We start from the raw sequence: 57,671 nt of genomic DNA on the forward strand, positions 1-57,671 counted from the left end.
GACGTATACATGGGAAATGTCGAAGGAGTCCAACGAAACACGAGAAAGAAAAAGAAAGTCCACCGGAAGCAAGCACAAAAACTCTCGAATTGGTCGTTCGGGAAAGTGAAGCAATACCTCGCCTACAAACTCGCCCAACAAGGTATTCGCCTCAAAGAAGTGGACGAATCGTACACGAGCCAGACATGTCCTGTCTGCCAAAAAAGAAGAAAAGGTTCCCAACGAATCTTTGCTTGTTCTTGCGGGTATGAAGCACATCGGGACATTCATGGCGCCCGCAACATTTTGAGCAAGGCACTTTATCAACGAATGGTCCCGTGGCACATGCCAGCGACGCTCACGTATCTACGGATTGCCTAAGCAAGAAGTAGTAGATGGGTTGGACCGCCCCATCGGTGACAGACCGATGTTGCTTACTGAATCGGTCAAGAAGGCTTCCGATACTCCTATCGAGCCGAAGAAGACCACCTTCTTCTGCGCTGAAGCTTCTTCGATCGAGTGGTAAGAAACTCCCACCTCTAAATGAACTGTAGGTGGGAGAGGTTCATGAAATGACACTAAAATCACGATAATTCATAAGCCCCTCTTGTCGAAGCACCACATACAACAAAGAGGGGCATTTATTTTTTCACTTTTTTAAGATGCTTAAATACTCAATCCACGGTCCTACATCTTCTTTATACCGTTTAGCCATGACCCGAACGATTTGTGCGATGTGCGTCAAGTCATGAACGACCCAAGTAGACAACAGCTCTCTTAGTTTTACAGGGCCGAATGCCGGGTGGATGCCGGTTAATTCCAAATCAGGCTCCGATTCCATCAGCGTTTTTAGTTTTGCTAAATTTTGCGTGCGAAGCTGTTGAAATTCGACGAATTTTTCTTGTATCGTTCTGTTTCCTTTTTCGTTTAGGTGGCTAAATCGGTCAAATACAGGAAACGTTTTATTTTCCTCTTCTTGAAGGATGATTTCAAGCCTTGGAATCCAGTTTGTTTTCTCAGCGTCGATCAGGTGATCGATCACTTCCTTAGCATTCCAAGTTCCTTCTCCTTCATTGCACTCAAGCCATCCGGCGGATAAACCGGATAAGAAATATTCTAGGGCTCGCGGCGTTCGTTCTAATACTTCCATCGCTTCTTGTAAGTTGAAATTCATAACATGGCTCCTTTCTAATATTTATATGTGTCAATAAAGCATCGTATTTTTTCAGCCATCTGCCTGTGTATTTTTTTAACTCCGCCATTTTCGAATAGCAGAAGGAGTGGATAATTTTTGTCGCACTCTTCTTCTCTTCCTTTTTATTAGGTGCGAAAAATTATGATGAGGTTCCTCAAATTTTCTATGATGTGACGCTAAAAATAAGGTGAGGTAATCTTGAAAGTTGCGCTCCTTTAATTCATTGTTACTTTCCCATTCATAGTATTTAATGGAAGACAAGAATTCAAGAAAATCTTTATTTTTAAGCAACTCGATGGTCAAATCAATTTTTTCTTTTCTCCCCTTTAAATTCCTTTCTAACAGTTCCTGATTCGTTAAACCTTCCGGAACAATCTCGTTTTTTATGATTTGACGAATGACGCCTAATAGCAAATCGGTAAGTTCAATGCCAATTTCTTGGCGTTTCGGTATCAATGTACATTCTAGTACGCTAAATTGTTCACCGCGATACATTGATTGGATGTTCAATTGCTCTAATATCCTTTCGTCTAACTTGAAATCAGAAAACCTTCTTGAATGTTCAATAAAAATGCGTGATTTCACGTATACGTCTTTGCCATAATGTCGTAGTAATCCATACAATATTCTCTCGGGAATTTTAGTGTAAATCATCATTTGCATCATGCGCTCCGCTGTTTTTTGATCCTGATTATACAGTTTTTTACGGATATCAAGCGGATTAGCATTATAGTTAATAACATTTAGTTTGGTAAAACGTGCATACTTCGAAAAAACCTGGAATACCTCAAGAATATCGTTTCTCATTTTTCGATATCCGGTAAAGTCGGTCCAATGAAGTTTAGTGAACTCTTTGTTGCGAAGTTTTCGATTAAGTTCATTGAATTCAAAAGTTTCGTAGATTTTTGAAGGGATTGACAGACCTGCCATTAAAGTAGGTCTATCATTTTTTGTACCGCTTTCATCAAAAAAGAGATTCATCGTTTCGATACTCAATATTTCTCTTTCCATATAGGTCCACCCTTGACAATGAAGTGATTGTGTTATATGCTTGACCTACAATAAAATACTCGTTTCGAGAAACGACTGTTTTATTGTAGAATAGAAAGTAACTCGTCCCGAGGGGCGACTGAAATCTATTCGATTATATTACATTATGAAACGTATCGGACTAAGGAAAAGACACCTTAGTCTTTTTTATTTTTTATATTAACATTCAAATCAAAAGTGTACATCACGACGAGAGCGGCGCTTCATGCAGCAAGATTCATTTATAGTCGATATAATTGCAGCAAAACCTCTTGTATTGACTGATGAATTGGGCAACAAATACTGCTACATATATTATAGCACGTACGTTCTTTTTTAGGAGGAGGAAAAGTTTGATTGATCTTCAGACTATAGTATGTTAGGGGAGGTAAAAATACGGCATTTGAAAATATTTGATCGAAGGAGAGGAGAAACAAGCGTTTCATGAAAAGAGAATATATTTTCTCTCTACCAGTAAAGATTTAGGTCATAAAAATATTGGCAAGTGTGATCGCCGCCTGTAAGTTATTCCTTTAACATATCCATCGATTCATCTCCCACCTCTAAACAAAGTGTAGATGGGAGAGATTCATTAAAATCAATAAAAGTATGCTATCTTTTGAATATAAAAATTAAGAAAATGGAAAATAATCTGCATTACGAGTCATTCACTCTATATAGGATTTCTCAATAAATTTGTTTATAATAAGTTTCCAAGAGGCAATAATGATGAAATGCGTATGTTCAGGCTGCGGCTATAAAACTTTAGAACAGGAGCCCTTAGGGATTTATGAGATTTGTGACGTATGTTTTTGGTGAAGATGATGGTTTTCAATTTGCAAATCCTAATGGTGAAGGTGGGGCAAATATAGAATCATTCAGACAGCACCAGAAAGCATTTTTACAGGAATGTGTGAATCGAGTGCCGACACATATGGATGAACGTGACCTAAATTAGAAACTGCCACTGAGACATGTAATAGAACAAACTCGCGATATAACACAAACTAGCATCTCTATGAATAATAAGCTTGCCCTCCATGCCCCCTATGTACTAATAGAAACAATCAATGCAAATTACAAAATATAGATATTTTCTTAATATGACAATACACTTGTAGGTGGTAGAGAGTGGTCAAGAAGATGAAAGGTTTCATGAATTGATACAAGTGTTATGTGGTAAAGTAAAAGAAAGTAAAATATCAAAATTTCTGCCCTAATACTACTACCAAACATCGCCTCTTATTGTTTATTGAAATAAAAATATTCCATCTAGCAGGATTCCTTTTCATAAGTGAAGAAATTAGTACACAAAAGACGGACGAAAGGAGAAAAACAGATGACTATTACAAATCCAAGCCGCGAGGAGATCGGCGAAATTCTTGAAAAAGCGAAGCGCATTGCTGTTGTTGGACTGTCGAACAATCCAGAGCGTACGTCCTATATGGTGACGAAAGCGATGAAAGATGCGGGGTACGAGATTGTGCCGGTCAATCCAACGATTGATGAATGGGAAGGGATTCCGGCGGTGAAAACACTAAAAGATATTAAAGGACACGTGGATATTGTGAACGTATTCCGCCGTTCGGAGCATTTGCCGGAAATTGCCCGCGAATTTGCGCAAATCGATGCCGATGTATTTTGGGCGCAGCTCGGCATTGTGAATGAGGAAGCCTATCATTTTCTAAAAGAAAAAGGATATACGGTTGTGATGGATCGTTGCATTAAAGTAGAACATGCTTTAACGAAAAAGAAGTGAGAGACGTTCGGCCATCTTTTGAAGATGGTCATTTCCATTTTCAGCAGGAAATTGGCGATTTCAGCATGAATCGATAAAATAGGCATAGACGTTTATGAAATTTGTGCTACAATAAAACAGAAACAAACGTTCTTGTTTTTTGAAAGGGGTATGTGCGTGACGAATCAGCAAAGATACGAATACAACGATGATGCGATTCAAGTGCTCGAGGGGCTCGAAGCGGTACGGAAGCGACCGGGTATGTATATTGGCAGCACCGATAGCCGCGGCCTGCATCATCTCGTCTATGAAATTGTCGATAACTCCGTTGACGAAGCGTTAGCGGGATACGGAAGCTATATTCTTGTGAAAATACATAAAGACAACAGCATCACCGTACTCGACGAAGGGCGGGGGATGCCGACGGGAATGCACAAGCTCGGCAAGCCGACGCCGGAAGTGATTTTAACCGTGCTTCATGCAGGCGGAAAATTTGGACAAGGCGGCTATAAAACGAGCGGCGGTTTGCACGGGGTTGGCGCCTCGGTCGTAAACGCCCTATCGGAATGGCTCGTCGTGACCATTCACCGCGATGGGTTTATTTACCAGCAGCGGTTTGAGAATGGTGGAACGCCTGTGACGACGCTAGAGAAGATTGGAACAACAAAGAAAACGGGAACGATTATCCAATTTAAGCCCGATTCAACGATTTTTAGCACGACAACGTTCAACTATGAAACGTTGAGCGAGCGATTGAGAGAGTCGGCATTTCTATTAAAAGGGCTGCAAATCGAACTCGTTGATGAACGAACAGGCGCAAGCGAGAAATTCCATTATGAAAACGGCATTGAAGCGTTTGTCGCCTATTTGAACGAAGAAAAAGATGTCCTCCATCCAGTCGTGTATTTTGAAGGACAGCAAAACGGCATTGAAGTCGAATTTGCGTTCCAGTTCAATGACGGCTACTCGGAAAATGTGCTTTCATTCGTCAACAATGTGCGGACGAAAGACGGCGGCACGCATGAAGCAGGTGCCAAAACAGCGATGACGCGCATCTTTAATGAGTATGCGCGCAAAACAGGTCTATTAAAAGAAAAAGATAAAAACTTAGAAGGTTCCGATATTCGCGAAGGACTATCCGCGATTGTTTCGGTGAGAATCCCGGAACATTTGTTGCAGTTTGAAGGACAAACGAAAGGAAAGCTCGGCACAAGCGAAGCCCGTTCCGCCGTCGATGCAGTCGTTTCCGAGCATTTAACGTATTTCCTGCAGGAAAACCCGGACACTGGCGCAATGCTCATCAAAAAAGCCATTAAAGCGTACCAAGCGCGGGAAGCGGCACGCAAGGCGCGCGAAGAGGCGCGAAGCGGAAAAAAGAAAAAAGGAAAGGATGCGGTATTAAGCGGTAAACTGACACCGGCGCAGTCGCGCAACCCAAATAAAAACGAATTGTACCTAGTCGAAGGAGATTCCGCGGGCGGCTCAGCGAAGCAAGGACGCGACCGCCGTTTCCAAGCGGTGTTGCCGCTCCGTGGAAAAGTCATCAATACCGAAAAAGCCAAATTGGCCGACATTTTCAAAAACGAAGAGATTAACACGATCATCCATGCGATCGGCGGCGGCGTCGGAGCGGATTTTTCGTTAGAAGATATCAACTATGATAAAGTCATTATTATGACGGACGCCGACACGGATGGTGCGCATATTCAAGTGTTGCTTCTCACGTTTTTCTACCGCTATATGCGGCCGCTCATTGAAGCAGGCAAAGTCTACATTGCGCTTCCACCGCTCTATAAAATTAGCAAAGGCACGGGGAAAAAAGAAATGGTGGAATATGCGTGGACGGATGAACAGTTAAGACAAGCGCTCAAAAAGTTTGGAAAAGGATATACCATTCAACGTTATAAAGGTCTCGGCGAAATGAATGCTGATCAACTTTGGGAAACGACAATGAACCCGGAGACGCGCACGCTCATTCGCGTTCGCATTGACGACGCGGCTCGAGCAGAACGGCGCGTCACGACGCTCATGGGCGATAAAGTCGAGCCGCGGCGCAAATGGATTGAAGCCAATGTACAATTCGGCTTAGAAGAAGATGTGAACATTTTAGACCACGAACATGTATTGGCAGCTGAGGAGGGAGCAAGATGATAGAGCGGCTATTGGATTTGCCATTAGAAGATGTGTTAGGCGACCGTTTTGGAAGGTACAGTAAATACATTATTCAAGAGCGGGCGCTTCCAGATGCGCGCGATGGGCTGAAACCGGTGCAGCGCCGCATTTTATACGCCATGTATATGGATGGAAATACGGCGGATAAAGGGTTTCGTAAAGCAGCCAAGACGGTTGGTAACGTTATTGGTAATTTCCATCCACACGGTGACTCGTCTGTTTATGAAGCGATGGTGCGGATGAGTCAAGAGTGGAAGTTGCGCAACATTTTAATTGAAATGCACGGGAATAACGGCAGCATCGATGGTGATCCACCAGCGGCGATGCGTTATACGGAGGCGCGCCTTTCTCCTATCGCGGTGGAACTGTTGCGGGACATTGAGAAACAAACGGTCGAATTCGTGCCAAACTTCGACGATACAAGCGAGGAACCGGTTGTGTTGCCGGCGATGTTCCCGAATTTATTAGTCAATGGTTCTACCGGCATTTCCGCAGGATATGCAACGGAAATCCCACCGCATCACCTCGGAGAAGTAATCGATGCCGTTATTATGCGCATTGACAAGCCGAGCTGTACCGTTGATGATTTAATGACGGTGCTTCACGGTCCCGATTTTCCGACAGGCGGGATTATTCAAGGAAAAGATGGAATTAAAAAAGCGTATGAGACAGGGAAAGGGAAAATTATCATTCGCGGCAAGGCGACGATTGAAGCGGCGAAAGGCGGAAAACAGCACATTATCATCACCGAAATTCCGTATGAAGTAAACAAAGCGAACCTCGTCAAAAAAATTGATGAGCTTCGCTTCGACCGAAAGCTCGACGGCATTTCCGACGTGCGCGACGAAACGGACCGAACTGGCCTTCGCATTGTCATTGAACTCAAAAAAGATGCTGATGCGGAAGGTATTTTAAACTATTTATATAAGAACACCGATTTACAAGTGCCATATAATTTCAATATGGTTGCGATCCACGAGCGGCGCCCAAAGCTGCTGAGCCTTCCAGAATTGCTTGATGCGTATATTGATCACCAAAAAGAAGTGGTGACAAACCGATCACGATATGAGCTGAAAAAAGCCCACGACCGTCAGCACATTGTCGAAGGTCTGATGAAAGCGTTGTCGATTCTCGATGAAATCATTGCGACGATTCGCGCTTCGAAAGATAAAAGGGACGCGAAAGACCAGTTAATCGCTAAATATGCGTTCACGGAAGCGCAAGCGGAAGCTATTGTATCGCTTCAATTATACCGTTTAACAAACACGGACATTACTGCTTTAAAGCAGGAAGCGGAGGAGCTTGCGAAAAAAATTAGCGAATTGACGGCAATTTTGGCCAGTGAAAAAAAATTGTTGTCGGTCATTAAATCCGAGTTGAAAAAGTTGAAAAAAACGTATGCCGATGAGCGAAGAACGGTCATTCAAGAAGAAATTGAAGATATTAAAATCAATTTGGAAGTGATGATTCCAGCGGAAGATGTGATCGTTACCGTCACGAAAGAAGGGTATGTGAAGCGGACAAGCCTTCGTTCGTACACGGCGTCCAATGGGCAAGACTTCGGGATGAAAGAGTCGGACAGGCTGCTCGCGCAACTAGAGATGAATACAACCGATGTCCTCCTCTTATTTACGCGGCGGGGGAATTATGTATACTGTCCAGTTCACGAGCTCCCAGATATCCGCTGGAAAGAGCTCGGACAACATATTTCCAATCTCGTCCCATTAGAGAGGGACGATGACATTGTATCCGTTGTTCCGATCAAAGACTTTGAACAGCCGTTTGACCTTATGTTTATTACAAAACAAGGAGTAGTGAAACGGACAGAAGCGAAGCAATATAAAGTACAACGCTATGGACGTCCGCTCATAGCGATTAATCTAAAGGAAAATGACGAAGTAGTAAATGTGTATTTAACGGACGGACATCAAGATGTGTTTCTTGTGACCAATCAAGGGTATGGACTATGGTTTAGCGAAGAGGAAGTGAGTGCGATTGGTGTTCGCGCCGCTGGGGTCAAGGGAATTCAATTGAAAGACGATGACTTTGTCGTTGCCGGCTTCCCGATTATTTCAGCCGATACGACGAACATTGTGATCGCAACGCAGCGGGGAGCGGTGAAAAAAATGCCGCTTCATGAGTTTGAAAAATCGTCGCGGGCAAAGCGGGGGCTCGTCATGCTGCGGGAAGTCAAAACCAATCCGCACCGCATTGTGGCTGCTTTAGCCGTAGAGCATGATAACGGTTGCATCATGTTGCGGACGGAAAAAGGAGATATGGAAGCGTGGCCTTTGTCGCAATTAAAGCTCGTCGACCGTTACAATAGTGGCAAGTTTGTGATTGATAGCGAAGAAGCAGGAGAAATTAGGGAAATGTGGCCCGATTTTCATACCGATGAAAAATCGCTATATAATAAAGTTTAGTTTTACTAAATAGACAGAAAAAGGCTTTGGGGAAAAGAGGGGAGTTTCATGCGATTTAAACGGCAGGAGGCTTTTCGTTATCAATTTGGGCAGCCGCTTTCTTGCACGTTTCGCATCGTACGTATCGGCGATCAAGAAACGGAAAGCGAGAAAGGGACGTCCGAAATTTATGATATCAGTCCACGGGGGATGCGCATTCGAACATCATTGGATATTCCTCCTCATCCAAAGGACGTCCATGCTCAAATCGTATTTACGCTCAACGATGTAGAATTTACGTTTTTAGGAACGTTCGTCTGCAAAAAAGGTTTGCCAATGCGTATGACTATGAATTAAAGCTCGACGCATCCTACGAGCATGAAGAAATGTTAATACGTGAAATTAAACGATATGCTCTTCTTCATACGATCCGCCTAAATCGTCGTTCTCGATAAATAAAGGCAAGCAGCCGGTTCACGACTGCTTGCCTTTTTATTTAGCTAATAAGTTGTAAAAATCGATTGACGAACCTGTATATACAGATTAAAATGAAGTCTAAAGAAAAACGTGTATATACATGTTTTTGTAAGCGCTTAAGAGGGGGGCTTTTATGATCGCTTGGCAAGAGGAAGAAACGATATTTGCTCCATTGAATGGGAGGGTGATCCCTATTGAAGAAGTGCCGAATCCAACGTTTTCTCATAAGTTTTTAGGTGATGGGATTGCCATCATACCAAGTGATGGTAAAGTGGTATCGCCAGTCGATGGTCGGATCATTAATATTTTCGGTTCCAAGCATGCGATCGGCATTTTATCCGATAAAGGGTTAGAGATTTTGATTCATGTTGGACTAGAAACGGTGTTGCTCAACGGAGAGGGGTTTACCTTGCACGTAAAACGGGGGGAACGGGTAAAAAAAGGGGATTTATTACTTTCGTTTAATTTACGATTCATTAAGAGAAAAGCGGCTAGCATCGTAACCCCTATTATTATTACAAACAGCGAGATGACGAGCGATATGAAACTCGTATCCCCTAAAACATGTATCGCAGGACAAAGCGCCTTATTGCAGGTAGCCATGAAAAAGTCGTATTTGTTTAAAGTTTAAATAATTCGAATGGGGAAAAGCGGTTTATTAACAGGACCGCTTTTTATTATTTGCGATTAATAGCTAGTTCTCGGTTCCAAAGCCGTAAAACGCATTGTTGTATTTATACTGCTTGTTCAGTGTCGCTAAACGCTTCTTCTCTCGTAGAAGATAAATCTAGGAGTTATAATTAAAAGGAAACCGTTGCCGGGTAGCGAATGTTTTATTCGAGTTAAAAACATTTTTATTGACGAACCTGTATATACAAGTTAGAATGAAATTAACTTGTATATACAAGTTTTGAAAGCGGTTAAAAGGAGAGTTTATTATGTTTAAAAAGTTATTTAAGAGAAAAGAAGAGACGATATTTGCTCCTTTAAGTGGTAGAGTAATTGATATTGAGCAAGTACCGGATCCGACTTTTTCACAAAAATTGGTCGGCGAAGGAGTGGCTTTTGAACCTGCTGAAGGGATGGTAGTGTCACCCGTCAACGGAGAAATTATCCAGTTGTTTCATACGAAACACGCCATTGGCATTCGCTCTGAAACGGGGCTGGAAATATTAATTCACATAGGATTAGAGACTGTCATGTTGAATGGCGAAGGATTTACTGCCCATGTTCAAGTGGGGGAGCGGGTGAAAGTAGGAGATCGTTTAATCACATTTGATCTCGATTTGATTAAGGAAAAAGCAGCTAGTTCGATAACGCCCGTTGTGATCACGAACTATGATATGGTTCAGTCGATGGAGAAACTATCAGTTTCTGAGGCAAAGGCAGGAATGGACTTATTGATGCGTATTACCACAAAGTAACGTGTATTTTGTAAACGATTACGGAGGGATCATCATGAGTATAAGCAGACAATCAGTTGAAAAAATTATTGAATCGGTCGGCGGTAAAGACAATATCGTTGCGGCAACCCACTGCGTAACGCGTTTAAGATTCGCTTTAAAGGATGAGAGTAAAGTAGATAAAGAGACTCTTGAAAGCGTTGACCTTGTGAAAGGTTCGTTTTCGGCAAATGGTCAGTTTCAAGTTGTCATTGGCCAAGGTCTCGTCGATAAAGTCTACAATGAAATGATCGAAATGACAGGATTAGGCCGCGCCACGAAACAGGAGATTAAAGACGCGGCAGAAGCGAAGCTCAATCCGCTTCAACGAGCGATTAAAACGTTGGCGGATATTTTTATCCCGATCTTACCGGCGATCGTAACGGCGGGTTTGTTAATGGGGGTTAACAATGTATTAACAGGCCCAGGCATTTTTTATGAAGGCAAGTCGTTTGTTGAGGTGCATAAAGAGTGGGCGGATTTTGCGAGCATTATTAACTTAATTGCCAATACCGCTTTCGTGTTTTTACCGGGATTAATTGGTTGGTCTGCCGTAACGAAGTTTGGCGGCGGTCCGTTATTGGGGATCGTTCTTGGATTGATGCTTGTCCATCCTGATTTGTTAAATGCATGGGGATGGGGAGCGGCAAAGGAAAAAGGAGAGATTCCAGTATGGCATCTGTTTGGATTTGATGTACAGAAAGTAGGATATCAAGGCCAAGTATTGCCAGTTCTCGTTGCGTCCTATGTGTTGGCGAAAACGGAGCAGTTTTTGCGAAAGCGAATTCCTGATGCGTTTCAATTATTGCTTGTTGCGCCAATTTCCTTACTTATTACAGGATTTTTAGCGTTTATTGCTATTGGTCCGGTTACATTTTCCATTGGTAATGCGATCACAAGTGTATTTGTAACGATTTTCCATAACGTTCCGGCCGTTGGAGGCTTCCTATACGGAGCGCTATATGCGCCATTGGTCGTGACCGGAATGCATCATACGTTTTTGCCTGTCGATTTGCAGCTTATTTCTAGCACGGGCGGTACATTTTTATGGCCGATTCTAGCGCTTTCAAATATCGCCCAAGGTTCAGCGGCACTAGCGATGATGTTCTTGGCGAAAGATGAGAAATTAAGAGGGCTTTCGTTGACATCGGCTGTCTCTGCGTATTTGGGCATTACAGAACCAGCGATGTTCGGGGTGAATTTGCGCTTCCGCTACCCATTTATTTCGGCGATGACCGGAGCGGCTATCGGCGGCATGTTCATTACATTGAACAAAGTGATCGCTGCATCGATCGGTGTTGGTGGCTTGCCGGGATTTTTATCCATCGTACCGCAAAAATGGGCGCCTTTCTTCATTGGCATGGCGATCGCCATCGTTGTTCCGTTTGTTCTTACATTTGTATTTGGTAAACTGCGCAAAGAAAAATGATAGCGATCAAATACTTCTAACTAAACTATGTGCTAAATAACCAATAAAGATGTGACATACCATTGGCACGCAATCGCCAATGGTATCGTTTTTGCATGTTGTGTAGAGAGGTGGAATCAGATGGAAGAAAAACAATGGTGGAAAAAGGCGGTCGTTTATCAAATTTATCCAAAAAGTTTTAAAGATACAAACGGTGATGGAATCGGTGACTTGCAAGGAATTATCGAAAAGCTTGATTATTTAAAGATGCTTGGAATCGACGTCATTTGGTTGACGCCGATTTATCAATCGCCGCAACGCGATAACGGCTACGACATTAGCGACTATTTTAGCATTCATCAAGATTACGGAACGATGGAAGACTTTGAGCGTTTGCTTGCTGAAGCGCACCAACGAGGAATCAAGATTATAATGGATATGGTCGTAAACCATACTTCTACGGAACATGAATGGTTTAAGCAAGCGCGTTCATCGAAGGACAATCCATACCGCCATTTTTATATTTGGAAAGATGCCAAACCAGATGGAAGCGCCCCGACAAACTGGCAGTCGAAATTTGGCGGCTCAGCTTGGGAATATGATGAACAAACGGGCCAATATTACTTGCACCTATTTGATGTCACCCAGGCGGATTTAAATTGGGAAAATGAAGAACTGCGCCAGAAAATTTATGAGATGATGCATTTTTGGTTTCAAAAAGGCATCGATGGTTTTCGGTTAGACGTCATTAATTTAATTTCCAAAGATCAGCGTTTCTTGGATGATGATGGTTCGGTGCCGCCGGGGGATGGACGCAAATTTTACACAGACGGACCGCGGATTCATGAATTTTTGCAAGAGATGAATCGGGAAGTGTTTTCGAAATACAACATTATGACAGTCGGTGAGATGTCATCCACAACGATTGACCATTGCATCAAATACACAAAGCCGGAACGGCAAGAGTTAAATATGACGTTTAATTTCCATCACTTAAAAGTTGACTATCCAAATGGAGAAAAATGGACAGTTGCCGCTTTTGATTTTCTAGAGTTAAAAAGAATTTTATCTACTTGGCAAGTTGAAATGAACAAAGGCGGCGGCTGGAACGCTTTATTCTGGTGCAACCATGATCAGCCGCGCATCGTTTCGCGGTATGGGGATGATGGACGATATCGAAAAGAATCGGCTAAAATGCTAGCGACGGTAATTCATTTGATGCAAGGTACGCCATATATTTACCAAGGTGAAGAAATCGGAATGACCGATCCGAAATTCAATCGAATTGAAGATTATCGAGACGTGGAATCGTTAAATATGTATCAAATTTTGCGGGAACAAGGTAAAACGGAGGAAGAAGTTCTGGAAATTTTAAAGCGCAAATCGCGCGACAATTCACGAACGCCGATGCAGTGGGATGACAGCATACATGCTGGATTTACGATAGGCACTCCTTGGATTGATGTTGCTCCAAATTATCGTGACATCAATGTAAAACAGGCACTCGAAGATCCGACATCGATCTTTTACCATTACAAACGTCTTATTGAATTACGAAAACAGTATGACATTATTACAATGGGAGACTATAAGTTATTATTAGAAGACGATCCACAAATTTTCGCCTACGTCCGAAACGGCGAGAACGAAAAGGTTCTTGTTGTTAACAACTTTTTTGCAAAAGAAACGATGTTTGTATTGCCGAATGACTTTGATATTGAAGGATATAACAGCCGGATTTTGTTGTCTAATTACGAGAATTCATCGCAATGCGTGCATAAAGTCCCATTGCGTCCATACGAATCGATTGTGTATCATTTAACAAAATGATACAATACAATTCGGTGATGACCATGAAAGAGAATAAGTTTTTAGCCATTTATAACGATATTTTGCTTCATATTCGCAAAGGTACATTTCAACCGAACGATAAATTGCCCTCTGAAAACGAGTTATCCCAGCGGTACAATACGTCGCGAGAAACGATTCGTAAAGCGTTAAATCTTTTATCGGAGCATGGCTATATTCAGAAAATTAAAGGAAAAGGTTCGATTGTTCTTGATGTCGGAAAATATGATTTTCCTGTATCAGGATTGGTCAGCTTTAAAGAATTGACACAAAAAATGAAAAAACCGGCCCGAACGATTGTGCACGAACTGGAAAAAGTCGAACCTGATGAATATATTAAAAGGCATTTAGGTGTTACGAGCAAAGACGAAGTATGGAGAGTTGTGCGTGCTAGGGAAATCGAGGGTGAAAAAATCATTTTAGATAAGGATTTTTTTAATGAAAAATTTGTTCCATTGCTTACGCGCGACATTTGTGAAAACTCGATTTATGAATATATTGAGAACGAATTAAAGCTCAAAATTAGTTTTGCCAAGAAAGAAATGTTTGTTGATCAAGTGACGGATGAAGATCAAAAATATTTAGATTTAAACGGCTATGAACATATTGTTGTAGTGAAAAATTTTGTGTATTTAGAAGATGCCAGTCTGTTTCAGTATACTGAATCGAGACATCGGCTCGATAAATTCCGATTTGTTGATTTTGCGCGAAGAACACAGTGAACTGCATTTGTCCGATGACAAATGCAGTTTTTTTAATCCAATCTAATTTTATTAAACTATGTTCTAAATAATCAATAATAAGTAATAGTTTTTAGTATTTATGGTCATCCTTTTAATGAGAGGTGGTGAGAGTAGTTGCAAGGTACATGGATTTCACTATTGCCGTTTCTTGTTGTAATTCCACTCGCTATTTGGTTGCGCGAGATACTGCCAGGACTTGTCGCGGGCTTGTTAGTCGGTGCGTTTTTGTTAGAAGGTCACTGGCTTCGCTTTATTGAACGAGCGGTAGATGCGTTGCTGCAAACGGCGACGGAAATGGGGCATATGAAAGTCATTGCTTTTCTTTATTTATTTGGTGCGCTCATTGGCATGATGCAAATTACAGGTGGGATGAAAGGATTTGTTCAATGGATTAGCGGAAAAATCCATACGAAGCGTCGTTTGCTGATGTTTATTTGGTTGACCATTCCTTTTACGTTTTTTACTCCTATGTTTCGCATCATGCTCATTGGTCCTGTGATGAAATCGATGATCGAAAAATTTCGTATGGATAAACGAAAAATGGCGTATATGATTGATGTTTCCACGGAGCCAATTATCGTATTATTACCGATTGCTACGGCCTTTGTCGGATTTATGACATCTGTTGTTGAGGGGGGGCTCCGTCAGAATGAAATTAATACATCAGCTTATCATCTTTTTGTCGCGAGTTTACCTTATAATTTTTTTGCGATCATCGGGCTTGTTGTGGGGCTAGTGAGTACGTTTCGAAACATTCATATTGGAAGTGAAGAACATGAGAAGGAAGAAGAGGAGGCAAATTCGTTTCATCGGCTGGGGATTAAAAAAGAACTGGCGCTCGTTGTAGGCGAACCGCTTCATCTGTTATTTCCACTTGGTCTCGTTTTGATCCTCACGTTATTCTTCTTTTGGTACGATGGAACGAGCAAGGGAGCCAAAACAATCATTTCCGCGTTTTCTAGTGCGGATGCGTCGTTTGCGATGGTAATGGCGCTGTTTGTAACATTGATCACAACAGCGATGTTTTATTTATTTCGCCGTCAAAAGCTCCATGAATTGATTTATCACTTTTTTGATGGAGGCAACGAATTGATGGCGCCGATCGGCATGTTAATTCTTGTGTGGGCATTATCCTCTACAGCCGAAGGGTTAGGATTTTCCGAATATATTACTTCGACATTCGGAACATTTCTTCCAAAAGAAATTGTTCCTGCAACAATGTTTGCACTCGGTTCGCTCATCTCATATTTTATCGGAACGTCATGGGGAACATGGGGACTGTTTATGCCGCTTGGTGTGACGCTTGCAGCTGCGACAGGCGCTTCATTGCCAATGACGGTAGGAGCTGTGTTCGCCAGCGGAACGTTTGGCGCATTTGCTTCGCCGTTGGGAGATACAACGATTACGACCGCGTCAATTATGGATCTGGACATTATGGAATATGCCAAATATAAACTAAAAATCTCATTATTGTGCGGAGTTTTGGCATTAGTTGGATACCTTGTGATTCCGTTTTTCTTCTTGTAAATCGAGTCGATGGTGTCATCCATCGACCCATTTAAATATCAAAATAAACTATGTTCTAAATAATCAACAAAAAAATAAAAATGTAATTGCAATAAGAACGAATTTGCATTATGATAAGAAAAACATACTGACTAGTCAGTTAGAAAAGAGGAGAAGAAGATGACGGTTCATACGACAACAATAGCGGTTCGTTTTTGTGAAACGGATGCTCTTGGTCATGTGAATAATACCAATTATTTTGTGTATCTAGAAGAAGCTCGAATCCGGCTGTTTGAACAGCTTGGATACAGTACAGATGTACATGAATGGCGATTTATTCTCGCGTCTGCTAAATGCGATTTTGTTCGTCAGGCATATTTCGGGCAGACGCTAGAGGTGGAAACTAATGTAGGGAACATCGGAAACAAAAGCTTCCAACTCGTTCACCGCATTTTAGATGCTAAAACAAAAGCATTGGTCGCTCTTGGAGAAGCAACGGTTGTCTATTTTAATTTTGAAACACAAAAAAGCGAACCAATTCCCGACGAACTGCGAAGACATTTAGAAAAATACGCGGGGGCCGATATATCTAATCAGTTGAAATAAGCAAAAAACTGTCTAACCCGTTAGGCAGTTTTTTGCTTTATTTTTATGAACGCTTTTGTCTTCAATACATACAGTATCAATACAAATGACCGAAGGGAGGGATTGAGAAAATGAAAATTAAGGCGATCATTGGAGATACAGTGTTTACGTGTCGCGGGGAGTTGGAAATGTATTTTCAGCCGTTTCGCGAAGCCACCATTGGCACCGATTTTTTCTTTTTCTCTCCATTCGGAAAACAGCGAATGATTTATGCCGATTGGACCGCTAGCGGCCGTTTGTACGAGCCTATTGAACGAAAATTGATCGAAGAATTAGGGCCATATGTCGCCAATACACATACTGAATCGAATATTACCGGAACGAAAGTCACATTAGCTTACCAGTATGCAAAAGAAACGATAAAAAAACATGTAAATGCAGCACCAAATGACGTACTTCTTCCGGTAGGGGCGGGAACCACCAGTGCTGTAAATAAGTTACAGCGTTTACTCGGTTTACGTGTGCCGGAACAATTGCGTCCTTACTTTCAAATTCCAAATGAAAAAAGGCCGGTTATTTTTGTGACTCATATGGAGCATCACTCCAATTTATTGCCTTGGGCAGAAACGATCGGTGAAGTCATAACGATACGTCCAACGCGAACGGGTGATGTTGATCTTGACCATTTGCGGGAGTTATTGAAGCAATACGACTATCGACCGCTAAAAATAGGCGCATTTACTGCTTGTTCTAATGTCACAGGCATTGAAACGCCTTATCACGCTCTCGCAAAAATCATGCACGAACACGGCGGCATCTGTTTTGTGGATTTTGCGGCCTCCGCTCCATATGTGCCGATCAACATGCATCCGGCAGACCCATTGGAACAATTAGATGGCATTTATTTTTCTCCACATAAGTTTTTAGGCGGGCCTGGAAGCGCTGGTATTTTAATTTTTAATGCCCAGTTGTACAAAAACCGCATTCCAGACCATCCGGGCGGAGGGACGGTGCTATGGACAAACCCTTGGGGAGATTATAAATATATTAAAGATATTGAAACTCGGGAGGACGGAGGAACGCCGCCTTTTTTACAGACGATCAAGGCCGCGTTAGCCATTCAATTAAAAGAAAAAATGGGCACCCACCGAATGCTAGAAAGAGAAAAGGAATTAACGAGACTGTTATTGTCACATTTAAAGCGAATTCCAGATGTTCATGTGCTAGAAGGACATCGGGAAGATCGAATGGGTATCGTTTCATTCATTGTTGAGGGGATCCATTATAACCTTGTTGTCAAATTGTTAAATGACTATTTTGGTATTCAGGTACGCGGCGGTTGTTCATGTGCAGGGCCGTATGGTCATTACTTATTAGGGATCGATCAATACGAATCAGAAAAAATCGCGCAGCAAATTGAAAGCGGTAATCTGTTACCGAAACCCGGATGGGTGCGCATCTCCTTGCATCCTATTATGACGAACGAGGAAGTGTATGACATCATTCGGGCGATTCGCCATATTGTGCGCTACAAGGAAATTTGGAAACAACAGTATCTATATGATGAAAAGAAAAATGAATTTTATCATTCTAATGATGATCGCCACGTTCAGCAGCTTTTTGAACTTTAACATACCTACCGAGAAGTCTCCCACCTCTAAATGAAATATAGGTGGGGGAGGTTCATTATTTGCATATCATTTCCATCCCCGCCTTATAACAGGTACAATAAACACATACACATAAAGGAAAAAGAAGGGGAAAGCCAATGAATGAGTTATATCATTTATTTCTTCGTACCGAGCGGGAACAGCAATTACAACAGCGAGCATGGGAGCTTTCTGAACAATTCCGGACGCGCGCTGCTCAACATGATGAACAAGCAACATTTCCGTTTGATAATTTTGCCGATTTAAAAGAGGCGGGGTTTCTTTCTCTTACCGTGCCGAAGGAATATGGGGGAGAAGGCATTTCGTTATATGAATTCTTGCTTGTTCAAGAAACAATTGCTCAAGGAGACGGAGCTACATCTCTATCGCTCGGATGGCATTTAGGCATCATAATGAATTTGGCAGAACAACAAAAATGGCCTCGTGCGGTATTTGAGGGCATATGCAAAGAAATTGTTGAAGACCAAATTTTGTTGAATAGCGCGCACTCCGAAGCGGCGACAGGAAGTCCAGCGCGCGGCGGAAAACCGGAAACAACAGCGGAAAAGAAAAACGGCCGCTGGCGAATTTCAGGACGAAAGACGTTCACATCGCTTGCGCCTGCGCTTGATTACTTTATTGTATCGGCAACGATCAAAGAGACGGGAGAAGTCGGGAATTTTCTCGTTCCCAAAACCGCTCCGGGCCTTCGTATTGCTGAAACATGGAATACGCTAGGAATGAGGGGAACAAGAAGCGATGATTTAATTTTAGACGAGGTTGAAGTCGAGGAAGAAGCGCTCGTGGAATTCATTCATGCATCAAAGGCAAAAGGCCAAGCGCAAGGATGGCTTCTCCACATTCCAGCTTGTTATTTAGGAATCGCGATGGCGGCGCGGAATGAAGCGATTGAATTTGCCAAAACATATGAACCGAACAGTCTGTCACATCCGATTGCTGAAGTTCCAGAAGTGCGACGAAAAATTGCCCAAATCGATTTGGAACTGATGACGGCCCGTCATTTTATGTATGCGGTCGCCGACCAATGGGACCGCGATCCTGCGAAACGGCCTGAAATGAAAGAAGAACTGGCGGCAGTAAAGTATGTGGCGACCAATACCGCCGTTCATGTCGTCGATTTAGCGATGCGCATTGTCGGCGGTCAAAGTTTGTTTACGTCCAATCCGTTGCAGCGCTATTACCGCGATGTGCGCGCCGGGCTCTATAATCCGCCCGCAGACGATATTACCTTGTCGATCCTAGCTAATCGTGCGTTGAGAGAAAAATAACGCAGTTCAAAGAGCACATGTATTAGGAGACCTAAATATGTGTGCTCTTTTAGTTAGCAGTATTTCAAATTATTTTTTAACTATGTATTAAATAGTTGTTCTCGATGAACCTCTTCCACCCTTTCTTGGAGGGTTAAAAAAATCGTTATCCCAATGGCTTGGGATAACGATGAATGAGCGACTATTCAAGCTCTTTCCGCATGAACTCCGGCAGTTGGAAGCATTGCTTCAATACCGCTTCGTTCACGTATTTCGTATCATTTGGCAGAGATGCCGTTTCTGGAAGCGAAAGCGGAATGCTAGAGCCGATAGTAAAGCTCCATAGCCCGCCAGGATATGTCGGCACCGTCGCCGTATAAACCGCCACATGCGGGAATAATTGACGAATGTTAGCATGCGTTTGTTTTAAAATGTCTAAATGGAAAATAGGCGATTGGCTTTGGCACACCATAAGACCGTCATCTTTCAAAGCGCGCCGGACGCTTGCATAGAAATCGTAAGAAAAGAGCGCTTCTGCAGGGCCGACAGGATCGGACGAGTCAATAATAATGATATCGTATACGTTCTCACGCTCTTTTACAAATGCTACTCCGTCCGTGTAAATGAAGCGAACGCGCGGATCCGATAAATTTCCAGAAACAGCTGGCAAATGCTCTTTACATGACTGTACCACCATTTCATCAATCTCAACCATGTCGATCTGTTCAATATGAGAATATTTCGCCGCTTCCTTTGCTGCCCCGCAATCGCCGCCGCCGATGATGAGAACCTTCTTGGCAGATGGATGCAATTGCAATGGGATATGTGAAATCATTTCGTTGTAAATATGTCCATCGATAGACGTCGTTTGCACGACTCCGTCTAATACGAGCATACGACCAAAATCATATGAGTCCAAAATCATGACATGTTGGAAAGCTGATTGCTGTGAGAAAATAACGTCTTTAATGCGGTAGCTAATTTTTAGGTTCTCACGGTCATCCTCGGTGAGCCAAAGATCTCCGTTTTCGGTTTTGAGATAAGGCGGTAGTGAATCTTGTAGTTGTTTCATTGCAACCTCCCTCAGTTAATTCCCGTTTTTTCGCACCTTTCTAATAGTAATATATTTTGGGCAATGTGACAAACCTTTCTTATTGCCCAGTGCCAGATGAGTGCATTCCGCCACCTGAAGTGTCCGAAGACTGATTCCGCTTCTCTTCTTTTTCTTGACTATTGTTTCCACAGCCCGCAAGTAATGTAGCTATAAGAAACGTAACGGATAAAAGAGACAACCATGTTTTTTTCACGATATGTTCCTCCTTTTATTGATTTTGTAATCGTCTGGCCACCACCGCTGCCGCTCTTTCCCCTGATATCACGGCTCCTTCCATCGTAGAAAAATATGGCTGACGTGTATAATCTCCAGCGAGAGTTAGTCCTGAAATCGGTGTTTGCTGGGAAGGACGAAGATGATCATGTCCAGGCGCGAGTGAATGAAAGTCTTCCGTATGGGAAACAACACGGTAATCTGTCATATGTGTTTGTAGCGACATGCCAATTTTCTCCGCATCTTGACATACGATTTCCATGATTTCTTGAGAGGATCTCGAGAGAAACTGCTCTGGTGCGGCCAAAATAATAGACAACCGTCCCGGTATATGGCGAAATGTTGTCCGTGACTGTTCAGCGAAACTCGCAAGACATGTAAGAGGGGCGAAAGTCGTTCGGTCATAAGGGCGCAAAGGTCTGTCTGTATGAATTTGTACAGTGACGGCCGACATGGTTGGAAGCGTAAACAATGAAGCAAATGCTGGATGACTCGAAAAGTATGGCGCTAGCAGTTTTTTAGCGGCCCCTAAAGTTGTTGCTAGGATCGTTTCCTTCGCCCGAATCGTTTCGCCATTGGCGCTTACTCCACTAACGCGTCCGTTTTGCATCAGGAGTCCATCTACTTTCATTTCTGTAAGAATGATGCCGCCTTTTGCCTCAATTGCCTTTACAATAGGCAGTACCATCACATCTGTCATTCCGCCTTTAAAGGCGCCGATTCGCATTTTATAAAATCGAGGGATCGCCGGTTTCATTAAACCAAAAAAGACATAGGCCGAAAACTGTTCAATGGGCAAAAAGAAAATTCCCGTTGTTAACGGTCTTAATAATAAGTCGATTGCTCGATCGGAAACACCGTGCCGTTTTGCGTACTCATACACACTGAACTGATCCAATGCTCCTGGTCGAATGATACAGTCATAAAGTCCATGAATAAAAAAGGGAGCAATGAGGTCTTGTCGCGGAAACCGACCAGCTCATGGTTGTCAATGATTCCTCTTAAGAAGCGCAAAGGAGCGAAAATAGGCGCGATTCCGAACGTGCCGAAAGTGTCTCTGTCCTTTATAATATCGATTTCTTTTTCCCAATATAAAATCTCATTTAAACCAACACCGACACTTTGCAGGAGTCGTGGCAAAGCTCGGTAATAGCCGATAAAACGGTGAAAGCCAGATTCGACCCCCATTCCGTTGTCGTTCCATGATGCGGTACGTCCCCCGACAATCGGTTCGCTTTCTAATATGATGACTTTATATCCTTGTCGGGCAAGGTACCAGCCGCAAGTAAGACCAGCTAAACCTGCTCCTATAATGACGGCATCTTGCTCTTTCATGAATAACTCCACCTTCAACCTGTATTTGCTAGTAGTATGCCGCCGTTTACTAAAAATATAAAAAGGAACCGTCCTTGCTATAGAACGGTTCCTCATGAAGAGAAGTGGCGAAAAATCGTCTGTAAATGCTGTTTGTTTGAAAGCAGGTCAGCTAATGTATAGGAATCTAGTACACGCAAGAAGGCTTCTAGCGCCTCGTGAAGCACGTGTCTAAGTTGACAGACGGGAACGATCACACAGTGGCTGCCGTGGGCAGCAAAACATTCGACAAGCGACAAGTTATCTTCAGTATGGCGTACAACCGTACCGATCCGAATGTCCTCCGGTTTTTTCGCGAGGCGAATGCCGCCGTTTCGTCCACGAATCGTTTCGATAAATCCATGTTTTCCGAGTTCGTACACGATCTTACTTAGATGGTGTTCAGAAATCGAGAACACCCGAGAAATTTCTTTAATATTCGTTTTTTCTTCTGGCTCAAGCGTCCCTAAAAAAAGAAGTACGCGCAAAGCATATTCAGTATAGTTGGTTAACTGCATTTTTTTCACACCTTTAAATGCTTGGTTCGTTACTCATTTTACCATAACTTCATATTGATTGTAACAGAAAACGAAATGTGAACATTTTGTTAAAGATGTATTTGAAATATTGCTTTTTAAAGATGCTCTATGGTTCAATAAACATGTATACAAAATACATGTTTTGTGAGGGGATTATAGATGAGCCAAACTACATCACTACTAAGCAAAAAAACGATTGACATCATTCAATCAACGGTTCCTGTGTTAGAGCAATACGGAGAACAAATTACCAAACGGTTTTATCAGCTTTTATTCTCTAAACATCCGGAGTTGTTGAACATTTTCAATCATGCGAACCAACAACAAGGGCGTCAACAAAAGGCGTTGGCCGCTTCTGTCTATGCGGCTGCAAAGCATATTGACAATCTAGAAGCGATCTTACCGGTCGTGAAGCAGATTGCCCATAAGCATCGCAGCTTAGGTGTCAAAAAAGAGCACTATCCAATTGTTGGTCAGCATTTATTGTTGGCGATTAAAGATGTGTTGGGGGACGCAGCAACAGATGACATCATTGAAGCATGGAAGGAAGCATATGGAGTCATTGCAGACGTATTCATTCAAGTGGAAGCGCAAATGTATAAAGAAGCGGAATTAAAGGCGGGGGGATGGAAAGATTTCCGCAAATTTATCGTACAGAAAAAAGTAAAAGAAAGTGCGGTTATTACATCGTTCTATCTTGTACCTGAAGACGATGGAACGATCAGTGACTTTTTGCCGGGACAATATGTGAGTGTAAAAGTGAACATTCCTGGAGAAACGTATACACATATTCGTCAATATAGTTTATCGGATGCCCCAGGGACTGGATATTATCGAATTAGCGTCAAACGTGAGGCGGCGACGGAGGATCGGCCAGCCGGTATTGTTTCTAACTATTTGCACGACTGTGTGAATGAAGGGGATGTTCTTGAACTAAGTGCGCCTGCTGGTCATTTTACGCTTGATATGACAAAAGAAACACCAGTCGTATTCATGAGCGGTGGTGTGGGAATCACGCCGCTGTTGAGCATGGCGAACACACTCGCAGCAAAACAGCCAGAGAGAAAAGTCACATTCATTCATGCGGCGGTTAACGGCGAGGTTCATGCGTTTGATTCACATCTGGTCCGCCTAGCGGAGGAAAAGGAAGCATTGCGTTATTACGTCTGCTATCAATCCCCTTCGGACACGGATCGTCGTCACCCGCATTTTGCGAAAGAAGGGTATATCGATCTAGCGTTCATTCAGTCGGTCGTACAGCATCCAGATGCAGATTTTTACTTCTGCGGCCCTATCCCGTTTATGAAAACCGTCTATCAGGCGCTTAAAGAATGGGGCGTATCAGAAGAGCAGATTCATTATGAATTTTTCGGTCCAGCCGGCGATTTAACGAAATAAGCGAATTTACAGGCATCTTCCGAGTTTGAGGAAGGTGCCTGTTTTGGTATGATAAGGACAAAGGAGAGTGATGAATATGGGTTATGAGCTAGCTACGTTTGCCGGTGGCTGTTTTTGGTGCATGGTCGCTCCATTTGAAGACCAGCCAGGCATTATGAAGGTTGTCTCAGGGTATACCGGAGGACATGCTCCCAACCCTACATATGAAGAAGTGTGTACACATACAACAGGTCATTATGAAGCGGTGCAAATTACGTTTGATCCGGCTGTTTTTCCGTATGAAAAGCTACTCGAGATCTATTGGCGGCAAATTGATCCGACTGATGACGGCGGGCAATTTCACGACCGCGGCGCTTCTTATCGAACAGCGATTTTTTATCATAATGAACAACAGCGTCGTTTAGCCGAGCAATCGAAACGAGAACTTGAAGCAAGCGGCCGTTTTTCCCAACCCATTGTGACAGAAATTTTGCCTGCTTCTACGTTTTATCCGGCAGAGGAGTATCACCAAAACTATCATAAAAAAAATCCGATCCGTTACAAGCTGTACCGGATCGGGTCCGGAAGAGAGGCATTTTTGAAACAACATTGGCGCGATAAGAAAAGAGAGGAACTGTTGCGGCAAAAACTTACCCCGCTTCAATTCGAAGTGACCCAACGAAACGGAACCGAGCCCCCGTTTGACAATCCGTACTGGAATAATAAACACCCTGGCATTTATGTCGACATTGTGTCAGGGGAGCCCTTGTTTAGCACGCTTGATCAATTCGATGCTGGATGCGGTTGGCCGAGTTTTACGAAGCCGCTTGCGCCGGAAAATATAAAAACGGAACTCGATGTGAGTCACGGCATGGTTCGGACAGAAGTGCGCAGTCGCGAAGCCGATTCGCATCTAGGCCACGTCTTTAACGACGGTCCAGCGCCAACCGGACTTCGCTATTGCATCAACTCGGCAGCTTTGCGTTTCATTCCAAAAGAAGATTTAGAAAAAGAAGGATACGGACAATATGTCTATTTATTTGAGTAAAAAACGGTTGGCATTCCAACCGTTTTTTTGTATGATGATGAAAAATTGAAAAAAGAGGGGGAGATTGGATATGCATACGTTTCAACAGCAGCGGCGGCAAGCCTTTTTACAAAAGTATCAGCATCGTGCTCGGCTATTGATCTCGTGTCCAGATCAACCTGGCATTGTGGCAGCAGTCACATCGTTTTTGTATGAGCAAGGAGCAAATATTGTGGAATCAAGCCAATATACGACGGACCCGAAAGGAGGAACATTTTTTTTACGAATTGAATTTGACTGTCCTGAATTTGCAGCGAAAAAAGAGCGGGTGGAAACTTTGTTTCGCGGCATCGCTGAAACATTTCAGATGAACTGGCGGTTCCATGTACATACCGATATAAAACGAGTCGCTATTTTTGTTTCTAAAGAAGAACATTGTTTGTTAGAATTGCTTTCAGAATGGCAAGCAGGAGAGTTGCTGGCGGACATCCCTCTTATTATTAGCAATCACGAACATATGAAAAGCATCGTTGAGCCGCTAGGAATTCCTTATTATCATATTCCGGTGACGAAGGAGAAAAAAGAAGAGGCTGAACAACAACAGATTTCGCTACTGAAACAGTATAACATTGACACCGTTGTGCTAGCCCGTTACATGCAAATTTTATCTTCGAAATTTGTAGCCGAATTCCCGGCTCAAATCATCAATATTCATCACTCGTTTCTTCCAGCGTTTGTCGGCGCAAGACCGTATGAGCGCGCTTATGAGCGAGGAGTCAAGTTAATTGGCGCCACCTCGCATTATGTCACCGACGACTTAGATGAGGGCCCGATTATCGAACAAGATGTAGCCAGAGTGGATCACCGCCATCATCCGGAAGATTTGAAACGAATCGGACGAATCATTGAAAAAACGGTGCTTGTTCGCGCACTTAAATGGCATTTGGAAGATCGCGTCATTATTCATCAAAATAAGACGATTGTGTTTAGCTAACGAAGAAAAGGAAATACTCGGACATCACGGGTATTTCTGTTTGTTTTATGATAAAATAAACTATGTTCTAAAAAAACATATATGAAAGAGAAGGATTTTTATAAATAAGGTGGAATGGTTATAACAAGAGCATGTAAGATGCGAATTGCGAATAAGAAAGGAGAGGCAGGCATGCGCGAAAAGCGAACTCCGAGCGGTTTTTTATTAAAGCAGCGAGCCTTTTTAAAATTGTATTTAATTACATTGACAGAGCAGGAGCGTTTATATGGATTAAAAATACTAGACGTATTGCGCCAAGAATTTAAGCCGTATGGCTATAAACCGAACCATTCAGAAGTATATAAAGCGCTCCACGATTTAATCGAGGATGGGGTTTTAAAGCAAGTTAAGCAAAAGAAAGAGGGCATGAAATATCAAGAAGTCGTTTATTATCGTTTTGCGGATGGCGGATATGAAAAAGCAAAGCTATACAAACGGCAATTAAAAGCGGAGCTGGACCGCTGCGAAGCGTTGATCCGCAAAGCGATACAAGATAATTTTAAGTGAAGGGAGACGCCTCTCCCCCTCATTATGTTTACATAATATTTTTATCAAATACTATTCGTCTTTATGTCTCAGATGGGCATTTACTTGTTTCGTATCAGACGGAAATGGAATAGTTTTTTGTTTGATGGGTGAGGCAAGATGCTTGCCATATAGTAATACGGTTCACTAGAATAAGATGGTATTTATTAAGAGAGAAAGGACGACCACAGCATGAATGCACCATTATTGCCGACTACGATCGAACAAATCATAAAGGAACGAAGACAACAATTTATTGGCGATGAAGATGCGTATCTGATCGGAAAAGGAGGCTATACAGCAGCGGATGAATCCATTGTATATGACGCGGTTGTAGCGTTAGCGTTGGGGAAAAATATATTGTTGAAAGGACCGACAGGAGCAGGCAAAACGAAACTAGCTGAAACGCTGTCTCACTTATTTGGCCAGCCGATGCATAGCATCAACTGTTCTGTCGATTTGGACGCGGAAGCATTACTAGGATTTAAAACGATTGGTGAACGCGACGGCAAGACTACCATCGAATTTATTCCTGGACCAGTGGTTCAAGCGATGCAAAAGGGGCATCTGTTGTATATCGATGAAATTAATATGGCCAAACCTGAGACATTGCCGATTTTAAACGGGGTCTTGGACCATCGAAAAACGATTACCAACCCTTTTACCGGAGAAGTCGTCAAAGCGAAACCAACATTTGGTGTCATTGCTGCTATCAACGAAGGATATGTCGGAACCGTTCCGTTGAATGAGGCGCTCAAAAATCGTTTTGTAGTGATTGAAATCCCATATATTCAAGGAAATGCATTAAAAACGGTGTTACTTGCGCAAAGTATATTAAAGGATGAAGCGCTCATCGATCGCTTTGTTGCCTTGTCAGCCGACCTGATGATTCAAGCAAAAAACGGCCAAATTTCCGAAGAAGCCGCCTCCATTCGCGCCCTAATTGACGTATGCGACTTAGCTACCTATTTGCCTCCTCTCCGCGCCATCGAACGGGGGATTATTGAAAAGTTAGAGGACGAACGCGAGAAGGCAGCGGTGCGGAACATTGCGGAAACGCTCTTTGACTGAGGGGGCGCCATGAAACGATTTATCCAGTTCAACGACAAAAAGATTGACTCGTTTTTATTTATGCAATTATCCGATTTAACGAAAACGTTGATGAAACAAAGCGATTGGGAAATCGCCTTTGGATTTCAATCCTATTTAGATGTTCCGAATCGAACGGTATACGTTAGTTATTTTTGGGACAATCGTCCAGCGGAAGAAAAAATCAATGGTTTTAAAAGCGATGTATGTTTACGGACGGTCGGAACCTTCTTTCATACGGAGGCGTCAGAAGTCAAAAGATTTATTGACAAAGCGAAAACCACCTCCGTTCCTAGTTTTGCTAGGCAGCTATTGATGCTTGCCGAAGATTTGCGCCTAGAGGAGTTATGCAAAAAAGAGCGTCCGGGCACTAAAAGATGGTTTCGTACCCGCCGTGAGGTCTATCGCCGTTATTTCCAAAGTCAAACAAGCGCCAACCTTGTAAAAAGTGTGCATACAGATGCGTTATTCGCCACCATCTATTTATTGCTTACGTCTGAATCTCCGCTTGAGGAGGTTCCGGTGATGATTGAGCCGATTGATCGGATGATGCCATGGTTGCGTCAGACGCTTGGCCAATTTTTTGATGCCGCTTCGACAAAAGACGTGGCCCACATCGCTTGGACGATTGTAGAAGCATTCGATGATATACTAGAGCGCGATATGTTAAACACGTACTTTTATTTGCCAGAGCATAGCTATGAAGAAGAAACAGGGCTGACGATCGATGATCTCAAACGAACGGAGGCGCTTAATCATTGCGATGTGCTCGATCATGAAAAACAAGGCGATGAAGATATTCATGAACAAAAGTTACCGACGTGGCATCGGGAAACGAGCGATATGACTAAAAGTTTTTTGCAGTTTGAATTAGAGCAAGGGTCGCAAACGGATTTGCTTGGAGAAGGAGTGCGCGAAGGAGAGGACGGGGATCAGGCGTTGGCGATCGTTCAAGGTTCGGCGCAAAAAAGCAAAAGAAATGATTATGCCCGGAGGGAGGCAATAGAAAAACAACGAGAGGCTCGTCCTACCGGCGCCGGTGATGTATACGGAAAGGTCAACCGATATGCCGAGGCGATTTTTCTTTCTCCCTCATCTCCAACCTTCACACAGCTGGCTCAATATGAGCAGAAGAAAACAGAAATTGTTTCGTATCAGAAAAAGCTGAAACAAATCATCGAAAAAACACTGGAACATAAAAAGATATTGCCGCGTACGGATTTGCATTTTGGCCGTCTGCATAAAAAGCTGCTGCGTCTATGGACTGATGAGCAGCCGCGCTTATTTTATAAAAAACGGGAACCGTCCGTTCACATTGATGCGGTATTTACGCTTTTAGTCGACTGCTCGGCCTCGATGTACGATAAGATGGAAGAGACGAAACGAGGTGTGATTTTATTTCACGAGGCCCTCAAAGCTCTCTTGGTGCCACACGAAATTGTTGGATTTTGGGAAAACCCGGACGAAGCCCACGAAAAAAAGCAGCCGAATTATTTTCAAACAGTTATTTCTTTTTCGCGTTCTTTAAAAAAGCAGAGCGGCGCGGAAATTATGCAGCTTGAACCGCAAGAAGATAATCGGGACGGTTTTGCGATTCGTATAATGACAGAGAGGCTGCTAGAGCGTTCAGAAAAGCAAAAGTTTTTGTTAGTCTTTTCAGATGGAGAGCCAGCGGCATTTGGTTATGAGCAAAACGGGATTGTTGATACGTATGAAGCGGTGCTTGAAGCGCGAAAACGGGGGATTGAAGTCATTAACGTTTTTTTGGCAAACGGGGACATCGATGAAGGACAATATAACACGATCCAAAATATTTACGGAAAACATAGCGTGCTTGTCCCAACCATCGAACAGTTGCCCGATATTTTGTTCCCTCTTCTGAAGAAGTTATTATATAAAAGTTTGTAACAACCACTGATGTGGGAAGGGGAGAAGTAATGATGATCAAGCTGTTTACCGATAGTGACTTAGATGGCGTCGGCTGCGCCTTATTGGCTGCTCTCGCTTTCGGTGATCAGGTCCACATTTCTTACTGTTCATATCGAAATTTAAATGAGCGTGTCCAACGGTTTGTAGAGGATCACCAAGACCGTGAATCCCAGCTTTTTATTACCGATTTATCGGTGAACGCTGAAGTAGAACAGCAGCTTGCAGAACGGTTTGCTGCTGGGGGGCATGTGCAGCTCATTGACCATCATGCCACCGCTCTTCACTTTAACCGCTATCCGTGGGGGCAGGTGGAACCTGTCAATCAACAAGGAATGAAGACGTGTGCGACCTCTTTGTTTTATGAATTCCTTGTTCACCAGCAATATTTAGAACGAAATGAGACGCTCGATGAATTTGTGGAACTCGTTCGCCAGTATGATACGTGGGATTGGGATGAGAACAACAATATTCGTGCCAAGCGTCTAAATGATTTGTTTTCGATGCTCGGGATCGATGAGTTTGTCAAACAAATGACCGAGCGGCTGCAAATGCAACAACCATTCTCCTTTACAGACATGGAAGAGTTCGTGTTTCAGATCGAGGAGAAAAAAGTCCAGCGTTATATCCGTATGAAACAAAAACATATGGTGCAAACGTGGATTGATGAATATTGCGTGGGGATTGTGTTTGCTGAGCAGCATATTTCTGAATTAGGAAATATGCTGTCGAAACGTTGTCCGCATTTGGATCTCATTGCGATGATCAATCTTGGAACGAAACATATCGGGTTTCGGACGATCCACGATGCAGTAGATGTAGCGGAATTCGCCAAACGATTTGGCGGAGGCGGTCATCCAAAGGCGTCTGGTTGTTTAATGAACGCTGACACGTTCTTACGATTTGCCACGACCGCGTTTCAGCTTCCGCCAATTTATCACGACGCGGAACAAAACCGGTATAATACAAAAGAACATCATCTAGGCTGCTTTTTTAAAAACAATCGAGAACAGTGGTTTTTTCTCTATTTAAATGAGAAAAAAGAATGGAGTCTTTGGGAGAATCACTCCATGGTGGCTTCTTTTTCGACATGGGACGAGGCAGAACGGTGGGTCAAACGAAATTTTGCCGCGGGATTAGCCGATGACGCTCTCGTTTCAGATTATCTGCATCAACAGCTTTCGTGGCAGAAAGAAGCTGTATTTGCACGCTATTCAGAAGCAGTAGAGCAATACAAAAGCAAGCGGTAACGGTGGCGTTGTGCCACCTCTTTTTATTTTTTTTGAATATTTCCAACAATTACAGTCTGCCCTCACACAAGCCTCCTATGTAAAATAGGAATATACTAAACTAGCAGAGAGAGGTGCAAGATGAGAAAAAAAGCATGGGTGGCAGGCGTAGCCTTCGCGCTATTAGCTAGTGGAGTAGGGAAAGTGAGTGCGCACGAACTGACGTACAAAGTGCAAGCAGGGGACACTCTCTGGAAGATCGCTACAGCTAATCATCTATCAGTAGAAGATTTGAAAAGTTGGAATGGATTAAAAAGCGATCAAATTTATGTAGGCCAGACGTTAACGTTATTACCTCCGCATCAACATGAAACGACTTATACAGTAAAGGCTGGGGATACATTATCTTTAATCGCCAAAACATATCAAGTATTAATCGCGGATATTAAAATTCGTAATCACCTAGCGAACGATTCGATTTATCCTGGCCAATCATTAATTATTCCAGCCGAAAAAGGGACATATACCACTCATACAGTTCAAACGGGCGAAACACTTTCGGTTATTGCCCGTGATTATGGCATTTCACTTTCAGATTTGAAATCTTGGAACCAACTGCAATCTGACGCGATTTTTGTTGGTCAAACGCTTTATGTAGCCAAACCAACACAAACAACTCCTTCGACGGGCACGGGCGGCACGACTACACCATCTACATCTACGCCAACCGCTGTGACATATACGGTGCAGCCGGGCGACAGCTTGTATTCTATTGCAACAAAATATGGAACAACTGTTCAACAGATAAAAACTCTTAATAATTTATCTTCTGATACGATTTATGTAGGACAAGTGCTAAAAATTACGGATGGAGCACTGCCAAAACCAGCGGCTCCAGATCGTTTGCAAGACGCTTTGTTCCCGCTGAAAGCAGGAACTTACAAACCGTTTGGCGATACATTTGGTGACAGCAGGCAATACGGCGGAGAGCGTGTGCATGAAGGGGTCGACATCATTGCGCCAAAAGGCACTCCGATTTACTCCTCTACAGATGGAACCATTGTTCGAAAAGGGTGGAGCGATTTAGGTGGCTGGCGTCTTACTGTGAAGACAAATGAAGGAGTCTATATTTATTATGCGCATATGCAAAACTACGCAACAGGCATCGAACAAGGACAAGTAGTGAAAAAAGGCCAGCTTATTGGCTATGTCGGCGATTCCGGCTACGGCCCAGTCGGAACCACTGGTAAATTTGTGGCGCATTTGCATTTCGGTATGTACGATTTGAATTGGAATGCCGTTAATCCTTATAACTATTTAAAATATTGGGAATGGAAAATGAATAATCCGTCATAACATGTTTATGAAGCGTGTAGTCGAATCGGCTACACGTTTTTTTCTACGATTGAATATCGTAAGAAAAAAGGGGAGAAGAGGATGGAGCTGCCTGTCAATATTCGCGTTGAACATGTAAAACAAAAGCGGATGGAGCTGTATTATCCGATTGTGTATGGACTGCCCAATAAAGAGGCAGAACAAAAAATCAATTACGAAATTGCAGCTGTCATGCGAAAATTAATTGCTGACCAAGGATTTTATCAAAACCCACAAACAGAGGTCACAGGAACCTTTGAATTGAAGGCGAACGAAAGAGGCGTTTTAAGTTTAACGATGATTAATTATGCGTACTCAGGCGGCGCTCACGGAATGACGATTGTTAAGGGGCTAACATTTGATGTGGCAACGGGAAAAAAATATTCTCTTAGAGAGTTATTTTTGCCGAACAAAGATTATGTCAAACCGCTATCCGATCTTGTAGCAAAACAAATTAAAGAGCGGGATATTTTTCTGCTAGACCCGCCGTTTAAAGGCATCTCGCCCAACCAGGATTTCTATATCGCCGATAAAGTGCTCGTGCTCTTTTATCAGTTATATGATCTCACTCCCTACGCTTATGGACTGCCGCATTTTCCGATATCCGTATATGAAATCCAACCGCTTATTAACGAACAATCACCATTAGGAAAAATGATATAAATCTTCATAAAAAGTTAACATAATTGTAACAGTTTATGTATTTTAAGAAATACAGTCTTTTTATAATATAGACAGTGGAGGTGAAAGCGTTGAAACAGTATGTCTTTTTGTTTTACACAGAGCAGGCCAAATCGGTGGTATGGGAAGAAGCAGTTCTTGCTGAAGGAATGATGGAAGCATTTTTAAAAGTAAAACAATTGCTGCAAACGTATGAAAAAGAAAAAGCTGCTCCTGTCCGTGTTCAGTATAAAGGTGTGCGCTATCGCAACATTGACATCGCCTAATTCGGCTTGGAAGGATGAGATTATGACTTTCTGTAATAGCAATTGGCTAACATGCAGCGGTCCGAACAAACACGAAATCCAACCGCTGCATGTTTTTATTTTTTGTTTCTGTCTCAATAAAACAAGTTTTCTTTATTTTTGAGATATTTATTGTTTCAATTTTTGTTACTTCCTATAATTTATATTATGTTAACTAATAAATTTTCCTGAAATACGAGGGTTTCTTCCCTCAAGTGTCCATGTATGTACATTGACAAAATTCTGTATGGATTAATGACAAAATTTTATATGGTTAACGAACCTCGCCCATAATATTGTATTTATCGATATACATTTCTGTCATTTAATTGACATAATTTTATATTGATTAAATGCAACACATGAGTATACATAATTTAATTTTTATCTGGCTCAGAATTTCACTTGGCTAAATGACACAGTTATACTTAGTTCTAATTTCAGTTTTAGTGACAGAATTATCTTGGTCGACTATTGAATGTAAGAATAATTCTGTCACTTTTTTATTCAAATAGTAATTACATAATCTAAAATTTGACTACGACGTTCAAGCAATACTACATCACGCCATACACCATTTAATTTTCCTATACGTTGTCGTATGCCGACTTCACGAAATCCAACACTTTGATGTAAACGTAAACTTGGTACGTTTTCAGGGAAAATCCCCGCAGTTAATGTCCAAAATCCCTTTGCTTCTGATTCTTTGATTCTTTGATAATAGCTTGTAGAAGCTGTTTTCCAACTCCCTTTCCTCGGCTCACATCTCGAACATACACACTTACCTCTCCCACTCCTTTATACACGCAGCGATCCGATACTTTACTTATCTTACACCAGCCTTGAATTCCTTCTTCGTCTTCAGCGACTAAACATAAATTTGCGGCAATAGTCAATTCCCATTTTTCTAATGATGGTACTGTCGTTTCAAACGTTGCTTGTTCTGTCGCAATTCCTTGCTCGTAAATTTCTTTCACTTGCAACCAATCCTGTTTGCAAAAGCTACGAATGTTCATATTAGAAATCCCCTCCTTATTTTCATACAGCAAAGGCACCAGGAATCTCCCTAATGCCTTTTCAATGTAAAATTAGCAACACTCACGATTTGATGTAGATGGACAGCATTCACTTTCAATATTGGCTTTGTCTGCCACATCTTGGTTTTCTTTTACTTCTACAATTTGAATATCGCAGCAACTTTGCTTTTCTTTGGAATTGCCAAATAGAATTTTCAATATGTTCATTTGAAATCCCTCCTTAAATGATATAGAATAAAAATCCTGATAACGTTGCCATCGTCATGACAGAACCTACAAACGCAAAGACCAGCTTCTTTCTAAAGATACTGTGTAATAATGTTATCTCCGGCAAGCTTGCACCTGCTGAGCTAATCATCAGCGCCATGACTGGTCCCAATGCCATGCCCTTTGCAATCAACATTTGTGTAATTGGAATCATTGTGGAAAGACGGATGTACAAAGGAATACCAATGATTGCAGCAAGCGGAACAAACCACCACTTATCACTCCCCATATAGGTTGAAATCCATTCTGTCGGTACAGCACCATGAATAATGGCTCCGATGCCTGCACCCAAAAGCAAATATGGATAAACCGTTTTCATTAAGTGAAATGTCTCCTGTAAAGCTTCTTTCATATTTCGTTTCTTTCCGGTCTCTACTTCTCCTGTCACCATTACTTGCTTTATTTGATTTTCAAACCCAAGTTTTTCAAGCGTAAAACCAATCAGTATGGATAAAATGGTTGTGATAATGGTATAAGAAGTTGCTACTTTTACTCCAAGTGTCGCAGCCATGAGTGTCAATATTGTTGGATCCAGCACAGGGGAAGCAAATAGAAAAATCATCACAATACCGAAACGGACTTTCTGATTTAAAAGCGATACGACAACCGGGATCGTAGAACATGAGCAAAACGGTGTAACAAAGGCAAAAGCGACAGCAACCAATGCTCCGAATAACGGATGGCACTTTTTTAACAAACTTTGCATTTTATCATAAGGAATATATCTTTCTAACAAGTGAATAACGAACGAAATACCTAAAAATATAAGAGTTAATTCTAACGCAATATAAAGAAAATCTTGAAGAATCGCTATGCTCATTGATGATCTCTCCTTATTCGAATTTATTTGCAAAATGCAACAATATATTTAACCAATAGGCAAGCCTTGATAGACTTGCCTCAAAATAACGGCTTACAACAAACAGTCGATTTCGCCATGCATTCATTTAACAATTTAATCGAACGAATCACTGTTTCTTTCTCAAATTCCGTCATATGTGAAAATATCTCGTCTAAATATCGATTTATTTCTCGCTCAATGGTTGTTGCGATAAACTTTCCCTCGGTGGTTAACGATAACGTGTATATCCTTCGATCTTCAGGAAGTGGCGTTTTTTTCACTAACCCCATTTTCACTAAATTTTGAATCTGTCTACTGAACGTTGTAATATCCATTCCCAATACTTCAGCCACTTGTTGCATGGAGGGGTGTTCTCTTTTGTCAATTTCATAAAAGATATGGCTTTGAACGAGAGAAATATCTACAGCATCAATAGAACAACAATTTTTATTTAGCAATCCGAAACGACGCGTCATCACTTGAAACAACTCTCTAACGTTTTCCATTTTTTCACCTCTATATTACTTATATCATATTATTTGCAAATTGCAACTTTTTGTTTTGAAAAATGCAGAAAATTCATCGACATGTTTCGCCTTTTGTTTTGTATGAAGTATTTATAAATAAAAGCAGCCGAGAAGATTCTTCTCGGCTTCATTTCAGTCTTATTCACTTGTTTCAGCAAATTTTTTGATGCGAGTGCCAATTTCATCGCGAACACGCTGGAATACAGCCCATTTTTCTTCTTCCGTCCCTTGAGCCTTTGCAGGGTCATCGAATCCCCAGTGTACACGTTTCACGTGTGGTGGTGTTACTGGGCAATGGTCTGCTGCGTGACCGCATAATGTGACTACCAAATCAGCTTTATTTAAAATTTCAGGATCAATGATATCGGATGTTTGGTTGGAAATGTCAATCCCCACTTCTTTCATGGCTTTTACTGCGTTTGAATTTAATCCGTGAGCTTCGATACCAGCGCTATAAACTTCCCACTCGTCGCCAAGATATTTTTTTGCCCATCCTTCTGCCATTTGACTGCGGCAAGAGTTTCCTGTGCATAAGAAGTAAATGATCTTTTTGTTTTTCATGTTTCATTCCCCCTTTGTTGTTAGTATGATACTGATTCTGTTTTAAAGTATTTTCGTTGAAACCATAATGCCACATTGACCAACGCAATCATGACAGGCACTTCCACAAGTGGTCCAATGACGGCTGCAAATGCTGCACCAGAATGGATCCCAAACACGCCAACAGCTACGGCAATCGCTAACTCAAAGTTATTACTGCCGGCTGTAAAGGCAAGTGTTGTGGTTACAGGGTAGCTAGCTCCAATTTTCTTTCCTAAGAAGAAAGAAACGAAGAACATCAACACAAAGTAAATTAACAACGGAATTGCAACTCTCACTACATCCAACGGCAAGCTTACGATAACGTCTCCTTTTAAAGAGAACATGACGATAATCGTAAACAATAAAGAAATCAATGTAATGGGGCTGATTTTTGGAATGAATACTTTTTCATACCATTGTCTGCCCTTTGTTTTTATCAAGACAAAACGCGTGATCATTCCGCCAAGAAACGGAATGCCTAAGTAAATGAACACCGACTTAGCGACTTCCATCATGGTGATATGAATGACAGCACCTTCTAGTCCTAACCATTCCGGAATGATTGTCACAAACACATATGCATAAACAGAGAAAAATAACATTTGGAATACAGAGTTAAACGCCACAAGTCCAGCTGCGTATTCTGTATCTCCTTTCGCTAAATCATTCCAGACAATCACCATTGCAATACAACGGGCTAGACCAATCATGATAAGTCCGACCATATATTCGGTCTTATCCGGCAGGAATACAACGGCCAACAAAAACATCAAGATAGGTCCAATAATCCAGTTTTGTACAAGGGACAAGACCAATACTTTTAGATCTTTAAATACACGCCCCATCTTTTCATAACGAACTTTGGCCAATGGAGGATACATCATCAAAATTAAGCCAATGGCAATTGGAATGGACGTCGTCCCTACCTGTAAACGGTTCATTTTCTCTACAAAGCCTGGAAAGACAAAACCCACCCCAATTCCTGTTGCCATCGCAAGAAAAATCCAAAGTGTTAAGTATCGGTCCAAGAACGATAGCCGTTTTCTTTCGGTATTATTCATTTTTCTCCTCCTAATTTCACGTAGATTAACAGTCACAACGAAGCGTAGGTTTGATTTCCTCAATCTTACGGATATTCTCGGTTTGGTCTGGAATATGTTGTAGAATATCTTGGATCAAATCATACGACTCGCTTTGTGAATTGAGAGAATAATAAATCCACTGTCCCCTTCTCTCTTCCTTTATCAATCCAGCATCTTTCAGCTTACGAAGATGTTGACTCACAGATGGCTGGCTCATATCAAACACTTCAAGAAGTTCACAAACACAACATTCACGTTTGCTTAAAATAGCGATAATGGTTAAACGTGTTTTATCGCCTAGCAATTTTAAGATATGTGATGCATTTTCGATTTCCAAAATAGTCTCACGCACCAAACTTCCTCCTTTTTTCATTTTTGTCGTAGAACTAGAAGACGTTAAATAATTCTACAATCACTATTTATAATTATATAATCATATACTTATATAAAACAAGCGATAAGGAATGTCTAACACCATCTTTACATAAAAGTTGAAAGACAGAAGCCTTCTTGCTTCTGTCTCTGTTTAAAAATCACCTACTTTAATTTGCTATCTAAAAGGTTTCTAGTTGTTTTTTTATTTTTTGGAACATGATTGGCTTATAAAAGTACATCGCCTTTCGGTCATCATCAGGTATTAAAACTGTGAAATCTGGTACATACTCAAGTAAACGATATCGTACCTTTCGGTCTATATAGTAAAAATCTTGTGACTGTTCTTCCTGAATGACATTCAGACATTCGCTGAATAAAGAAATAAGTAAATGTGCTAAAGTATGATTTATAATCCATTTTACATATGTTAAATTTTCATCGTGTAGTCTGGATCGTCGGAAAAATTGTATGATGATATTTCTAAACTCTTCCGTCCAAGGATAAGGCTTGAAAAATATCGTTAAATCGTCCTTGATCAAATAATCAAATCCAGTATCATTAAAGTAAAATACTGAAAGATTTTCCACCATATATCTCCAAAAGTGATAAGCGAACGCATATTTACATTTAGTATCTCCTCTTAGTATGATTCTTTTTCGATCATTAGACTGGCGAGTATACACGTTTAATATTCGCCTTCGAATAAAACGTGCAATACTTTTATAGATACGAATACTATCAAAAAAGATCTCGGTATAAAAGTACCTATATAGCTTTCCTCCCCACGGGTGAAAAGCTATTTTTTTATAAAGTATTCGTTCGTCAGTATCATCAATATAAAAAGGATAGCATTCCTTATATATTTTCACTAGTTCCCCAGTCGTTCGGCGGATGGAAGAAAGACATTTCCTTGATACGTGTCTGGAGATATTGTTACTTTCACCATAATGAGTGTTGAGGTAATGCTTTATTAATGAATGGGTGAGAAAAAGACTTCTATCTTTTTTATGCTCATGTTGTGTTCCATCATAAAGATAGTTTGATGTATAAATATGGTAATCATCAAACTCTATAGCAAACCAGTCTTTTACGAGTTGGTTTTTAATACGCTTGCGAGAAATAGGATAATTCCATTTTTTGTATAGGTCTTTTATCGTTTCTCCTTTAATAAAACGATAACCACAGACACACGTAAATGGTGTTATGAACCCTTCATCAATTAGAAAATAGTCGTATTGACGTTTGCAGGATGGACAACAATTTTTCAAAACAATATCATGTAAAAAGCAGCGATCGAATAGACTTATTTGATGAAGAATGCTGTGATACCCCTTTTCTAGACATTTAGAGCAAAACGTAAAATGGGAATGATAATAGTATCCTGCATAATCCCTAAATCTTTCTTGAATAGCCCCTATTACCTTTTTATTACTTTCCTTTAACATCTTTTTATAATCGATTCCTAAGTAATGGTTGATTTCATGTTCACAAAAGTGTTCCATAGTCACTAGTTCTCTTCTATAAAAGCCTGCATTAGAAGGATTTACCAAATTTTTGATTCCTTCGTTTCCGAAAAGGTATAATAAATCGTTTGCTTTCAATTGATTTACTTCCATGATCTTACGAAATACACTCCACGGCGACTCATATGGTTGAATCCACTGTTTTCGCCACGCCCATTCAAATTTATTGGATTTTTGCTTTTCCCATACATATACCTTATTGTTTTTGTTAATCAGCATTTTTTAAGACCTCGCTATATCGCTCAGCATCCATATATCCAGATTTCTGAATACAATACTTCCACTGATTTTTTGTGATTTCATCTACATTTGAACCATCAACACCTAGATATCTCAAGGCATTTTCGACTGTACCCGTAAAGTAAAACATAGGGATTTCCAGTTTCCCTTTGACTCCCATTTCGCGTGCAAGGTCTTGAAATACTTCCAATAAACCTTCAGCAAAATTCGCAAGTCGGAATCCATGTGCGTACTGTTCAGGAAAATAATATCTTGTGAAAGTCCAATCGCTGTTCAGAGGATATATCGCATCATTGTCGTAATTTTCGAGGCACGTTTTAATGTCTTCAACATTCCCAAGCCCCTTAAATTGATATTCATGAACCATAAATCGTCCCACAATTTGTTTTTTATTGCTAAGCAAAAACGCGGTTCTTTGGTCGAACAATTCTCTTTGCCCCACTAAAAAAAACGTCATAATGATACCTGCGTCCTCTAGTTCGTTATAAATATCCATCAACCATTCATAATGGAGCTCGTGTAATCTCTGCGCATCATCCAGAAAGAAAATAATACGATTTCTAGATGAGGCACTCCCTTTTTCGATCAGAAAATTATATAACCTTCTTCTTTTGCTAATGGCTTTTCCGGCTGAAGGAGTATGATGTTTTACGTCCTTTAAAACGGATTCGAAAAAATCGCCTTCGTTGGGATTTTTGAATTTATTGCACTTAATTGTATAAATAGGAGTATCCTCTCCGACGATATCAACAAATGGTAAGCTACTTACTAAATATTTCACTGCTCTGGTTTTTCCTAAGCGTGGATTTCCAACAATCATGGCTCCTGGGGTACGACTTTGAATCCACGTCACAACTTGCTTGTACATGCGGGTAATCTCATTGGTTGAAATTAAATAATAACCTGTATCAATCGGATGGCAACCTATTGGTATATATGGGCGTTTTTCCTGAAAATCAAAAGCTTCATTTACCGATGATATTTGTGTCATTTTATGTTTTATCTCCTTTTTCATTTAGTAGATAATGCTTTTTGGAAGTTTAGGCAATGATTTTTGTATGATATGATCCTCTTCGTATTTTCTTACTTCATCTTTTGGTATTTCTTGATGCAATGTTTCTTTTCTCTCCTTGTCTTTTCGATCAGATTGTTGACGTTGTTTTTTCAATGTTTTTTGAAGCTGTTGTCTAGCGTTTTTATCGGTAGGTGCTTTAGTCGCTAAGTATTGGTTTAATGCGTCTATCGGGTCTTGGTTATCTGATAACACAATTTTTCTCTCACGTTTTAATTTATTGATGGCTTTCCGTTCTTCTAATGTGTGTTGAATAATTCCCCATTTGCCATGGGCGGTGAGTAGACCAAATTCGCTGCCATCCTGTAAATAGGCTTTAATTACTCGTAAATCTTCAGTATTAATGATGAGGTCGATCTTTGTCCCAGCAAGATCGGGTGATTTTGCTAAAATATCGTTTGTATAGGAAACTCCTTCAAATGTAATATAAGGTCTCCGTCCAACCTTGATTCCGCCTTGAATCATACGAGTTGCCTTAATCGTAAACAATTCAAACTCTCCTCTCTTCTCGCTATCCATTTTTCTAATCGGCATTCCTTTTTTAATTCTTTGTTCCATAACTTCTAGTGGGGTTAAATTATTAATCCCTTCGTGTGGATCGTTATTATAATTTGCAATCATAATTTCAGTGATTTCATGTATCTTCTCTACTGTGATTTCATATTTAACAGCCTGTTGCTCGGCTTTTCTCCTTCTCGGGTCATTGGGGTTGCTTCCTGTTGTATTGGTGAGGCGATGGTATCCATTTTGTTCAAGAGTATTAAAAAATCTTTCAATAATGGACCTTCGGGTCGGTTTGCCGACGGAGCCAAAGTTTATATCGCAACCCACAGTATCTTTCAATTTATCGCGTACCATATTGGCCAAATGTGATTTTGCGTTGTCAAACAAGATTTCATCCCAGACGGCCCACTCTGTTTCGGGGATAGCTAAAGAGTGGTACCCACCATTTGGAGGATAAGCTAGTCCGGCTATAGAAAATGTCATTTTTTTGCGAGGTTCAATTGCATTTTTTATACATTTTAGTACATCGAACTGGTTGTACTCACGCCCAAGCGAGATATGATAGCCTAGGATTGCTCTAGTGGCTACATCAATAATCGTTAAAATATATAGCCGGTGAATAGTTTGAACAAACTCATCACCTTCGGGTGTTTTGAATTTGATGGCCAGTACTAAATCAATCTTGTGACCATCTAATTGAACACGTTCAAACGGTCGAATAATCATCTTTTTATTGTTTGAAGCACCTCCAGTATCTAAAAATGTATGCTCATGATTCTTTCCATAGCGTTTAATGATTTGTTCTGGGTGTTCTTGTTCAAGCTTTGTCACATATCTAGCCAAAGATCGGTAACCAACATCCATCGTGTTAAAAGGGTATTCATCAGGTTTTATACCAAGGTTTCTGCAAGCTATCGTAAACTTCCGATGAAGTTCCTTTCTTGAAATTTTGATACTGTCTAACTTCTGGGGAGCTAAATATAACTGATGAATCAGAGTTTTTAAGGATGGATAAGTCTCTAAAAGCAAATTGAAGGAGTTCGCGAAGCCGGTTTTATTAGGTCGATATATTGGGGAGTTTTTTTGTATTCGCTTATATGGTATTAACGCTCTAAAACCATACATAACTCCGTCTTGGTCATAAGAAAGGCATCTTTGCAATAAGCGTCTTATTTGAAGGTCGTTAATTCTCGTTTGATTATAAATCTCCTTTAAAGGGTATTTCCCTGATATATACATTTCAATAGCTTTTTTTCGCTTATTAAAAATATCGCGTTTATCTGGAGACAAGTTTTCTTGCAGTACCGACGCCCAAGTGGAAATATCTAGTATATCTTCATTAACCATTTTAAAATCTTCGATTTTTCTTTTCCTAGTCACGTTATACCCACACCTCGAAATCCTTATTTATTGGCGCCTGATTGATGTCTCCCTTGATTTTAGATTGATGCAAAAGATAACATACCGTCGTAAAAATCTGCTCATCTCCTAGTTCCGTCAAAGATTGTCTGATTTCCGAAACGGTCATTCTTTGTTTTTGTTGAATCAGTTCGTAAATCGAATGAGTCTGCACTGTATTTTTAGGTAAACTTTTTAAGAAGCTAACCATTAGCCTAGCATTAGCTAGTCTTACTTGATTGGATCTTATGTCTTTTTCAGTTGCAATGACATGTCGCTTATTATGCTCGTTACACCATTGTTGTTGAACAGATAGCTGTTCCATGACTTTAGGCTTTATGAGGTCATTCGAGTATTTAATCTCAATAAAACTTTCACTATTGTCATCATAAAGAATCCACATATCAAAAATACTTTGATGCAACTTGTTATTCCAGTACAGCTGTATTTTCAAAGGCTGCTCACAATAACACCTTACACTTGGATCGGATTCTATAAGAAGCCAGTGATCATATTCGAGATCACTATATAACTTAACTGTTCGATTCAACTTTGGACTAAATACTTCCCAATAATTATTTCCGAATTTCTTATTTCTAGGTATGTCAATAGGTTGATACAAACAAACACGTCCTTTATTATAAAAATGACTCAAATTGAGTGTTATCCATACATAATTATGTCAATTGACTGTTATCCATATAAAATTCTGTCCAAAAAAATGACACAATTATACATGGATAAAATAAAAAAAGCCCAAAATAGGCTTTTTTAATCCATACAAAATTGTGTCAATGTACAGTCCATAAAATCAATTATTCGGAACGTGTCATCTTAAGTTCCTCATAAATTTTTGTGTCTACGAATTATCATTTTTTAAACCAATTATCATTATTTTTTACCGATTATCATTAGTCGTTGATCATCAGCAGCTGGAGGTATTTTTATGATGTTTCGACAAGCCATCGATGAATTTCTTTTGTACTTGCAAATTGAAAAAACTATTCACTGAACGTTGATGGTTATGCGTATGATTTGAGATGTTTCGAGAACTTCTTACTTCAACACGGCTATTCTGTACCACTTCATGACATTACAAAAACGCATGTTCGTTGCTTCAACCAGCATCAGGTTTCATTTTTTAGAGAAAGACAATAGCCGAATGGCGATGCGAAACCATCTTCTGTTTAAACTGTTAGCCACTACGGGTATGCGAAGATCTGAAATTGTTGAACTAACTTGGGAACAAATTGATTTATCTAACAACACGATACGTAGATTACTCCCCCTTCATCCTATGGTTGTCCCTTTAATGAAAAGTGATATGGAAAGTTTAGAGGAATATCAGCTCCACCCTTCCCAACTGACTTTGAGCAAAAGAAAAAAGCGATTGAAACATTTAACATATTTCGAAACCTGCTTAGTACGAAAATAACTACCCTAGCCGGGTAGTTATTGTGCAAATGATAATCAGGGAGGAATTCTCAGGTTTCCACCATTAAATTACCAATGCCAATTCCTTCATGTACATATACTCCCAAAATTAATTATAAATTTAAAATCAATGAGTAATTTTCCATTTTATGCTTGAATGATTCTTCCCCACCTTCAAGATGAAGAAGTATATATCTCATAATACGCTTATCACTTAAATAACCTTTTTGTTTTACCCAACCATGATTGCCGTCTGATTCTAATACAACTACTTGCTCAGCATCTGCGTTGGTAACTATAGTAGAATTATGTGTGACAATAATGACTTGTCTTGTGTTTTTAACCGTTCGAAGGCTGGCGACTAAATTTTTATATATATACTGATTATCAAGATTATCTTCGGGTTGATCTATTACGAGAGGTGTATTATCCCCGATATGCTTTCCATATTCGATTATAAAAGTCAAAATAGCAACTACTTTTTGTCCTAGCGAGAGATTTTCAATATTTTTAAACAACGGCTTTTCGGGCCGAATTAACTCCTTAGAGTTTACATTAAACATAAGAGTAAAATCATCTATAATCTCAAAATACTTCTGTAAACAAGCCATTACATTTGACTTATTCCTAAGAAGAGTAGATTGGATTTCATTGTATATATTCTTTAATGTTCTGGCACTAACTTCTTCATATTCTTCTTCAACATCTTTAATTGTTTTATTTCGATTTGATATGAAAGTGCTGATAGCAATAACTCTCTCCAACTCCGAGTATTTTTTTTTCGTTAAATAGCGAAGAAAACAAAGTAATCCAATTTTTTCAACAATTTTATAGGTATATCTTTCTACATCTTCCCACGTTAAGCGAGTATTGGCCACTGAACCTCTCTTATTTACATTGAACCAAAGCTCGTCTAAGTAATAATCGACTTCTTTTTCTTTAGGGGAAAACTGAATTTGAATTAAGTCACGATGAGAGTTATTAAAGCTATCAATTGTCTCATTTACAAGTTTTTGTTGATCTGAAAACAGTTGCATTATTTTAGGAATGTTCTCCCGTAAGAATCTATTTAAACTTCTTGGTTGTATATTTTTTAATTTGGAAAGAAAATCGTCATAAAAATTAGTTTTTAATCCGTAAAATATAATGTCTTTAACAAATTGACCAATTTCTCCTTTATCAATCTTTGTTAGAATTCGGTTAATTGAAAAACCCTTTCGGTAAACTTTATTAAGTACCTCTCTTTTTTTAGTATGGTTACGTATCTCGGTAGCGTTGAAATGTGTTCCGCTTTTTTCAATTTTAAATAATTGGAACCAATGGTCAGGCAGTTCTATATTTCCTTCTTTATTATAAACACTTTCCTTAAATGCCTTTTCGAGAAAGAAATCCCTATGATCCATAGACACCTTTGTATTAGATTGTGGTATAAATCGGACAATGTAATCATCTTCATTTAAAGAAAATAAGATGTATATTATTTCATGATTAGAGATAAACTTCAAATGGTTTAATGTTTGAGCTTCTTGTGTAAGCACTGTATCTATAATATTCAATATTGTACTTTTTCCGGTTCCTCGACCGCCAATTATACAATTTAAATCTCTTGAAAAATCTATATGAAATTTACCGACTTCATGCGATTTGGCAGTAGGCGAACTACTAAGAAATCCGTTTTCCCCCGATTTTATATAAATACCTTTAATGTATTTATCTGTTGGAATAGGTTTTTTAACGTAAACACATAGTTTATAATTTGAAATTGCTTTTTTTAGGGTGGCAAAGGATACTTCGTTAAACTTCACCCAAGTATTATTAATTCCTATCTCTGATATTTCATGGGCATCGCCTTCAAACAGATAACAAAAATCATTGAGTTTTCGCTTCGAATGAGCTAAAAATTTTGGTTCCCATCCTCGTTGCTCTAAATTTTTGAGTCCTAAAACTTTTAATTCTTTGCAGTTAAACAAAGTTTCTTTGTACACGCCAGTTCCAATAAATTTGGAAGTATTAATGTGAGCTATATAAGCGATTCCACCCATTTCATGAATTTCTTTGATTATGGTATAGCTTGTTTCTATAGTACCTTTTTTTTCAATATATTTATCAAGAAACTTTTGAACTTCATTGAATTTGGCTTCATTAAAGATTCCAACAACATGATTTTCATCAGAACATGAAATCTCAACACCTAAAAAAACATAAATCGCTTTCTTATCTTTATTTATAGATTTTATACGACTTTTATAATATTCATCTACAGCCGCTTTCAGCTTTCTATACCCGCTGATTGTATTATGGTCAGTTACGACAACCACTTCTATGTCTTCCGAGTATAATTTATGAGCAATTAACATAAACGATAAATATTCTTTAAAATTTTCATAAGGTAATTGTTTTTCAGTAAGTTGCTCAACATATTTTACTCCATCGTAATCCCCTCTCGATAACCCTTCTAGTAGAATTTTCTTTTGCTCTTGATTAAGGTAATTCTGTTCAACAGCAAAATCAATTATCTCATGTACACTTAAATCTTGATATTTCCTACCTTTTATCAGACGGTAATCAAATGATGCCGGCGTATGCAAATGAAATTCACATTTTTTTAAGCTACCGTATTTTTTTCTAGAAGCTTCTATATCCTTGTAAATTTGTATAATATCGCTGGTTACGGTTTGCATCGCCAAAGTCCTCTTCCTCCTATGGAAGTATTTTTATCACTTAATAATTCAATCCGAAACTTCATTTGCTACCATGTATTTAGTAAAGAGAATGTTCCCTTTGTTTTGTTTGCTTTTTCTTAGTGTATCAAGGGATTGGCTCGAAGGTAAAGTGATACGGATTTAGGTTCCTATGAAACTAAGTTTTACATTAACGAATATCCAAAGTAATTCTTAATTGAGATTCTATCTTCTTCTTAATATTATGTATTACAGTTTGCTGCTTCACGGATGGTACAATACCTTTACAAATTAAGTCATACATATTTGATGAGAATTTCTTCTCAAATGAATTAACATCAACAGCACCGGCTTTAATAAGATTATTTATATACTCTAGGAACTGTAACAAAGAGCGACGAGTTTCTTTTGCTTTTTTTATCTTTGCTTTTCTAGAGTTTGTTGTTGCTTTTACATGCTGTATATATTCTTGAATAACATTTGTGTTGTAATGAATCAGGTTGTTACTTTCTCGGATTTGTGATAACTCGAAAGCAATTAGATCATTAGTTTGCCTTTCCTGAATTAGAGGAAGCTCATCACAAATTATTCTATGGTAATTGTTATTGTTTATCCCTAAACGCATTGTGATATTTAAACCGTTTAATTTAGCGAAGAAATCCCATATCGTAAATGAATAGTGAAAACGGTCGTCTTTTGTATAAGTAAGATTGAAATACCCATTTTCCTTAATCTTCCAAAAAGCCTCTTTTACATTTGGAATCCATATTTTATCCTTAATGTCTTTCTTTTTATGAATATATGTATCGTAAATCCATAACTGCCATAAATATGGCGGTGTTTGAATAAGATGGGTGCTCGTAGTCCATATCTTTAAGCAAGCTGGAAAATTATTTATTGTAAACCGATGTTTTTCAATTCCTGAAGCTCACGTTCCTTTTCGCTTCGTTCCTGCTTTTCCCGCTTTCTCTTTTCTTCAAGTTCTAGCCTTTTCCTTTCAATCTGTTTCCTTTTTTGTTCTTCTTCAAAAGATAAAAGTTAAGCGAAATGCAAGATTTTTTTTCAGCACCCCAAGTCTTTTTATAAGTTCATATAAGAATGCTTTAAAAGAAGAGGATAGATACAGGCAGAATAATTTTGCTTGTTCTATCCTTTTCTGTACTACAAATAATCTCATTTACTACTACAACATTTCCCGTATTTGGCTTCGTTATAAGGCTTTGTTAAGTTATATTGTTACATCAAAAGAAAATGAAGATTGAAACAATAATCATAAATACGTATACCCCTATTACTATACTTACAATACTTATTGAAATTGTCTTCCATCGTCCCTTTTCACTTATTAAGGCTGTTATTAACGAAAGTCCTACACCGATTATTAAAATGCCAGTACCAATATCTCCTCTAATTTTACCATATCCGAAGGCTAATACAATATGAGTCAAGATTAATAAAGCAATGGATACTTTCCCTAAATGTTTTCTCAATTAAAAATCCCCCTATGAATTTGGTTTAAATTATTATTAACAATTTCCCCTCTTTACCTTATATTACAATTTTATGTATTTTTAGGATTTTATTCAAAGTTAACCAAATATAATGTGTGACATTATATATAAGACATTGATATTAAAGTGCTAATAATTGTTTACCTGTACTTGATATTAAACAGTAGAAAAGGGCTTTTACTTTCCAAAAGAATTCCAATCGACTTTTTTACAGTTAATCCCCATTTAATTTATAACGCCGCTTCCAATTTCCGAACTGTCTCTTTTCAACGTTGTGTTGAGTTAAAATAAGCCGTATATATCTTGGAGATACATTGGCGAACTTGGCAATCTCAGTGGTGCTTGTCCCCTCTCTAAAGGTTTATAATTTCATCAACTTCTATCTCGTCATATTATGTTACCTTCCTCTATGCTTGTTTGATTCATATTTTTGAGTGGTATTCTCTGAGGCACTTCATCTTAGTAAATGTCCGGATTCAAGGGGTTAATGAGGGGCATCCATTATTTCATTTTTAAAAATACCCTTAAGAATTTCGAGAAAAAGTATTTAAAAAATATAGCTGTCAATGTATTTAGCTTATTGTGGTTACATTGACAGCCAAGAAATTTTTATATATTGTATTGGTTTTTAAATCCGAAAATCTCGTCAACAGCTTGGTGATACCCACCCGCTTTTTGAAAAGATTCTCTAATATTTGCAACAACTTGATGGAAAGACGGTTGGTTTAACACGTGATCGACGGCTTGACGCAGTTGATTTGCAGTCAAACTTTGCATTTCTAATTTAATACCGGCCCCGATATTGGCAACCTGCTTGGCAATGATCGGCTGATCCGCGCTTTGTGGAATTACAATGAGCGGAACCCCGTAGTAGAGACCTTCATTGGTACTGTTCATTCCCCCATGTGTAATAAATAATTTACTGCATTTCAACACCTCAATTTGTGGAACATAATTTTTTACAATGAAGTTTTTAGGAATTTCCCCTAAATCAGATATGTGAGTTTTTGTCCCAATAGACATGACAACGGTATGGTCAGTGTTCCCCAATGCTTTAAAACAAAGTTTATAGAAATCAATTGCTTGGTTGAAGACAGTACCTAGTGAAATATAAATTGGACTTTTCTCTTTGATTTCAGTAAGGTCAAAGTTTTCTTGTGATAATCGTGAAGAGATGGATGGACCTACAAATTTGTAAGTTTGGTCGAATGCTTCTCCAAAAGGTTGAAACTCCCTAGTTGTATAAACGATGGTAAGTGGTGCAGGGTTGCAGAAAACTTCATAAGGAGAATGGATCTCCACATTATATTTTTCCTTCACCATTGCCGTTAGATTTTGAAATTCATCGTATATAGGTTTCGCTATTTCTGCAGGAATTTCTTTAGAAAGGTGCTCCAGCGTTTTATCGAATGATGCTTTTGTCTGCGCAAAAGAAGTACAAGAATTGATTGCGGGAAGCTTAAGAATTTGGGCAAGTAAACGTCCACAGCCAAACATGGAATCATGGATGATGTAATCAAAATCCTCTCCTTTGATCTGTTCAAGAACGCTAGGTATAACGATATCTGCTGTACGTAAAAGACCGTTGACTCTTTGAAGTAAATAATTCCTTCCACCTGAAAGAAAGGCTGTTAGAAACTTTTGACCATCAATAGTTCGTACATTAGCTCCCGTCTTTTCAATGCGTTCGCGAAAAGCTTCTATCGTAAAGTACACGACCTCTTCTCCGCGCGAAATAAGCTCCTGCACTACTCCAATAGTTGGATTGATATGTCCTTCTGATCCGGCATTAATAAATAAAACACGCGCCATTTCTGCCACTCCTTAAGTAATTTGTGTGAGAATAAGAGCCGCTGTTCCATAGGTTATGCAGCCAAGCCTATCATCTCACTATTTTATGTATAGTCTTATCCATGAACAGCCGCATTCCATTTACACCAAAATTCATAGAGCCGCTTACAATTATATAATAGTACATATGTTCTTGTCACTCGACCGTTTTGGCTAATGCCAACCGATATTCATCCTCATCAGGATCATGCCCTTCCTACTTTTGAGGTGAGAGGCTTCTGTCGGGAAATAATAAAAATAAACCAATTTTCAAATTCTAATAGACTTATTATGTAATAGAGAATACGCCTAAAATTATAAAATATCGTTAAAAGGCTTCAAAGTTACTGTTTTGAAAACGGGGAGTTATGGAAGCGAACGCACCCTGCTATCTATTAGTTGATGCAGCGGCAAAAACTTCGCTTCTTCCTTTTTGGCCATTCTGTAATACTAGACTGAATCTTGTCCCGTGAAACAAATGGGAAGGCCCAAAATATATAATCATGATTGCCTTACTTTTCAAATTATTTTATCATATTAACCATCTAAATGAATCGTAAGGATTTCTTTGGCCATGAAAGGAGAAAAAAATGAACTCATTTGTGCAACAGCCAACGGGCATCTTTCCGTCTGTTTGTTCTCTCGATTGCCCTGATCAATGTGGGCTACTCGTACATAAGCAGGATGGAAAAATCGTGAAAATACAAGGCGATCCGAATCACCCTGTGACAAAAGGCAATATATGCAATAAAGTGCGGAATATGACCGAGCGAATTTACGACCCGAAGCGCTTGAAATACCCAATGAAACGTACAGGTGCTAAAGGTGAAGGGAAATTTGTGCAAATCAGCTGGGATGAAGCTATTGAGACCATCGCGGACAAATGGAAAGACCTGATTGAAACAGAAGGACCTGAAAGCATTCTTCCGTATAGTTTTTACGGCAACATGGGGAGACTTAGCTCCGAAGGGATGGATCGGCGGTTTTTCCATCGGCTGGGCGCTTCCTTGCTCGATCGGACCATTTGTTCGTCAGCTGGGGCCCAAGGGCTTCAGTATACAATGGGAGGCGGTTTTGGAACCGATCCGGAAGATACGATTCATGCCAAACTCATCATCTTCTGGGGAATCAATGCGGTAAGCACCAACATGCATCAAATTGTTTTGGCCCAAAAAGCTCGAAAAAACGGGGCGAAGATTGTTGTGATTGATGTTCATAAAAATCAAACCGGCCAGTTCGCCGATTGGTTCATTCCGATCTTGCCGGGCACCGATGCCGCTCTTGCTTTAGGCATGATGCATATTTTATTTGCAGAAAACATGGTAGACTATGATTTTTTGAGAAAATATACGGTTGGATATGAGGAGCTGCGCGAGCATGTGGTTCAGTACGATCCCATTACGGTTTCCAAAATAACAGGTGTTCCCGTTGAAGATATTTATAAGCTTGCCAGATGGTATGGGCAAACCACCCCTTCCTTCATTCGAATCGGCAACGGTCTGCAGCATCACGACAACGGGGGAATGTGTATTCGAACGATTGCTTGCCTCCCTGCTTTGACCGGACAATGGCTGGTCAAAGGCGGCGGCGCCATCAAATCCAATAGCGGCTATTTGGCGCTTAATCAAAGGAGCTTGCAGCGTCCGGATTTATTGCAAAAGAAACATACGCGAATCATCAACATGAATCTGCTCGGCCAGGCATTATTAGAATTAGACCCGCCGATTAAATCGTTATTCGTGTACGGCACAAATCCGGCGGTGGTTGCCCCAAACAGCAATAAAGTAAGAGAAGGATTGGCGAGGGACGATCTCTTTGTTGTCGTACATGATTTATTTTTAACAGAAACCGCAAAATACGCCGATATTGTGCTTCCGGCCACTTCTTCATTCGAAAATACGGATCTTTATACATCATACTGGCACCACTATGTTCAAATTCAGCAGCCTGTGATTGAACGATATGGAGAGTCGAAATCCAACGTCGAAGTATTTCAATTGCTTGCGAAAAAAATGGGCTTTGAGGATCCGTGCTTATATGAGACAGAAGCAGAAATGATTTCGCAAGCCTTGGATAATCCAAATAATCCGTTCCTAGAAGGAATCGATTATCACACATTGGTGGAAAAGCAGTATGTAAAAGCACATGTCAAACCGTTGCTGCCGGGAACATGGCCAACTCCGAGCGGAAAAATTGAACTTTATTCAAGAAAAATGGAACAAGACGGCTATCCTCCGTTGCCAACGTATACGCCTATTGTTGACGATGGAGACTTTCCGTTTTTATTTGTGCCCGGTCCCAACCATAACTTTTTAAATACCACCTTCTCCAATAATGAAAAGCACATTTCGTTCGAAAAAGAACCGCGCCTGTATATGAATATGAAAGATGCTTTAGCAAAAGGAATTCAGGATGGAGATCGAGTCCGAGTATGGAACGATCGTGGAGAATGCATTTTGAAGGCTGCTGTTGGAGAACATGTCCTTCCTGGTGTCGTTGTCACGCAAGGGTTATGGGCCGACTCCCCAGGCATGAAACATCTGGTCAACTCCCTTACCCCCGATCGGATAGCTGATATGGGCGGTGGAGCTACCTTTTTTTCCGGCCGAGTAGATGTGGAGAAATGTTAGGGTGAATTGCTGGAGGGGCTTGCTAGAATGAATATGTGGATCGGACGCCCCTCTTTTTTCACCAAGAACAAACTGATAACCGATAATTATGTCAACCTTCCCATAAGTCCTCAAATTGAACTTATATTACGCTCACTAGAACTTGGAAAGTATATAAGCAGCTATTGAATACTTGGCCCCCTTCCTTTATTAGAATGTATAGTTTTTCTGAGATTTCTTTATCTCCTTTTATTACGGAAATTTTTAAAAATAAAAAACTGACAACTGTTGATCCATAAGCTGTCAGTTTTTAATCAAATTAAAACAGAGAATGCAATTTATTATTCCCCCGTCTCCGCAAAACGCTTAATTCGTTCACCAATTTCATCGCGAACACGTTGAAACACAGCCCATTTTTCTTCTTCTGTTCCCTCTGCTTTCGCAGGATCGTCAAATCCCCAGTGGACGCGTTTCACATGCGGCGGTGTGATCGGACAATGATCAGCTGCGTGACCACATAATGTGACGACTAAATCGGCTTGATTTAAAATTTCACGGTCAATGACATCGGATGTTTGATTAGAAATGTCGATCCCTACTTCTTTCATAGCTTTTACCGCGTTTGGATTGAGTCCATGTGCTTCGATACCTGCGCTATAAACGTTCCATTCATCGCCGAGGTATTTTTTAGCCCACCCTTCCGCCATTTGGCTGCGGCAAGAGTTTCCTGTGCATAAGAAATAAATCGTCTTTTTGTTTTCCATGTTTCATTCCACCCCTAATATATTGTATAGTGTAAATGAATTAGCACAAGGATTATTTTGGAAATATGACTGTTTTAATAAGGAGTTGTAACCAATGTGATACTCCCCTTTGTTAACTAACTTAAAACTAAATAAAGGGGGCTGCTTCATTGAGAAATAAATCCTTTTACTTATTAGCGACTGGACAGACTTTGGCCAACTTAGGCGATGTCTTTTATATTTTAGTTCTGATCTCTATTATTTACAAAGCAACACAATCCATTTTTTATGTTTCGCTCGTTCCTCTTATCAATATGGTATCTGGAACAATTAGCAGTATCGTAGCACCTTTAATTATTGATAAATATAACTTAAAAAGAATAGTTGTTTGGACGCAGCTATGCAAAACGATCCTCCTTTTAATGATTACACTCTATACTTCATACTTCATGTCAGACCAACCCGTTTATATGATCTATCTCCTTGTTTTTTGTATCTCTTTCTTAGATGGATGGGCCACCCCTGCTAGCAGTGCATTGCTGCCCATATTAGTGCCGGATGATAAACTGACGAAGGCGAACAGCCTTCTATCAACTTTAAACCAATTTGTTCAATTAGGTGGTTGGGCTGTAGGTGGCATTTTAGCTGCGTTTCTCCATTCTAGCGGTTTGTTTTGGTTGACTTTTTGGCTATATGCTCTATCGACGATACTAATGGCGTTTATTAGTGATGTGGTGAAGACGGAGATTTCAACCGACTCATCAAACAGCAATAAAATTTTGACAATGCTTGAAGGCTGGAACATTATTATTAAAAATAAGGCGTTACTAATTATTCATTTATTGATATTTTGCGAATCGGTCGCCAATACGGTTTGGATTTCGGCCATACTGTACCCGTTTGTCCAACAACGGCTTAGCGTCGGTATAAATTGGTGGGGGTATATTAACACAGCGTTATTATCAGGTTTCCTTATAGGGGGCATATATAGCCTTCGATATTCAAATTTCCTATACAACAAATTAAGAGCCTCGATTATATTGGGGAGTTTTATAGTTTGCATAATGACACTTTTATTCGGACTCAACACCATCCCATGGGTTTCTCTGTTGGTAATTGGTCTTTATGGTGCCTTTCAAGAAATCAAAAACATTTCTGTGCATACACTCATACAAAGCGTTGTAAACGATCGGCTGTTGGCAAAAGTTTACGCAGCAGAAGGTGCCATTATTATGCTTACGTTTGGTATTTCAACGATTTTAATGGGGATAATAGCCGATAAATACAATATTACACTAGTCTTTTTAGTATCGTCTCTATTCTTATGTTTTTCTTTCATCATTGTTTTTGTTTTTAAAAATATGCTTGTGATTAAATCCGGCACAAACACAGGTATAAACAATAAGGATGAAAAAATTCATTGTTAGTTATAGAACAAAAATGTTTAAGATTGTTTTACCGATTCTAGGGCGCTATGTTGCATAAGAGTATTTGTTACAAAACAGCTAATCCATACAAGAAATTACTGCCCTAACTGAGTGGTGATTTCTTGTATGGTAGTTTTGTTAGAATACCAATTTGTATTTACTTCTTTATAATTGGAATCCGCTAGATAGTGAAACGTTAGGAGGTGCAAAATCATAATGCTCTCCAATACATCCTGTGAAAAAAAGAGACGAAAATCAATCCAAAGCTGTTCCCCTATAAGTACGAGGTGACGGTTTGTGATGTCCATGAGTTTTTACGGATGAGGGGTCATGCCGATCCTAAACCAAATCATACCCATACAAGAAAGGATGAGAATAAGATGAAGGATGCCACCTAAATAGGAGTAGAATCGGTCTTCTTTTATGAGGCCAAACAAGCCTACGAGCATTCCGGCCAATGAAATCCAAATGTAACTGATATGAAAAACAGGGATTTCCGATATTATTTGGACGTTTAATAAAATAAGCAAAAATATAGCTACCAATGTATTTAGCATATTGATGGTTACTATTCTCATTTTCGAGTTCCCTCCTCTCTTCTACGGCAAATGAATCAGGCCTAGCCGAATCACGTTAACTTCTTTCCTCTTTTCTAGGGATAATACATCTTTAGCTGTTCCTGTTATAGCGATTCCATAAATCTTCAATTCTCTATGCTTTTTCACCCATTTTAGCCGCTCAGCCATTTTTAAGTCTTTGTATTCTGTGAGTTGCGTCGCCCATTTTTCGTTGTTTCTCAATAACTCAAGCCCCTTGATTACTTCTCCGTAATCGGTAAACGAACGATTGAATATAGAATCTACATGCACTTTTTTGTATGGAAAGCCAATGGCCGGTGTTCGAATAAAATCTAAATCATCCTTCATCTGTTCCTCTACACCTGTGTCCAACGCAAGCCATGTCATATTGTATCCTTTGAATTTTTCATTGATTTCTTTTAAGGAATAGGATCGATCCAGAGAAATATAGATTTCAACCGGCCAATCGCTCGGGAGCGATTCAATTTTTGTACGTTCGTCGGGTAAAAAGTATTTGGCTTTTGGATGAATAAAGTTGATCCCAATTTGATTAATGGAATATCCAATCACTCGATAATTCGATTCTTTAGCAAAAACATCATTTAAGAATAGTTTGTAAGTATCTTTGCCTAAATAACTTCTTTGATCACCAAACATCTTATACTTGTCGGTTGTTACACTCATAGTAAACGGCTTAATATCGTTGGCAACGGTATCGTAATCCACGTACACGTTTGGGACCATCATTTTATTCACAGTCCTAATAGTTCGGATAAAATCGTTTCCCCTGCTTTGTTCCCGTCCCCAACCGTAATAAATAAAAGTAAACATTGTTAATAACGGAACAATTGAGAGTATAAACGATACAACAAGCAGCGTATTTCGAAAAAAGAATGTTTGTTGAGCCTTTTTCACCACTTTTCCGAAATCGGCTTCCTTCACCCCTTTATCATGAAGGGTTTCGTTAAGGAATTCATTGTATACGTCAAAATTCTCTAGGAGTTCCTCTATTTTCTGTTCTTCCTCGTCGCTTAGTGTGCCGTTTTGATATTTCTGCAATAATTGTTTTAATTCGTCCTTTCTCATTCCTTCACCTCATCGCGTAATCGTTTTTCTAACTCCCGTCTGCCCCGAAATACAAGGCTTTTTAAATAAGCGAGTTTTACGTTCAATAACTCCGCCGCTTCTTTATAGCTAAATCCTTTTACAGCGACGAGTAGAATTGCTTTTTGCTGCAGTTCTTTCATGGTGGCCAAATGTTTATAAATCAACTCCAGTTCATATTTTTGCAAAAACGCACGTTCCGTTTCTAATGATGGCTCTAGCTTTAACGACGCAAAAAAATCATCTATCTGCACAAGTGGTACCTTCTTTGTTTTTCTGCAATGGTCGATGAAGGTGTTATAAGCGATCCGGTACATCCATGATTTAATTTGTGTTACCTCTTTAATGCCGCTTATGTGTAAATAAACTTTATAAAACGTCTCCTGCAACAGATCTTCTGCCAAATGATAATCGCCTGTTAGCCGATATAGATAGCCGAAAAGGGATTTAGAATATCGATGCATAAGTTGATCGAACTCTAATTGGTTGGCAATGGTTTCCACCCTCCTTCCGCTATAAAAGACGCATCAAAAGCAAAAATGTTTCTGTTTTTCCAAAATTTTTATGAAACATATTTATTAGCTACAGAAGGTCATTGAATAGCATTTTGAAGGAACATTGATACATACTTTAGTCGCTTCTATATAAAGCGGTTGTCGCTGGACTTTTGATATCCTTCTTGGAAGCTAGATGGGGTTATTTTGTTTTTTGTTTTTTGACATTGTTATAAATTAATGTATCGCCAATATTAATTTCTTGACATCTCGAGTATGTGCCATTTAACACATTCACCGAGAAGTCTCCCACCTCTAAATGGAATGTAGGTGGGAGATGAATCGGGCGTTTTGGCTTTTCTGAACAGAACGTATGTGCTATAATCGTCTTAGCCAAAATGCAGAGAAAGGGAGGAATGACAATGCTCCGCGGTCAAAAAGTCGCCTTTCGTGCATCAAAAAGGGATCTCGAACGGCTATGGGCCTGCAACCGAGAGTCAGCCCGCGTCTGGAATGAGTGCCTCCGGCTCGCGAAAGAATACTTCCTTACAATACGGCCGCAGCGCAGCATCTCAAAAAGCGAACTGCAAAAGCACACGAAAGGCCG

At 40.1% G+C, this 57,671-nt stretch carries 52 protein-coding genes and 2 pseudogenes (1 of these 54 running past the window's edge); 29 read left to right on the forward strand and 25 right to left on the reverse strand.

Annotated elements, in window-relative coordinates; all coding sequences use genetic code 11:
• The coding region (locus N667_RS0109335) for a zinc ribbon domain-containing protein (protein ID WP_027409328.1) at positions 1-360 on the forward strand (360 nt) is incomplete at its 5' end.
• A 268-nt stretch (positions 361-628) separates the two neighbouring features.
• On the opposite strand, the gene N667_RS0109340 is transcribed toward N667_RS0109335, so the two are convergent.
• On the reverse strand, positions 629-1,153 hold the full coding sequence (locus tag N667_RS0109340) for a DinB family protein (protein WP_027409329.1): 525 nt from the start codon (positions 1,151-1,153) through the stop codon (positions 629-631).
• 75 nt (positions 1,154-1,228) lie between these two features.
• Complete coding sequence (locus tag N667_RS0109345) at positions 1,229-2,185, reverse strand: DUF3800 domain-containing protein (RefSeq protein ID WP_027409330.1); 957 nt, start codon at positions 2,183-2,185, stop codon at positions 1,229-1,231.
• Between the two features lie 747 nt (positions 2,186-2,932).
• On the opposite strand from N667_RS0109345, the pseudogene N667_RS18500 reads away from it, so the two are divergent.
• From N667_RS18500 to N667_RS0109415, 14 genes and pseudogenes are all read left to right on the forward strand, one after another.
• Positions 2,933-3,161 (forward strand): annotated as a pseudogene (locus N667_RS18500) (CPCC family cysteine-rich protein).
• A gap of 381 nt (positions 3,162-3,542) precedes the next feature.
• The gene (locus tag N667_RS0109355; RefSeq protein WP_027409331.1) at positions 3,543-3,962 is read left to right on the forward strand and encodes a CoA-binding protein; all 420 of its coding nucleotides are present in this window, start codon (positions 3,543-3,545) and stop codon (positions 3,960-3,962) included.
• A 150-nt stretch (positions 3,963-4,112) separates the two neighbouring features.
• Positions 4,113-6,092 (forward strand): DNA topoisomerase IV subunit B, encoded by a 1,980-nt coding sequence (parE, locus tag N667_RS0109360; protein WP_027409332.1) that lies wholly within the window; start codon positions 4,113-4,115, stop codon positions 6,090-6,092.
• Complete coding sequence (gene parC / locus N667_RS0109365; RefSeq protein ID WP_027409333.1) at positions 6,089-8,536, forward strand: DNA topoisomerase IV subunit A; 2,448 nt, start codon at positions 6,089-6,091, stop codon at positions 8,534-8,536. Before parE ends, parC begins: the two co-directional genes overlap by 4 nt.
• Positions 8,537-8,584: 48 nt before the next feature.
• Positions 8,585-8,872: a PilZ domain-containing protein gene (locus N667_RS18505; protein WP_232223947.1), complete on the forward strand. Its 288-nt coding sequence runs from the start codon at positions 8,585-8,587 to the stop codon at positions 8,870-8,872.
• A 253-nt stretch (positions 8,873-9,125) separates the two neighbouring features.
• Entirely contained in the window at positions 9,126-9,623 is a 498-nt protein-coding gene (locus tag N667_RS0109375; RefSeq protein WP_027409334.1) for a PTS glucose transporter subunit IIA, read from the forward strand.
• A 307-nt stretch (positions 9,624-9,930) separates the two neighbouring features.
• A complete protein-coding gene (locus N667_RS0109380; protein ID WP_027409335.1) occupies positions 9,931-10,416 on the forward strand; it encodes a PTS glucose transporter subunit IIA in 486 nt (161 codons plus the stop codon).
• A gap of 34 nt (positions 10,417-10,450) precedes the next feature.
• Entirely contained in the window at positions 10,451-11,863 is a 1,413-nt protein-coding gene (gene treP / locus N667_RS0109385) for a PTS system trehalose-specific EIIBC component (protein WP_027409336.1), read from the forward strand.
• A gap of 120 nt (positions 11,864-11,983) precedes the next feature.
• The gene (gene treC / locus N667_RS0109390) at positions 11,984-13,672 is read left to right on the forward strand and encodes an alpha,alpha-phosphotrehalase (RefSeq protein ID WP_027409337.1); all 1,689 of its coding nucleotides are present in this window, start codon (positions 11,984-11,986) and stop codon (positions 13,670-13,672) included.
• Between the two features lie 23 nt (positions 13,673-13,695).
• Positions 13,696-14,412 carry a trehalose operon repressor gene (gene treR, locus N667_RS0109395; protein WP_027409338.1) on the forward strand — a complete coding sequence of 239 codons (717 nt, stop codon included), beginning with the start codon at positions 13,696-13,698 and terminating at the stop codon, positions 14,410-14,412.
• A 135-nt stretch (positions 14,413-14,547) separates the two neighbouring features.
• Positions 14,548-15,960 (forward strand): Na+/H+ antiporter NhaC family protein, encoded by a 1,413-nt coding sequence (locus N667_RS0109400; RefSeq protein ID WP_027409339.1) that lies wholly within the window; start codon positions 14,548-14,550, stop codon positions 15,958-15,960.
• A gap of 159 nt (positions 15,961-16,119) precedes the next feature.
• Positions 16,120-16,545, forward strand: a complete 426-nt coding sequence (locus tag N667_RS0109405) for an acyl-CoA thioesterase (protein ID WP_027409340.1) — start codon at positions 16,120-16,122, stop codon at positions 16,543-16,545.
• 110 nt (positions 16,546-16,655) lie between these two features.
• The gene (locus N667_RS0109410; RefSeq protein ID WP_027409341.1) at positions 16,656-18,155 is read left to right on the forward strand and encodes an aminotransferase class V-fold PLP-dependent enzyme; all 1,500 of its coding nucleotides are present in this window, start codon (positions 16,656-16,658) and stop codon (positions 18,153-18,155) included.
• A gap of 137 nt (positions 18,156-18,292) precedes the next feature.
• The gene (locus N667_RS0109415; RefSeq protein ID WP_027409342.1) at positions 18,293-19,462 is read left to right on the forward strand and encodes an acyl-CoA dehydrogenase family protein; all 1,170 of its coding nucleotides are present in this window, start codon (positions 18,293-18,295) and stop codon (positions 19,460-19,462) included.
• A 181-nt stretch (positions 19,463-19,643) separates the two neighbouring features.
• Here N667_RS0109415 and speE read toward each other — a convergent pair whose 3' ends face one another.
• From speE to N667_RS0109435, 5 genes are all read right to left on the reverse strand, one after another.
• On the reverse strand, positions 19,644-20,513 hold the full coding sequence (gene speE / locus N667_RS0109420; RefSeq protein ID WP_027409343.1) for a polyamine aminopropyltransferase: 870 nt from the start codon (positions 20,511-20,513) through the stop codon (positions 19,644-19,646).
• A gap of 79 nt (positions 20,514-20,592) precedes the next feature.
• Entirely contained in the window at positions 20,593-20,748 is a 156-nt protein-coding gene (locus N667_RS20010) for a hypothetical protein (RefSeq protein WP_198020537.1), read from the reverse strand.
• A gap of 15 nt (positions 20,749-20,763) precedes the next feature.
• On the reverse strand, positions 20,764-21,666 hold the full coding sequence (locus tag N667_RS19435) for an FAD-dependent oxidoreductase (protein WP_232223948.1): 903 nt from the start codon (positions 21,664-21,666) through the stop codon (positions 20,764-20,766).
• The gene (locus N667_RS20170; protein WP_051530014.1) at positions 21,594-22,103 is read right to left on the reverse strand and encodes an FAD-dependent oxidoreductase; all 510 of its coding nucleotides are present in this window, start codon (positions 22,101-22,103) and stop codon (positions 21,594-21,596) included. Before N667_RS20170 ends, N667_RS19435 begins: the two co-directional genes overlap by 73 nt.
• Before the next feature lie 92 nt (positions 22,104-22,195).
• Positions 22,196-22,639 carry an Rrf2 family transcriptional regulator gene (locus N667_RS0109435; RefSeq protein ID WP_027409344.1) on the reverse strand — a complete coding sequence of 148 codons (444 nt, stop codon included), beginning with the start codon at positions 22,637-22,639 and terminating at the stop codon, positions 22,196-22,198.
• A 180-nt stretch (positions 22,640-22,819) separates the two neighbouring features.
• Between N667_RS0109435 and hmpA the strand changes: the two genes are divergently transcribed.
• The 10 genes from hmpA to N667_RS0109485 all read left to right on the forward strand — a co-directional run bounded on the left by hmpA (position 22,820) and on the right by N667_RS0109485 (position 33,187).
• A complete protein-coding gene (hmpA, locus tag N667_RS0109440) occupies positions 22,820-24,058 on the forward strand; it encodes an NO-inducible flavohemoprotein (protein ID WP_027409345.1) in 1,239 nt (412 codons plus the stop codon).
• 76 nt (positions 24,059-24,134) lie between these two features.
• Entirely contained in the window at positions 24,135-25,085 is a 951-nt protein-coding gene (gene msrA, locus N667_RS0109445) for a peptide-methionine (S)-S-oxide reductase MsrA (RefSeq protein ID WP_027409346.1), read from the forward strand.
• A gap of 70 nt (positions 25,086-25,155) precedes the next feature.
• Positions 25,156-26,058 carry a formyltetrahydrofolate deformylase gene (purU, locus tag N667_RS0109450; protein ID WP_027409347.1) on the forward strand — a complete coding sequence of 301 codons (903 nt, stop codon included), beginning with the start codon at positions 25,156-25,158 and terminating at the stop codon, positions 26,056-26,058.
• 171 nt (positions 26,059-26,229) lie between these two features.
• Complete coding sequence (locus tag N667_RS0109455) at positions 26,230-26,604, forward strand: helix-turn-helix transcriptional regulator (RefSeq protein WP_027409348.1); 375 nt, start codon at positions 26,230-26,232, stop codon at positions 26,602-26,604.
• A 210-nt stretch (positions 26,605-26,814) separates the two neighbouring features.
• On the forward strand, positions 26,815-27,693 hold the full coding sequence (locus tag N667_RS0109460; RefSeq protein ID WP_027409349.1) for an ATP-binding protein: 879 nt from the start codon (positions 26,815-26,817) through the stop codon (positions 27,691-27,693).
• A gap of 9 nt (positions 27,694-27,702) precedes the next feature.
• Complete coding sequence (locus tag N667_RS0109465) at positions 27,703-29,619, forward strand: vWA domain-containing protein (RefSeq protein ID WP_027409350.1); 1,917 nt, start codon at positions 27,703-27,705, stop codon at positions 29,617-29,619.
• A 32-nt stretch (positions 29,620-29,651) separates the two neighbouring features.
• Positions 29,652-30,887 (forward strand): DHH family phosphoesterase, encoded by a 1,236-nt coding sequence (locus N667_RS0109470; protein ID WP_027409351.1) that lies wholly within the window; start codon positions 29,652-29,654, stop codon positions 30,885-30,887.
• 120 nt (positions 30,888-31,007) lie between these two features.
• Positions 31,008-32,222, forward strand: coding sequence for a LysM peptidoglycan-binding domain-containing protein (locus N667_RS19125; protein ID WP_051530015.1), 1,215 nt, complete (start codon positions 31,008-31,010; stop codon positions 32,220-32,222).
• Between the two features lie 81 nt (positions 32,223-32,303).
• On the forward strand, positions 32,304-32,903 hold the full coding sequence (locus tag N667_RS0109480; protein ID WP_035098608.1) for a DUF3298 and DUF4163 domain-containing protein: 600 nt from the start codon (positions 32,304-32,306) through the stop codon (positions 32,901-32,903).
• An 89-nt stretch (positions 32,904-32,992) separates the two neighbouring features.
• The gene (locus N667_RS0109485) at positions 32,993-33,187 is read left to right on the forward strand and encodes a hypothetical protein (RefSeq protein ID WP_027409353.1); all 195 of its coding nucleotides are present in this window, start codon (positions 32,993-32,995) and stop codon (positions 33,185-33,187) included.
• Positions 33,188-33,712: 525 nt separating this feature from the next.
• Here the strand turns inward: N667_RS0109485 and N667_RS18520 are convergent.
• The 11 genes and pseudogenes from N667_RS18520 to N667_RS19130 form a co-directional block, all read right to left on the reverse strand.
• Positions 33,713-34,221 (reverse strand): annotated as a pseudogene (locus tag N667_RS18520) (N-acetyltransferase family protein).
• A 72-nt stretch (positions 34,222-34,293) separates the two neighbouring features.
• Positions 34,294-34,449: a hypothetical protein gene (locus N667_RS19770; protein WP_156936107.1), complete on the reverse strand. Its 156-nt coding sequence runs from the start codon at positions 34,447-34,449 to the stop codon at positions 34,294-34,296.
• A 13-nt stretch (positions 34,450-34,462) separates the two neighbouring features.
• Positions 34,463-35,329: a permease gene (locus N667_RS0109500; protein ID WP_027409354.1), complete on the reverse strand. Its 867-nt coding sequence runs from the start codon at positions 35,327-35,329 to the stop codon at positions 34,463-34,465.
• A gap of 80 nt (positions 35,330-35,409) precedes the next feature.
• Positions 35,410-35,856 carry a MarR family winged helix-turn-helix transcriptional regulator gene (locus tag N667_RS0109505; protein ID WP_027409355.1) on the reverse strand — a complete coding sequence of 149 codons (447 nt, stop codon included), beginning with the start codon at positions 35,854-35,856 and terminating at the stop codon, positions 35,410-35,412.
• A gap of 159 nt (positions 35,857-36,015) precedes the next feature.
• On the reverse strand, positions 36,016-36,438 hold the full coding sequence (gene arsC / locus N667_RS0109510; RefSeq protein ID WP_027409356.1) for an arsenate reductase (thioredoxin): 423 nt from the start codon (positions 36,436-36,438) through the stop codon (positions 36,016-36,018).
• 20 nt (positions 36,439-36,458) lie between these two features.
• Positions 36,459-37,520, reverse strand: a complete 1,062-nt coding sequence (gene arsB, locus N667_RS0109515; protein ID WP_027409357.1) for an ACR3 family arsenite efflux transporter — start codon at positions 37,518-37,520, stop codon at positions 36,459-36,461.
• Positions 37,521-37,545: 25 nt separating this feature from the next.
• Complete coding sequence (locus N667_RS0109520; protein WP_027409358.1) at positions 37,546-37,893, reverse strand: ArsR/SmtB family transcription factor; 348 nt, start codon at positions 37,891-37,893, stop codon at positions 37,546-37,548.
• A gap of 202 nt (positions 37,894-38,095) precedes the next feature.
• On the reverse strand, positions 38,096-39,658 hold the full coding sequence (locus N667_RS0109525) for a hypothetical protein (protein ID WP_027409359.1): 1,563 nt from the start codon (positions 39,656-39,658) through the stop codon (positions 38,096-38,098).
• On the reverse strand, positions 39,648-40,670 hold the full coding sequence (locus N667_RS0109530) for an ATP-binding protein (protein ID WP_156936108.1): 1,023 nt from the start codon (positions 40,668-40,670) through the stop codon (positions 39,648-39,650). The genes N667_RS0109525 and N667_RS0109530 overlap by 11 nt, the downstream gene beginning before the upstream one ends.
• Positions 40,671-40,694: 24 nt before the next feature.
• Positions 40,695-42,635, reverse strand: a complete 1,941-nt coding sequence (locus N667_RS0109535) for a DDE-type integrase/transposase/recombinase (RefSeq protein WP_051530017.1) — start codon at positions 42,633-42,635, stop codon at positions 40,695-40,697.
• 1 nt (position 42,636) lies between these two features.
• Positions 42,637-43,275, reverse strand: coding sequence for a TnsA endonuclease N-terminal domain-containing protein (locus N667_RS19130; protein WP_051530018.1), 639 nt, complete (start codon positions 43,273-43,275; stop codon positions 42,637-42,639).
• Positions 43,276-43,863: 588 nt separating this feature from the next.
• Between N667_RS19130 and N667_RS20175 the strand changes: the two genes are divergently transcribed.
• Positions 43,864-44,088, forward strand: a complete 225-nt coding sequence (locus N667_RS20175; RefSeq protein WP_332248965.1) for a hypothetical protein — start codon at positions 43,864-43,866, stop codon at positions 44,086-44,088.
• A gap of 112 nt (positions 44,089-44,200) precedes the next feature.
• Here N667_RS20175 and N667_RS0109545 read toward each other — a convergent pair whose 3' ends face one another.
• From N667_RS0109545 to N667_RS0109560, 4 genes are all read right to left on the reverse strand, one after another.
• The gene (locus N667_RS0109545) at positions 44,201-46,768 is read right to left on the reverse strand and encodes a Spaf_1101 family AAA-like ATPase (RefSeq protein WP_027409362.1); all 2,568 of its coding nucleotides are present in this window, start codon (positions 46,766-46,768) and stop codon (positions 44,201-44,203) included.
• 190 nt (positions 46,769-46,958) lie between these two features.
• Positions 46,959-47,393: a hypothetical protein gene (locus N667_RS0109550; protein ID WP_027409363.1), complete on the reverse strand. Its 435-nt coding sequence runs from the start codon at positions 47,391-47,393 to the stop codon at positions 46,959-46,961.
• A gap of 616 nt (positions 47,394-48,009) precedes the next feature.
• Positions 48,010-48,258 (reverse strand): hypothetical protein, encoded by a 249-nt coding sequence (locus N667_RS0109555; protein WP_027409364.1) that lies wholly within the window; start codon positions 48,256-48,258, stop codon positions 48,010-48,012.
• Between the two features lie 630 nt (positions 48,259-48,888).
• Positions 48,889-50,091: a macrolide family glycosyltransferase gene (locus N667_RS0109560; protein WP_027409365.1), complete on the reverse strand. Its 1,203-nt coding sequence runs from the start codon at positions 50,089-50,091 to the stop codon at positions 48,889-48,891.
• Between the two features lie 608 nt (positions 50,092-50,699).
• Between N667_RS0109560 and N667_RS0109565 the strand changes: the two genes are divergently transcribed.
• Complete coding sequence (locus N667_RS0109565) at positions 50,700-52,739, forward strand: molybdopterin-dependent oxidoreductase (protein WP_027409366.1); 2,040 nt, start codon at positions 50,700-50,702, stop codon at positions 52,737-52,739.
• 320 nt (positions 52,740-53,059) lie between these two features.
• Here N667_RS0109565 and arsC (N667_RS0109570) read toward each other — a convergent pair whose 3' ends face one another.
• Positions 53,060-53,482: an arsenate reductase (thioredoxin) gene (arsC, locus tag N667_RS0109570; RefSeq protein ID WP_027409367.1), complete on the reverse strand. Its 423-nt coding sequence runs from the start codon at positions 53,480-53,482 to the stop codon at positions 53,060-53,062.
• Positions 53,483-53,631: 149 nt separating this feature from the next.
• Between arsC (N667_RS0109570) and N667_RS18530 the strand changes: the two genes are divergently transcribed.
• Positions 53,632-54,888 carry an MFS transporter gene (locus N667_RS18530; RefSeq protein WP_051530019.1) on the forward strand — a complete coding sequence of 419 codons (1,257 nt, stop codon included), beginning with the start codon at positions 53,632-53,634 and terminating at the stop codon, positions 54,886-54,888.
• Between the two features lie 599 nt (positions 54,889-55,487).
• Here the strand turns inward: N667_RS18530 and N667_RS0109585 are convergent.
• Together N667_RS0109585 and N667_RS0109590 are read right to left on the reverse strand one after the other, a co-directional pair.
• Positions 55,488-56,552 (reverse strand): anti-sigma factor, encoded by a 1,065-nt coding sequence (locus N667_RS0109585; protein WP_027409369.1) that lies wholly within the window; start codon positions 56,550-56,552, stop codon positions 55,488-55,490.
• Positions 56,549-57,073, reverse strand: coding sequence for a sigma-70 family RNA polymerase sigma factor (locus tag N667_RS0109590; protein ID WP_232223949.1), 525 nt, complete (start codon positions 57,071-57,073; stop codon positions 56,549-56,551). The genes N667_RS0109585 and N667_RS0109590 overlap by 4 nt, the downstream gene beginning before the upstream one ends.
• Positions 57,074-57,486: 413 nt before the next feature.
• Here N667_RS0109590 and N667_RS0109600 point away from each other — a divergent pair, with 413 nt between their 5' ends.
• Positions 57,487-57,671, forward strand: the 5' portion of a protein-coding gene (locus N667_RS0109600) for an RNA-guided endonuclease InsQ/TnpB family protein (RefSeq protein WP_027409371.1). The gene runs 1,000 nt beyond the window's last position; the window shows 185 of its 1,185 coding nt (coding positions 1-185); its start codon is at positions 57,487-57,489; its stop codon lies off the right edge, out of view.

The sequence above is a fragment of the Anoxybacillus tepidamans PS2 genome, assembly GCF_000620165.1.
Taxonomy (GTDB): Bacteria; Bacillota; Bacilli; order Bacillales; family Anoxybacillaceae; genus Anoxybacteroides; species Anoxybacteroides tepidamans_A.

Coding starts and splice junctions, on each gene's coding strand:
- N667_RS0109340 (WP_027409329.1), bottom strand. CDS start 1,153: ATGAATTTCAACTTACAAGAAGCGATGGAAGTATTAGAACGAACGCCG.
- N667_RS0109345 (WP_027409330.1), bottom strand. CDS start 2,185: ATGGAAAGAGAAATATTGAGTATCGAAACGATGAATCTCTTTTTTGAT.
- N667_RS0109355 (WP_027409331.1), top strand. CDS start 3,543: ATGACTATTACAAATCCAAGCCGCGAGGAGATCGGCGAAATTCTTGAA.
- parE (WP_027409332.1), top strand. CDS start 4,113: ATGTGCGTGACGAATCAGCAAAGATACGAATACAACGATGATGCGATT.
- parC (WP_027409333.1), top strand. CDS start 6,089: ATGATAGAGCGGCTATTGGATTTGCCATTAGAAGATGTGTTAGGCGAC.
- N667_RS18505 (WP_232223947.1), top strand. CDS start 8,585: ATGCGATTTAAACGGCAGGAGGCTTTTCGTTATCAATTTGGGCAGCCG.
- N667_RS0109375 (WP_027409334.1), top strand. CDS start 9,126: ATGATCGCTTGGCAAGAGGAAGAAACGATATTTGCTCCATTGAATGGG.
- N667_RS0109380 (WP_027409335.1), top strand. CDS start 9,931: ATGTTTAAAAAGTTATTTAAGAGAAAAGAAGAGACGATATTTGCTCCT.
- treP (WP_027409336.1), top strand. CDS start 10,451: ATGAGTATAAGCAGACAATCAGTTGAAAAAATTATTGAATCGGTCGGC.
- treC (WP_027409337.1), top strand. CDS start 11,984: ATGGAAGAAAAACAATGGTGGAAAAAGGCGGTCGTTTATCAAATTTAT.
- treR (WP_027409338.1), top strand. CDS start 13,696: ATGAAAGAGAATAAGTTTTTAGCCATTTATAACGATATTTTGCTTCAT.
- N667_RS0109405 (WP_027409340.1), top strand. CDS start 16,120: ATGACGGTTCATACGACAACAATAGCGGTTCGTTTTTGTGAAACGGAT.
- N667_RS0109410 (WP_027409341.1), top strand. CDS start 16,656: ATGAAAATTAAGGCGATCATTGGAGATACAGTGTTTACGTGTCGCGGG.
- N667_RS0109415 (WP_027409342.1), top strand. CDS start 18,293: ATGAATGAGTTATATCATTTATTTCTTCGTACCGAGCGGGAACAGCAA.
- speE (WP_027409343.1), bottom strand. CDS start 20,513: ATGAAACAACTACAAGATTCACTACCGCCTTATCTCAAAACCGAAAAC.
- N667_RS20170 (WP_051530014.1), bottom strand. CDS start 22,103: ATGAAAGAGCAAGATGCCGTCATTATAGGAGCAGGTTTAGCTGGTCTT.
- N667_RS0109435 (WP_027409344.1), bottom strand. CDS start 22,639: ATGCAGTTAACCAACTATACTGAATATGCTTTGCGCGTACTTCTTTTT.
- hmpA (WP_027409345.1), top strand. CDS start 22,820: ATGAGCCAAACTACATCACTACTAAGCAAAAAAACGATTGACATCATT.
- msrA (WP_027409346.1), top strand. CDS start 24,135: ATGGGTTATGAGCTAGCTACGTTTGCCGGTGGCTGTTTTTGGTGCATG.
- purU (WP_027409347.1), top strand. CDS start 25,156: ATGCATACGTTTCAACAGCAGCGGCGGCAAGCCTTTTTACAAAAGTAT.
- N667_RS0109455 (WP_027409348.1), top strand. CDS start 26,230: ATGCGCGAAAAGCGAACTCCGAGCGGTTTTTTATTAAAGCAGCGAGCC.
- N667_RS0109460 (WP_027409349.1), top strand. CDS start 26,815: ATGAATGCACCATTATTGCCGACTACGATCGAACAAATCATAAAGGAA.
- N667_RS0109465 (WP_027409350.1), top strand. CDS start 27,703: ATGAAACGATTTATCCAGTTCAACGACAAAAAGATTGACTCGTTTTTA.
- N667_RS0109470 (WP_027409351.1), top strand. CDS start 29,652: ATGATCAAGCTGTTTACCGATAGTGACTTAGATGGCGTCGGCTGCGCC.
- N667_RS19125 (WP_051530015.1), top strand. CDS start 31,008: ATGAGAAAAAAAGCATGGGTGGCAGGCGTAGCCTTCGCGCTATTAGCT.
- N667_RS0109480 (WP_035098608.1), top strand. CDS start 32,304: ATGGAGCTGCCTGTCAATATTCGCGTTGAACATGTAAAACAAAAGCGG.
- N667_RS19770 (WP_156936107.1), bottom strand. CDS start 34,449: ATGAACATATTGAAAATTCTATTTGGCAATTCCAAAGAAAAGCAAAGT.
- N667_RS0109500 (WP_027409354.1), bottom strand. CDS start 35,329: ATGAGCATAGCGATTCTTCAAGATTTTCTTTATATTGCGTTAGAATTA.
- N667_RS0109505 (WP_027409355.1), bottom strand. CDS start 35,856: ATGGAAAACGTTAGAGAGTTGTTTCAAGTGATGACGCGTCGTTTCGGA.
- arsC (WP_027409356.1), bottom strand. CDS start 36,438: ATGAAAAACAAAAAGATCATTTACTTCTTATGCACAGGAAACTCTTGC.
- arsB (WP_027409357.1), bottom strand. CDS start 37,520: ATGAATAATACCGAAAGAAAACGGCTATCGTTCTTGGACCGATACTTA.
- N667_RS0109525 (WP_027409359.1), bottom strand. CDS start 39,658: ATGCTGATTAACAAAAACAATAAGGTATATGTATGGGAAAAGCAAAAA.
- N667_RS0109530 (WP_156936108.1), bottom strand. CDS start 40,670: ATGACACAAATATCATCGGTAAATGAAGCTTTTGATTTTCAGGAAAAA.
- N667_RS20175 (WP_332248965.1), top strand. CDS start 43,864: ATGCGAAGATCTGAAATTGTTGAACTAACTTGGGAACAAATTGATTTA.
- N667_RS0109545 (WP_027409362.1), bottom strand. CDS start 46,768: ATGCAAACCGTAACCAGCGATATTATACAAATTTACAAGGATATAGAA.
- N667_RS0109550 (WP_027409363.1), bottom strand. CDS start 47,393: ATGCGTTTAGGGATAAACAATAACAATTACCATAGAATAATTTGTGAT.
- N667_RS0109560 (WP_027409365.1), bottom strand. CDS start 50,091: ATGGCGCGTGTTTTATTTATTAATGCCGGATCAGAAGGACATATCAAT.
- N667_RS0109565 (WP_027409366.1), top strand. CDS start 50,700: ATGAACTCATTTGTGCAACAGCCAACGGGCATCTTTCCGTCTGTTTGT.
- arsC (WP_027409367.1), bottom strand. CDS start 53,482: ATGGAAAACAAAAAGACGATTTATTTCTTATGCACAGGAAACTCTTGC.
- N667_RS0109585 (WP_027409369.1), bottom strand. CDS start 56,552: ATGAGAAAGGACGAATTAAAACAATTATTGCAGAAATATCAAAACGGC.